A 54,427-nucleotide genomic window follows, 5' to 3' on the forward strand; every position below is an offset into this window, starting at 1 on the left:
CCAGTCCGACAGCTGCACGCCGCCGATGCTGTTGGCCACGCCGTCCGATCCGTTGATGAGCCAGCGGCCGGTGTTCTCGGGCAGCGCCGCAAAGACCTCGTCCCATTTCTGGCCGAACTTCTCGACGTAGTCGATGTTGGCGTGCTGCGGCGACTTGATCGCGGTGAGCACCATGGCCTGGTCCTCGCCCGGCGCGAGCTCGCGCTGCGCGGCGTTGTACAGAAACGGCAAGCTCGCAAGCACCGCCACTGCGAACACGCCGGTCACCCAGCGGTGGCGCAGCGACACGCCGAGCAGCCGTCCGTAGCCGCTGGCGAGCCGGTGGAAGAAGGCCTCGGCCCGGCGCGCCATGCGGCCCGCCGCGGCATCCTGCGGCAGCAGGAACGAGCTCATCACCGGCGACAGCGTGAGCGCGATCACGCCCGACACCACCACCGCGCCCGCGAGCGTGAAGGCGAACTCCTTGAAGAGCGAACCCGTGAGTCCGCCCATCAGCCCAATCGGCGCATACACGGCAGCCAGCGTGAGCGTCATCGCGATGACGGGGCCGGCCACCTCGCGCGCACCGATGAGCGCGGCCTGCACGCGCGACTTGCCCGCTTCGATGTGGCGATGCACGTTCTCGACCACCACGATCGCGTCGTCCACCACCAGGCCGATGGCCAGCACCATCGCCAGCAGCGTGAGCAGGTTGATGCTGAAGCCGAACAGCAGCATCAGCGCCGCGGCGCCGAGCATCGACAGCGGGATCGTCACCACCGGGATCAGCACCGCGCGCAGCGACCCCAGGCAAAGAAAGATCACCAGCACCACGATGGCGATCGCCTCGAGCAGCGTCTTCTGCACCTCGTCGATAGAGGCCTCGATGAAGCGCGCGAGCTCGAAGGGCAATTGCACCTCCACGCCCGGCGGCATGTTGCGCTCGATTTCGGGAAGCAGTTCGCGGATGCGCTTCACGATCACCAGCGGGTTGCCGTTGGGCGCCGCCTGCAGGCCGAGGTAGATGGCGCGGTCGCCGTCCATGGTGGCGCTGCTGTCGGCGCTGGCCGCGCCGAGCTCCACCGTGGCCACGTCGCCCAGGCGCACCAGGGCGTCGCCCTCGCGCTTGACCACCATGTCGCGGAACTCGGCCACGTTCGCCACGTCGGTGTTCACGCGGATGTTCGACACCACGTAGAGCCCCTTCACCTGGCCGGGCGCAGCCTGCACGTTGTTCTGCCGCAGCGCGTCGGCCAGCTCGCCGGCCGAGATGCCGCGCGCGGCCATGCGTTGGGGGTCGAGCCACACGCGCATCGCGAGCGTCTGGCCGCCCGACACCTCCACGCCCGACACGCCCGGGATCGACGCGAACTGCGGCTGCACCACGCGCGAGAGGTAGTCGGTCAGTGCCGGGATCGGCATGGTCTTGCTCGAAAAGCCCACGTACGCCACCGCGGTGGCCTCGCCCGACGACTTGAGGATCACCGGGTCGAAGGCCTCGGGCGGCAGCCGGTACTTGACCTGGCTCACCTGCGCCATGGCCTGCGTGAGCGCCTGGTTGGCATCGGCATTGAGCTTCATGCGCACGCTGACCACGCTGCGGCCCAAGGTGGACGACGACGAGAGGTAGTCGACGTTCTCGATGGTCGCCACCGCCTGCGCGATCGGCTGCGTGACGAAGCCCTGCATCAGCTCGGGCGAGGCGCCGGGGTATTGCGTGGTGATGGTGAGCGTGGTGCTCTCGGTCAGCGGGTACTGGCGCACCGGCAGGTCGCCGATCGCGCGGGCGCCGAGCAGCAGGATCAGCGTGCTCACCACCAGCGCCAGCACGGGCCGGCGCACGAACAGGTCGGTGAACTTCATGGCCGGCGCTCCGCGAGGGCGAGCGTGTCCTGCCCGGCGGTCGCCACCGCGGCGCCGGTGTAGAGCCGCAGCTGGCCCGAGGTGACGACCTGCTCGCCGGCCTTCAGGCCCTGCTCGACCACGACGCGGCCGTCCTGCCGGTCGCCGGTCTTCACGAACACCTGCTGCGCCGTGAAGCCGCCCTTGTCGGCCGGGCGCACGACGAACACCGAGTCGCCGTGCGTGCTGTAGGTGATGGCGGTCTCGGGCACCGTGATCGCATCGGTGCGCGCGGGCAGCGCCACCTTGGCGTTGACGTACATGCCGGGCGCGAGCGCGCCGTCCGCGTTGTCGAGCGTGGCCTGCAGCCGCACGGTGCGCGTGTCGCTGCCGATCTGCGGCTCGATGGCGCTGAGCCTGCCTTCGAAGGTGCGGCCCGGATGCGCGTCGACCGCGAGCGACACCGCCTGGTTGCGCTTCAGCGCCGGCAGCGCCGTCTCGGGCAGCGTGACGTTCGCGAGCAGCGTGCGGGCGTCGGTGAGCGACACCAGCGCATCGCCGGCCCGCACGAACTGGCCCAGGTTGACGCGCCGGATGCCGAGCACGCCGTCGAACGGCGCCTTGATGCGCTTCTGCTCGACCAGCGCCTGCACCCGGCGCAACTCGCCGTTGGCCTGGTCGAACGCGGCCTGCGCCTGCTCGAGCTGCTCCTGCGTGGCGGCCTGCTGCGGCAGCAGGCGGCGCGTGCGCTCGAGCAGCGCCCGGGCATTGGCGCGCTGGGCCGCAAGGCGTTCGAGGTCGCCCTGTTCGGGCGCGTCGTTGAGCTGCACCAGCAGCTGGCCGGCGCGCACGGGGGCGCCCGGCGTGAAGAGGATCTTCGCGACCCGGCCCTCCACCTCGGCCGGCACCTCGACCTGGCGGTGCGCCTCGAGCGTGCCGATGCCGCCGAGATGGCGCGCCATCTCCGACTGGCGCGCCTCGGCGACCGCCACCTTCACCGGCGGCATGCCGCCGCCGCCCTCGGCATGCGCCGGCCCCGGCTTCGTCGCCAGCGCCCAGACGGCCGCGCCCACCACCACTGCCGCAAGGCCGGCGCCGAGCCAGGCCCTTGATCTTGTGTTCATGATCGATTCTTATTTATCAAAGTAGATGCTTGGATTATTAGACGCGGCCGTTCGCGCTGTCGAGACCGACGGCGCAATGACCCCGCTGCGGCCGGGCCCATCCGCATCGCAGCGGTGGCCGGCATCGCAAAGACGCACGAGCGCGCCGTCTTGTGACAGGGGCGGTGGCGGCGGGCGGCGCGTCTTTATGTTTTCTTTATGCGGCCGCCCGGGCTTTGTTCCCCGTTTTTACGCAGCGCTGCCGAGACTGGGCTCCTTGTTTTTCGCTCCAGGAGCAATCGAATGGACATCGTCTGGATGGGCGCCCTGCTGGCGCTCTGGGCCGCGCTGGCGGCCATGGTGCGCGGCCTCGACCGGCTCGACGCAGCACCGAAGGCGGCATCGGCCGCCGCCGAAGGAGGCGCGCCGTGATCGCCCTCGAAGCGCTCTACGTCTTCGGCGCGCTGGTGGCCGTGGTGCTGTTCGCGTACCTCGTGTTCGCGCTGATCTGCGCCGAGGAATTCTGAGATGACCGCTTCCGCCTGGGGCCTGCTGGCCCTCTTTCTGGCCGCGCTGCTGGCACTGGCCTGGCCCGTGGGCCGGTTGCTCGCGGCGCTGTGCAGCGAGCGCATGCCGCGCTGGGCCGAACGCATCGAGGCGCCGTTCTATCGGCTCGCGGGCACCGTGCCCGGGCAGTCGACGGGCTGGCGCGCCTATGCGCTCGCGCTGCTCGCCTTCAATGCGGTCGGCGCCGTGGTGCTGTACGCGCTGCAGCGGCTGCAGGGCGTGCTGCCGCTCAACCCGGCGGGCCTGGGCGCGGTGTCGCCCGACTCGGCCTTCAACACCGCGGTGAGCTTCGTCACCAACACCAACTGGCAGGGCTACGCCGGCGAGGTCGCCATGAGCCATCTCACGCAGATGCTCGGCCTTGCGGTGCAGAACTTCTTCTCGGCCGCCACCGGCATCGCGGTGGCCTTCGCGCTGGTCCGCGGCTTCGCGCGACGCGGTGACGGAAAAGGTGCGGGGCTGGTGGGCAACTTCTGGGCCGACCTCGTGCGCATCACGCTGTGGGTGCTGCTGCCGCTGTCGTTCGTGCTCGCGCTTCTCTTCGTCGGGCAGGGCGTGGTGCAGAACTTCGGCGCGCCCGCGGTGGTGCATCCGCTCGAGGCCGCGGCCGGCCCGCAGGTGCTCGCGATGGGACCGGTGGCCTCGCAGGAGGCGATCAAGCTGCTCGGCACCAACGGCGGCGGCTTCTTCAATGCCAACTCGGCGCACCCGTTCGAGAACCCGACCGCGTTCTCGAACCTGCTGCAGATGGTCGCGATCTTCCTGATCCCCGCGGGGCTGTGCTTCGCGTTCGGCCGCGTGGTGGGCGACATCCGCCAGGGCTGGGCGGTGCTCGCGGCGATGACGGCGATGTTCGTGGTCGCGGTGGTGGCCGTGGTGCATGCCGAGCAGGCCGGCAATCCGCTCTTCGGCCCGCTGGGCATCGACCAGGCGGCGAGCGCGCTGCAGGCGGGCGGCAACATGGAAGGCAAGGAGGTGCGCTTCGGCATCGATGCCTCGGCGCTGTTCGCGGCCGTCACCACGGCCGCCTCGTGCGGCGCGGTGATCGCGATGCACGACGCGTTCACGCCGCTCGGCGGCATGGTGCCGATGGTGCTGATGCAGCTCGGCGAGGTGGTGTTCGGCGGCGTCGGCAGCGGCCTCTACGGCATGCTGGTGTTCGCCATGCTCGCGGTGTTCATCGCGGGGCTGATGATCGGCCGCACGCCCGAGTACATCGGCAAGAAGATCGAGGTGCGCGAGATGAAGCTGATCGCCATCGCCATCCTCGTGACGCCGGTGCTGGTGCTCGCGGGCACCGCGGTGGCGGTGCTGGCGGGCGCAGGCCGGGCCGGTATCGCCAACCCGGGTGCGCACGGTTTCTCCGAAGTGCTCTATGCGCTGAGCTCGGCCGCCAACAACAACGGCAGCGCGTTCGCGGGGCTCTCGGCCAACACGCCGTTCTACAACGCGCTGCTCGGCCTGGCGATGTGGTTCGGGCGCTTCGCGGTGATCGTGCCGGTGCTGGCCATCGCGGGTTCGCTCGCGGCCCGCAAGCGCCTGCCCGCGACGGCCGGCACGCTGCCCACGCACGGGCCGCTGTTCGTCTTCCTGCTGATCGGCGCCGTGCTGATGGTGGGCCTGCTCAACTACGTGCCGGCGCTGGCCCTCGGGCCAGTGGTCGAGCACCTCATGCTATGGAAGTGAGGCGCACCATGACTTCCCCTCTCTCGCTGCTCGACGCGTCGCTCCTGAAGCCCGCGCTGTGGGCCGCCTTCGCCAAGCTCGACCCGCGCGTGCAATGGCGCAACCCGGTGATGTTCATCGTCTACATCGGCAGCATCCTCACGACGCTGCTCTGGATTCATTCGCTGGGCTTTCCGGGAGACACCGGCATGAAGCCCGGCTTCGTGCTGGCCGTGACGGTGTGGCTGTGGTTCACCGTGCTGTTCGCCAACTTCGCCGAGGCACTGGCCGAGGGCCGCAGCAAGGCGCAGGCCGCCTCGCTGCGCGGTTTGCGCAAGGACACCTGGGCCAAGAAGCTGCAGGCGCCGCAGCATGGCAGCGCGTGGCTGCCGGAGCAGGCGCCGAACCTGCGCCGTGGCGACGTCGTGCTCGTCGAGGCCGGTGACGTGGTCCCGCTCGACGGCGAAGTCATCGAAGGCGTGGCCTCGGTCGACGAGAGCGCCATCACCGGCGAATCGGCGCCCGTGGTGCGTGAATCGGGCGGCGACTTCTCGGCCGTGACCGGCGGCACGCGCGTGCTGTCCGACTGGCTCGTGGTGCGCATCGCGGTGAACCCCGGCGAATCGTTCCTCGACCGCATGATCGGCATGGTCGAGGCCGCACGCCGGCAGAAGACGCCGAACGAGGTGGCGCTGACCATCCTGCTGGTGGCGCTCACGCTGGTGTTCCTCATGGTCACCGTCACGCTGCTGCCATTCTCGGTCTTCAGCGTCGAGGCCGCGGGTGCGGGCACGGTGGTGTCGCTCACCGCGCTGGTGGCGCTGCTGGTGTGCCTGATCCCGACCACCATCGGCGGGCTGCTCTCGGCCGTGGGCGTGGCCGGCATGAGCCGCATGATGCAGGCCAACGTGATCGCCACCTCGGGCCGCGCGGTCGAGGCGGCCGGCGACGTCGACGTGCTGCTGCTCGACAAGACCGGCACCATCACGCACGGCAACCGCCAGGCCAGCGCCTTCCTGCCCGCACCGGGCGTGACCAAGGCGCGGCTGGCGCGGGCCGCCATGCTGGCCTCGCTGGCCGACGAAACGCCCGAGGGGCGCAGCATCGTCGAGCTCGCGCGCCGCGAGGGGCTCGGTAGTGCGGCGGTGGAAGGTGTGCGCTTCATCCCGTTCACCGCGCAGACCCGCATGAGCGGCGTCGACCTGCCCGCCGCACCGACCAGCCTCGACGCCGATGCCGTTGTGCTGCGCAAGGGCGCGGTCGACGCGGTGCGCCGGCATGTCGAGGCGCTCGGCGGGCGCGTGCCGCCCGAGGTGCTGCGCGCCGCCGACGAGGCCGCGCGGCGCGGCAGCACGCCGCTCGCGGTGGCCGAGGGCGACCGGGTGCTCGGCGTGGTCGAGCTCAAGGACATCGTCAAGGCCGGCATCAAGGAGCGCTTCGCCGAGCTGCGCCGCATGGGCATCCGCACGGTGATGATCACGGGCGACAACCGGCTCACGGCCGCCGCCATCGCGGCCGAGGCCGGCGTGGACGACTTCCTTGCCGAGGCCACGCCCGAGGACAAGCTCGCGCTGATCCGCACCTACCAGGCCGAGGGCCGCCTCGTGGCCATGACCGGCGACGGCACCAACGATGCGCCGGCGCTCGCGCAGGCCGACGTGGCGGTCGCGATGGGCAGCGGCACGCAGGCCGCGAAGGAGGCCGGCAACATGGTCGACCTCGACTCCAACCCGACCAAGTTGCTCGAGGTGGTGGAGACCGGCAAGGCGCTCTTGATGACGCGCGGTTCGCTCACCACCTTCTCGATCGCGAACGACGTGGCGAAGTACTTCGCGATCATTCCGGCGATCTTCGTCTCGACCTATCCGCAGCTCGGCGCGCTCAACGTGATGCGGCTCGCGAGCCCGTCGTCGGCCGTGCTGTCGGCGGTGATCTTCAATGCGCTCGTGATCGTATTCCTGATCCCGCTCGCGCTGCGCGGCGTGCGCTACCGGCCCGTGGGCGCGGCCGCGCTGCTGCGGCGCAACCTCGCGGTCTACGGGCTCGGCGGGCTCATCGTTCCCTTCATCGGCATCAAGCTGATCGACTGGCTGCTCGCGGCCGTCCACTTCGTCTGAGGCGCTCTTCATCATGAACAACATCCTTCGTCCCGCGCTCGTGCTCTTCGCATTGCTGGGCGCGCTCACCGGCGTGGTGTATCCGCTCGCCGTCACCGGCGCCGCGCAGGCGCTGTTTCCCGCCCAGGCGGCGGGCAGCCTCGTGCTGCGCGACGGCCAGCCCGTGGGCTCCGCGCTCGTCGGCCAGCAATTCACCGATCCGCGGCACTTCTGGGGCCGGCCCTCGGTCACCGCGCCGCAGCCCTACAACGCGAGCGCCTCGGGCGGCGCGAACCTCGGGCCGCTCAACCCGGCGCTCATTGATGCGGTCAGCACACGCATCGCGGCTTTGCGCGCCGCCGACCCCGGCAACACCGCGCCGGTGCCGGTCGACCTGGTGACCACGTCCGCCAGCGGGCTCGACCCGCACATCAGCCCGGCGGCCGCGCATTACCAGGCCGCGCGCGTCGCCCGGCTGCGCGGCCTGCCGCCGGCGCAGGTCGATGCACTCGTCGCGCGGCACACCGAAGGGCCGCTCTGGGGCATCTTGGGCGAGCCGCGCGTCAATGTGCTGGCCCTGAACCTGGCACTCGACCTGGCGCTCGACGCCATGCGATAACCTGCACGCCCCGCCATGCCCGACGCCCGCCCCGACCCCGACGCCCTGCTTGCGCAACTGCGCAGCGACGCGGCGCGGGCGCAGCGCGGCAAGCTGCGCATCTATTTCGGCGCCTGCGCCGGCGTCGGCAAGACCTGGGCCATGCTCAGCGCCGCCCAGCGCGAGCACGCCGCAGGCCGCGACCTGCTGGTCGGCGTGGCCGAAACCCATGGCCGCAGCGAGACCGCCGCGCTGCTCGCGGGCCTGCCCGTGCTGCCGCTGCGCGAGGTGGACCACCGCGGCCGCCGGCTCGCCGAGTTCGACCTCGACGCCGCGCTCGCGCACCGGCCCGCGGTGCTGCTGGTCGACGAGCTGGCCCACACCAACGCGCCCGGCTCCCGCCATGCCAAGCGCTGGCAGGACGTGCAGGAGCTGCTGGCCGCGGGCATCGAAGTCTGGTCGGCGCTCAACGTGCAGCACCTCGAAAGCCTCAACGGCACGGTCGGCGCGATCACGGGCATCCGCGTGCACGAGACGGTGCCCGACACGGTGCTCGACGAGGCCGACGAGGTGGTGCTGGTCGATGCGACGCCCGACGAGCTCACGGCGCGGCTCGCGGCCGGCAAGGTCTACCTGCCGCGCCACGGCGAGAACGTGGCCGAGCGCGCGGCGCAGAACTTCTTTCGCAAGGGCAACCTGATCGCGCTGCGCGAGATCGCCTTGCGCCGCACCGCCGAGCACGTGGAAGACGACGTGCGCGGCTGGCGCGTGGAGCAGTCGGGCCCCGCGGGCCGCGGCACGGGTGCCGCTGCGCTGCAGGCCTGGAACACCTCGGGCGCGATCCTCGCCTGCGTCGAGCCGCACGAGGATGCGGCGCAGACGGTGCGCACGGCGGCGCGGCTCGCGGGCCAGCTCAACGTGCGCTGGCATGCGGCCTACGTCGAGACGCCGCGGCTGCAGCGGCTCGCGAGCGATGCGCGCGACCGCGTGCTCGCGGTGCTCAAGCTGGCCGAGCAACTGGGCGCGGCCACCGCGGTGCTCACGGGCGCCGACGTGGCCGAGCAGCTGGCCGCGCAGGCGCGCCGGCTCAACTGCGCCACGCTGGTGCTCGGGCGTCCCGCGCAGCCGGCGCGCTGGCGCCGCGGGTGGTGGCCGTTCGGCGGCGTGCCGCTGGCGCGTGCACTCGCGCAGCGCGCACCCGCACTCGACATCCTCGAGGCCGGCCATGCCGACAGCGCGCGGCGGCTGCCGCGCGCGCCCATCGGCGGCCTGCTCGCGGCCGACGCGGCGCAGGACGACCCACCGGTCCACTGGCGCGGCTATGCCTGGGCCGCGGCCACGAGCGTGGCGCTCACGCTGGTCTGCATGCCGCTGGCCAACGTGCTGGACATCGCCAACATCGTGATGCTGTTCCTGCCGGGCGTGGTCGGCATCGCGATGCGCTTCGGGCGGGGTCCATCGGCGCTCACGGCGCTGCTCAACGTCGCCGCGTTCGACTACTTCTTCGTGCCGCCGCGCCTGTCGCTCGCGGTGAGCGACCTGCAGTACCTGCTGACCTTCGTGATCATGCTCGGCGTCGGCCTGCTGGTGGGCCAGCTCACGGTCGGACTGCGCTTCGCCGCGGGCGTGTCGACCAGCCGCGAGCGGCGCGCGCGATCGCTGTTCGAGCTCACGCGCGAGCTCTCGGCGGCGCTCGAGAGCGCGCAGGTCGTGGCGCTCGGCGCCGCCGCCGTGCAGGGCCATTTCGGCGGCCATGCGCTGGTGCTGGCCACCGATGCCGCCGACCAGCTGGTGCCGCCCCACGCGCCGCCCGAAGGCTTCGACCTGCAGGTGGCCGACTGGGCCTTTCGCCACGGCCAGCCCGCCGGCCTCGGCACCGCCACGCTCGCGGCGCAGCCCTGGCACTACGTGCCGCTGCAGGCGCCCATGCGCGTGCGCGGCGTGCTCGCGCTGTCGCCCGCGCAGCCGCGCTGGCTGCTGATTCCCGAGCAGGCGCAGCAGCTCCAGACCCTGGCCCGGCAGATCGCGATCGCGCTCGAGCGCGTGCACTACGTCGAGGTCGCGCAGCAGGCCGTGGTCGAGATGGAATCGGAGCGCCTGCGCAATGCGCTGCTCGGCGCCATTTCGCACGACGTGCGCACGCCGCTCACCGCGCTGATCGCGCTCGCCGAATCGCTGCAGGCGCTGCCGCCCGACGAACATGCCGAGGCCGCGCGTGCCATCGTGGCGCAGGCGCACGAGCTGCATGCGCTGGTCAACAACCTGCTCGACATGGCGCGGCTCGAAAGCGGCCTCGCGGGCGGCGCGGTGAACCTGCGGCGCGACTGGCAGTCGGTCGAGGAGGTGGTCGGCTCGGGCATTCGCGCGGCGCGCACCGCGCTCGGCGGCACCGCGGTGCAGACCGCGCTCGCGCCCGGGCTGCCGCTGGTCGAGTTCGACGCGGTGCTGATCGAGCGCGTGCTGGTCAACCTGCTCGAGAACGCGGCCCGCTACGGCGCCCCGCCGATCGTCGTGGGCGCGCGCGCCGAACCCGGCTTGCTGGTGCTCTCGGTGCGCGACCACGGCCCCGGCCTGCCGGCCGCGCTCGCAGGGCGCGAGCACACGCTGTTCGACAAGTTCACGCGCGGCAACGCCGAATCGGCGACCCCCGGCGTCGGCCTCGGCCTGGCCATCTGCCGCGCGGTGGTGAATGCGCACGGCGGCGAGATCGCCGCGCGCAACGCGCCGGGCGGCGGCGGCGCAGAATTCACCGTCCGGCTGCCGCGCCGCGAACCCCCCGAGCCGGCCGAAGCCGCCCTTTGAACACCGCCGTTCCCTTCTCATGCCGTCGCCCACCGCCATCGTGATCGAGGACGAGCCGCAGATCCGCCGCTTCGTGCGCGGCGCGCTCGAGGCCGAAGGCTGGCAGGTGCACGAAGCCGGCACGCTGCGCGACGGCCTCGCCGCGGCCGGCACGCGCCAGCCCGACCTGCTCGTGCTCGACCTCGGCCTGCCCGACGGCGATGGCGTGGCGCTGATCCGCGACGTGCGCGGCTGGTCGGCGGTGCCGATCATCGTGCTGTCGGCGCGCAGCGACGAAGCCGACAAGATCGCCGCGCTCGACGCCGGCGCCGACGACTACCTGACCAAGCCCTTCGGCACCGGCGAGCTGCTCGCGCGCGTGCGCGCCAACCTGCGCCGCCCGCGCCACGCGAACGGCAGCGGCGACGACCCCGCCGAAGCGCCGCTGTTCCGTTTCGGCGAGGTCGAGCTCGACCGCGCCGCGCGCCTGGTCCGCCGCGCCGGCACCGAGGTGCACCTGACGCCCACCGAATACCGCCTGCTTTCGGTCCTCGTCGCCAACGCCGGCCGCGTGCTTACCCAGCGCCAGCTGCTGCGCGAGGTGTGGGGTCCGTCGCACACCGACCATGGCCACTACGTGCGCATCTACATGGGCCACCTGCGTCAGAAGCTCGAAGCCGATCCGGCGCAGCCGCGGCACCTGTTGACGGAAACGGCTGTGGGCTACCGGCTCGTGGTCTGAGTCCGGGGGGCTCCCTCTCCCTCCGGGAGAGGGTTGGGGTGAGGGCCGACGGCGCCAAACACTCGACAAGCGCCGTACCGCATGCCGGGCGCGCTCTCCAAACAGCCAAAGGTCAGTTCAAGCCCTTGTTAGGCACCAGCAGAAACTTCTCCCCCGTAGCCTGCTTCGCATACACCGCAATCGCATCGAGCCGCAGCGCCTCGTGCAGCGACACCTCGCGCGTGTAGTGGCTCGCGAACGTGGTCTTCAACTCGGCCACCACGCGCGCCTTGAGCCGCGCAGCACCTTCGTCGCCGATCTTCTGCAGGAACGGAAACAGCAGCCATCCGCCCATGCCCCAGGCCATGCCGAAGTTGCGCACGAACTCCGTCGGCCCGCGGTCGAGGCCGCCGTAGATGTAGACCTGCTTGTGCGTGGTCGAGCCGTAGCGGCTGTATTCCTTGGCCGTGCGGTTGAGCGCCGCTTCCATGCAGCCGAGAATCTGGCCCGCGAGCTTGCCGCCGCCCGTGGCGTCGAACGCCAGCGTCGCGCCGGTCTCGACCAGCGCCTGCGTCAGGTCTTCGATGAAGGTCGGCGAGCCCGTGCTGCACACGTACTTTGCGCCCATGCCGCGCAGCAGCGCCTCTTGCTCTGGCTTGCGCACGATGTTGACCAGCGCGATGCCGTCCTTCTGGCAGATGCGATTGAGCATCTGACCGAGGTTGGACGCCGCCGCGGTGTGCACCAGCGCCTTGTGCCCTTCGCGGCGCATCGTCTCGACCATGCCGAGCGAGGTCAGCGGGTTCACGAAGCAGGATGCGCCTTCGGCCGGTGCCGTGCCCTCGGGCAGTGCCAGGCACTGGGCCGCGGCCACCGCGCGGTACTGCGCATACATCGCGCCGCCGATGGCCGCCACCGTCTTGCCCAGCAGCGCCTGCGCCGCGGGCGATGCTCCGGCCTTGACCACCACGCCCGCGCCTTCGTTGCCGACCGGCATCGATTGGTCGAGCCGCCCGGCCATCGCGGGCATCGCGCGCTCGGGCACGGTGGCGGTGACGACCGGCCGCTCGGGCGTGCCCGAGACCTTGGCCGTGCCCATGTCGGCCGCGCCGAACAGCAGGCCGAGGTCCGACGGATTCATCGGCGAAGCCTCGATGCGGATCACCACCTCGTGCGGCTGCGGTTCGGGAATGGGTTCGTCGTGCAGCGAGAGTTCGAGTTCGCCGTTGGCGCGGATGAGCGAGCGCAGTTGCAGTGCCATGGAACAGCCCTTTGTTGGCATGGCCGAGGGCCACGGGCGGCCAGTATAGGAGCGGCTCGCGCCGGCTGCAGGCGCCTTCAGGACACCCCGGAAGCCACCGTGCGCGGCCGGTGCCGCACCACCAGGATGACCAGCGCCACCGCCAGCCCGCCCCAGTAGTCCACCGGCGCGCCCCACAGCCAGTGCTTGTGCCAGGACGCATCTACCGGGTTGAAGCGTTCCCAGCCGAAGGCCGGGTTGATCATGAACCAGAGGAAGTCTTCGCAGACCCAGAACACGATCAGGCCGACGACCGCCAGGCCCGCGTCGCGCCAGGTCCAGCGGCCGTTGAAGGCCAGCGGCGCAAAGAACACCAGCGCCATGAAGGTGAACACCCAGGCGTGGTAGCCCGTCATTGCGCGGCCGCCCCAGAACAGGTCGAGCCAGATGCTGTTCTCGATGCGCCAGGTCGGCAGCGACGTGGCCCAGCCCGCGCCGCCTTCGATCTGGATCTCGGCATTGGCGAAGAAGAAGGCCATCACGACGACCCAGGCGAGATAGCCGATCGTGCGGGCGATGCCCGTCTTTTCCTGCGCGGTGCTGTTGCTGCTTTTGCTGTGCATGGGGTTCATTGGTCGTCGTCGCTGGCCGGGTGACCCAGCACGTGGCACAGCACGGCGGCCGCCGCGTGCGGCTTGCCGAGCGCGCGGCTGCGTGCGGCCATGGCCGCGAGCCGGGACGGATCGGCCATGAGCCGCGCCACCTTGTAGTCGAGGCCGATGGCGTCGTAGGCGAGCCAGGCCGCGCCTTCTTCCATCAGGAAGCCGGCGTTGTGTTCTTCCTGTCCCGGGATCGGCGAGATCAGCAGCATCGGCTTGCCGAGCGCCAGGCATTCCGACACCGTGAGGCCGCCGGGCTTGGTCACCACGAGGTCGGCCGCGGCCATGAGCCGGTGCATCTCGCTCGTGAAGCCGATGGCGGCCACGCGCCCCGGGTGCCGCGCGGCCAGCGCCTGCAGCCGGGCATGCGCCTCGGCATTGCGGCCGGCGACGGCAATCACCTGGAAGCCCGTGTCGTCGCCGTTGTTGCCGTTGCCGCCGCCGCCGAGCCCCAGCACGCGCTCGACCATGCTCGGCAGGTCGCCCACGCCGGCCCCGCCCGATGCCATCAGCAACACCGGCCGCGCAGGATCGAGCCCGAGCGCCGCGACCGAGGCGTCGCGCGCCAATGCCTCCGTCCCCGAGAAGCCCGGCATCACCGGAATGCCCGTCACGTGGATGCGCTCGGGCGGAATGCCGCGCGCACGCAGGCGAAAAGCCACCTCGTCGGTGGCGGCCAGATAGCCCGTCATGCCCGGCACCAGCCACATGTTGTGCAGGTCGTAGTCGGTGATCTGCAGCCACACCGGGCAGTCGATGCGGCCGCGGTTGCGCTCGCGCATCAGCAGCTCGGCCGGCAGGAAGTGCGTGCAGATCACCGCGCCGGGCTTCTCGCGGTGCAGCTCGCGCGCCAGCGCGACCGTGCTCAGCCGCTCGATGCCCCGGCGCAGCCGCTGCGACAGCGCATGGTGCGGCGTGGCATCGGTGCGCTGGTGCAGGTACGACCACAGGTCGGGCGCGCGGTTCACCAGCTGGAGGTACCAGTCGGTGTACACCTTGCGAAAGCCCGCCGTGACGTGCGCCATGGCATCGATGTGGACCGCGCTGTGCGGCGGCGCCGCCTGCACGGCGGCTTCGAGGGCTTGCGCGGCACGCACATGGCCATTGCCGGCGCTCACACTGAGGATCAGGATTTTGGTCATGCGGGTTCGGGCGCATTATGGCGATGCAATGAGACACATCCGGGAGACATCGCCCATGGGCGAAAATGCCGCGACATGACCGACACCGCCGCCGCACCCGTCCGCCTCAACAAACGCATGGCCGAACTCGGCCTGTGCTCGCGCCGCGAGGCCGACGACTGGATTGCCCAGGGCTGGGTGCGCGTCAACGGCAAGCCGGCCGAGATGGGCGTGAAGGTCACGCCGTCCGACCGCATCGAGGTCGACAAGGCGGCCAAGGGCCAGCAGGCGAACCAGGTCACCATCCTGATCCACAAGCCCATCGGCTATGTGAGCGCGCAGGCCGAAGACGGGCACGAGCCGGCGGTCACGCTGTTCACGCCGCCCAACCGCTGGGCCGAGGACAACACCCGCTTCTTCTTCAGCCCGCAGCAGTTGCGTGGCCTGGCGCCCTGCGGGCGGCTCGACATCGATTCGACCGGCCTGCTCGTGATGACGCAGGACGGGCGCATCGCGCGCCAGCTGATCGGCGAAGACTCGGTGATGGAGAAGGAATACCTGGTGCGCGTGGCCTGGCACGGCCTCGGCCAGCCCGCGCCCACCGGGCAGCTGGTGCGCCTGGACGACGACGACCCGGTCACCAGCAATGTGCAGGCGGTGTTTCCGCCCGCCATGCTCGCCCGGCTGCGCCACGGCCTGAGCCTGGACGGCCAGCCGCTCAAGCCGGCGCGGGTCGAGTGGCAGAACCCCGAGCAGCTGCGCTTCGTGCTCACCGAGGGCAAGAAGCGCCAGATCCGCCGCATGTGCGAGCTGGTCGGCCTGAAGGTGGTGGGCCTCAAGCGCGTGCGCATCGGCAAGGTGATGCTCGGCAACCTGCCAGTGGGGCAGTGGCGCTACCTGGCGCCGCACGAAAAGTTCTGAGCCCCGGCCCAGCCCGGGGCCGGTCGGTCAGTCGTCCTGGCTGGCGAACAGCGCGCGGTAGATCACCGCGCCGATGACCGCGCCGGCGATCGGCGCGACCCAGAACAGCCACAGCTCCGACACCGCATACGACGGCCCGAACAGCGCCGGGCCGGTGCTGCGCGCGGGGTTGACCGAGGTGTTGGTCACGGGGATCGAGATCAGGTGGATCAGCGTCAGGCACAGGCCGATGGCCAGGCCCGCGAAGCCACCGGCCGCGCGCTTGGCCGTGGCGCCGAGGATCACGATCAGGAACACCGCGGTCAGCACCACTTCGCAGACCAGCGCGGCGGTCATGCCGTACTTGCCGGGCGAGTGCTCGCCGAAGCCGTTGGTCGCGAAGCCGCCGATCTCGGCGCCGGGCTTGCCGGTGGCGATCAGGTACAGCACGCCCGCGGCCGCGATGGCACCGAGCACCTGCGCCACGATGTAGCCCGCGAGCTGCGAGGCCTGGAAGCGCCCCGCGGCTGCGAGGCCGATCGACACCGCAGGGTTGAAGTGCGCGCCCGAGATCGGCCCGAGCGCGTAGGCACCGGTCACCACCGTGAGGCCGAACGCGAGCGAGACGCCGAGGAACCCGATGCCCAGTTCCGGAAAACCCGCCGCCAGCACCGCGCTGCCGCAGCCGCCGAGCGTGAGCCAGAAAGTACCTATGAACTCCGCCGACCACTTTTTGTAGGTGCTATGTTCCACGTTTTTCTTCTCCTCGAATGTTGATGAATGCCTGCGTCCCCTCCGGGCGCGGGCGGATTCTAGGGAGGGGAGACGACAGGTGTTAAATCTTTTTGCAGTGAACGGAATATGTTCACAATTCGACGGTTTTTCGATGAACTGACGACCAGTTGGCATGCGGCGCAGCCCTTGTGATCCGATGCACCGGCCCCAATTCGCAGAGTTGGCAGGCCGGGCGGCGCGGACGCGGCACGGCTTAGAATTTTTTGGCTTCGATACTCATCACTTCCATGGCTGATTCCTCCCATACAAAACTCCCATTCCAGGCTGAAGTCGCGCAACTGCTGCACCTCGTGACGCATGCGCTGTACTCCAACAAGGAAATCTTCCTGCGCGAGCTGATCTCGAATGCATCGGACGCCTGCGACAAGCTGCGCTTCGAGGCCATCGACCAGCCTGACCTGTACGAAGACCAGCCCCAGCTCGACGTGCGCCTTTCGTTCGACAAGGCCGCGCGCACCATCACCATCGCCGACCGCGGCATCGGCCTGTCGCGCCAGGAAGCCATCGACAACCTCGGCACCATCGCCAAGAGCGGTACCAAGGACTTCGTGAGCAAGCTCAGCGGCGACCAGAAGGCCGACGCACAGCTCATCGGCCAGTTCGGCGTGGGCTTCTATTCGGGCTTCATCGTGGCCGACAAGATCACGGTCGAGTCGCGCCGCGCGGGCCTCCCGCCCGAGCAGGGCGTGCGCTGGACGAGCGGCGGCGCGGGCGACTTCGAGGTCGACGACATCACGCGCGCCGAGCGCGGCACCAGCATCACGCTGCACCTGCGCGACGACGCCGACGAATACCTCAACGCCTGGAAGCTCAAGCAGATCGTCGGCAAGTACTCCGACCACATCTCGCTGCCCATCCTCATGGAGAAGGAGGAGTGGAAGGAAGGCGAGAACGACCAGCCCGGCGACATGGTCAAGACCGGCGAATGGGAAACGGTCAACAAGGCCAACGCGCTGTGGAGCCGCGCCAAGAAGGACATCACGCCCGAGCAGTACGAAGAGTTCTACAAGACCATCAGCCACGACTTCGAGTCGCCGCTCGCCTGGAGCCACAACCGCGTCGAGGGCAGCACCGAGTACACGCAGCTGCTCTACATCCCCTCGAAGGCCCCGTTCGACCTGTGGAACCGCGACAAGGGCGCGGGCGTCAAGCTCTACGTGAAGCGCGTCTTCATCATGGACGACGCCGAGGCGCTGATGCCGAGCTACCTGCGCTTCGTGAAGGGCGTGATCGACTCGTCCGACCTGCCGCTCAACGTGAGCCGCGAGCTGCTGCAGGAAAGCCGCGACGTGAAGGCGATCCGCGAAGGCAGCACCAAGCGCGTGCTGGGCATGCTCGAAGACCTGGCCAAGAAGCAGGAGACCAGTCCTGAAGCCGCCGAGGGCAAGATCGACGTGGGCTCGGGCGAATCGGTGCCCGCGCCCGAGCCGACGGAGGGGCTGAACGATGTCAGCGACGTGGTCGACAAGAACGCCACGCCGGCCGCCGAAGCCGCCGTCGAGTACGCCAAGGCAGCGGGCAAGTACGCCAGCTTCTATGCCGAGTTCGGCTCGGTGCTGAAGGAAGGCCTGGGCGAAGACTTCGCCAACCGCGACCGCATCGCCAAGCTGCTGCGCTTTGCCTCGACCACCACCGATGGGGTGACCGTGAGCTTTGCCGACTACAAGGCGCGCATGAAGGAAGGCCAGGACGCGATCTACTACATCACGGCCGACAACCTGGCCGCCGCCAAGAACAGCCCGCAGCTCGAGGTCTTCAAGAAGAAGGGCATCGAAGTGCTCTTGATGACCGACCGCGTCGACGAGTGGGCGCTGAACTACCTGACCGAATTCGACGGCACGCCGTTGCAGAGCGTGGCCAAGGGCGCGGTCGACCTCGGCAAGCTGCAGGACGAGACCGAGAAGAAGGCCGCCGAGGAAGCGGCCGAATCGTTCAAGCCGATGCTCGAGAAGCTCAAGGAAGCGCTCAAGGACAAGGCCGAAGATGTGCGCGTGACCACGCGCCTGGTCGACTCGCCGGCCTGCCTGGTGGTGCAGGACGGCGGCATGAGCACGCAGCTCGCGCGCATGCTCAAGCAGGCCGGCCAGCCCGCGCCCGACCTGAAGCCCGTGCTCGAAGTCAACGCCGACCATGCGCTGGTGAAGAAGCTCGAAGGCTCGGCGCACTTCGACGACCTGGCCCACATCCTGTTCGACCAGGCGCTGCTGGCCGAAGGCGGGCTCCCGGCCGACCCGGCCGCCTACGTGCGGCGCGTCAACGCGCTTCTGGTGTGACGCCCCGGCCGCGCACCGGCGGGCGTGCAGCCGCTGCCTTCGCGGCGGCGCTGATGCCATTGCTCCTGGTGGGCGGCTGTTCGCACTACAGCCTCGGCATTCCGCTGGTGCCCGGGCTCTCGCTGGGCCTTGGCGCCACCAAGGGCGGCAACTTCTCGGTCGGGCTCAACACCGGCTGGGGCCCGCTCGGCGCGGGGGTGGCGCTGCACGACAACGGCGCCGTGACCGGCTCGGCCAGTGCCGGCGTGGGGGTCGGCGTCGGGCCGGTCGGTACCGGCGTGGGCGTTGGCAAGAGCGTGGTGCTGCACAACCCGTACGCCGCACCCCGCGCGGCGGCGCCGGTGCAGCCGGTGGTGGTGCGGCGCGTATCGACCGGTGCCGCGCCGGTCTGGAATGCCGCCACCCCCGGCAACCCGGTCGCGCCCTGACGGCTGACTAAGCGTCTTCTTCAGTTTTCGGCAAGAACCGCTCGCCCGGCGTGAGCGGCGCGTGGCGGTAGCTGGCCGGCGTGCGGCCGAGCTTCACGGGCGCCCCGATGCCGCGGTAGCCGCCTTCCATCTCCACCACCATGCCGCGATGCGCCGTGTGCGGATGCGTGAGCGCGGCGTCCACCGGCAGCACGGGCGCGGCGGGCACGCCGGCGGCCATGAGCTGGTCGACCAGCACGCGCCCGTCGAAGGCGGCCATGGCCGCCTCGAGCTGCTGCTTGAGCCCGTCGCGGTGCACCGAGCGCGCGCCGGCCGTGCTGTAGAGCGGATCGTCGGCCAGTGCGGGCAGGCCGATGCAGCGGCACAGGCTCGCGAACTGCCGGTGGTTGCCCACGGCCACGAACACGGGGTCGGTGCCGGTGGCGAGCGCGTCGTAGGGATAGATGTTCGGATGCGCATTGCCGGTGCGCCGCGGGGCGGTGCCGTCCATGAACCAGTTGGCCGCATGCGGATGCAGCAGCGAGAGGCCGCTGTCGTAGAGCGCCGCCTCCACCAGCTGCCCGCGGCCGCTGCGCTGGCGCTCCTGCAGCGCGAGCAGCACGCCGATCACGGCATTGAGCCCGGTGACCATGTCGACCACCGGCAGCCCGACGCGCAATGGACCGCCCTCGGCCTCGCCGTTGATGCTCATGATGCCGGTCATGGCCTGCACGGCGGCGTCGTAGCCCGGCAGCGCGCCGAGCGGGCCGTCGGTGCCGAAGCCCGAGACGCGGCACCACACGAGGCGCGGGAAACGATGCGAGAGCGTGTCGAAGCCGATGCCCCAGCGTTCCATGGTGCCGGCCTTGAAGTTCTCGATCAGCACGTCGGCCTCGGCCACGAGCGCGAGCAGCGCCTCGCGGCCTTCGTCGGTGGAAAGGTCGAGGTGCTGCACGCGCTTGTTGCGGTTGAGGCCGTGGTAGTACGACGCCACGCCGTCCTTGAAGGGCGGGCCCCAGGTGCGCGTGTCGTCGCCCTGCGGGGGCTCGATCTTGAGCACGTCGGCGCCATGGTCGCCCAGGATCTGGCCGCAGTAGGGGCCGCCGAGGATGCGCGAGATGTCGAGGACGCGGATGCCGGTGAGGGCGCCGGGAGGCGGGGTCATTGTTTGCTCCATGTCTTGTGATTGCTGTCTTTCAGGCTGCTGTTCGGGGTGCGTGCGCAGGCCACCGGGTACTCCCTCCGCACGCCGGGCGCCCACCGTCGGCGACATCGCGCCCTGAACCGCAACGGTCAAATCAATCCAGCTGCGCCCCCGACTGCTTCACCACACCCTTCCACTTCACCGACTCGCTCGCAATGAAGCGGGCCAGCTGCTGCGGCGAGGTATCCGGTGCCGGCTCGAGCCCCTGCGCCGCGAACATCTGCTTGACCTTGGGCGAGTTCAGCACCTCGGCGAACGCCTGGTTGAGCTTGGTGACGCGGTCCGCGGGCGTGCCGGCCGGCGCGACGATGCCGAAGAACACGCTCACGTCATAGCCCTTGTAGCCCTGCTCGGCGATCGTCGGCACGTCGGGCAGTGCCTGCGAACGCGCGGCCGTGGCCACGCCGAGCGCGCGCAGCTTGCCGGTCTTCACGTACGGCAGCGCGGTGAGGATGTCGGTGAAGGTCATCTGCACCTGGCCGCCGAGCAGGTCGTTGAGCGCCGGGCCGGTGCCCTTGTACGGCACGTGCAGCAGGTCGGTGCCGGCCACCGAGTTGAACAGCACGCCCGCGAGGTGCGACGACGCACCGTTGCCCGACGAGGCATAGCTGAGCTTGGCGGGGTTGGCCTTGGCGTACGCCACGAGCTCCTGCACGTTCTTCGCGGGCACGCTCGGGTGCACCACCAGGATGTTCGGCAGGTGGCCGACCTGGATCACCGGCGCGAAGCTCTTGATCGGGTCGTAGCTGATCTTGCGGTACAGGCTCGAATTGATCGCAAGCGGCCCCGAGGTGCCGAACAGCAGCGTCTGGCCGTCGGGCTCGGCGCGCGCCACGTGGTCGGCGCCGATGTTGCCGCCGGCACCGGCGCGGTTCTCCACGATCATCGGCTGGCCCAGGCGGTCCTTCATCTCGGCCGCTAGCGTGCGTGCCATGGCATCGGTCGGGCCGCCGGGCGGGAAGGGCACCACCAGCGTGACAGGCTTGGACGGAAAGGCGTCGCCGGACTGGGCGGCGGCCGGCGCGGCGGCCAGCATCAGCGTGCAGGCCGCGGCGGAAAAGAGAAGGGGAAAGAGGGGGCGCAAGGTGGTCTCCGTTGAGTTTGATGTGTTCTGTTGCGTGCGTTGTTCAGGCGTTCCAGCCCGCCGGCACCGCATCGGGCGCGAGCGGGTCGCGCGGCAGCACGCGGTGCAGCAGCGCGAGCTGTGCCCAGCGCAGGCGGTCGGCCGAACCGGTGCGGGCGGCCTCCCAGGCCATCGCGGTGGCGCTGGTGCAGTGGTAGAGCGCCGAGGCCGCCTGGCGGGCCAGCGCCTCGCCGCCTTCTTCGCGTGCGGCGGTCTCGGCGAGTGCGGCGGCGCGCGCGAGCGCATCGCGCAGCGCCTCGGCGAAGGCGGGCGCGAGCGCCGCATCGGCGAGCAGCGACTCGCAGTGCGCGCGCAGCACCGGCAGCGAGCCCTCGCGCTTGACGGCGCGGATCACGTCGAGCGCCACGATGTTGCTCGTGCCTTCCCAGATCGAGCCCAGGTGCGCATCGCGCAGCAGCCGCGGATCGCTCCATTCCTCGATGTAGCCGCAGCCGCCGCGCACTTCCATCGCATCGCCCGTGACCTTGCGCGCATCGCGGCAGGCGCGGAACTTGATGAGCGGCGTGAGGATGCGCAGCAGCGCGTAGGCGTCGGGCTCGCCGGCGTCGGAGCGCGCGAGCGCCTGCGCGGTCTGGCACACCATGGTGCGTGCCTGTTCGGCAGGCACGCGCAGCTTGTCGAGTTGGCGCTGCATCAACGGCATCTGCGCGAGCGTGCGGCCGAAGGCGCGGCGCTCGGCGGCGATGTACTCGGCCTCGGCCACCGCACGGCGCATCAGGCCCGCGGCGCGCACGCCGTTCGACAGCCGCGAGTTGTTGACCATGTCGGCCATCTGCACGAAGCCGCGGCCTTCATCGCCCACCAGGTACGCGACCGCGCCCTCGAGCCGGATCTCGCCGCTCGCCATCGAGCGCGTGCCGAGCTTGTCCTTCAGGCGGATGATGCGGTAGTGGTTGAGGCGGCCGTCGTCGAGCCGGCGCGGCAGCAGGAACAGCGACACGCCCTTCATGCCCGGCGCGCCGTCTTCGGCGCGTGCGAGCACCATCGCGAAGTCGGCGTCGGGGTTCGAACAGAACCACTTGTCGCCCGTGAGGCGCCAGCTGCCGTCGCCCGTGCGGCGCGCCACCGTGGCGGTGGCCGCGATGTCGGAACCCGCGGCCTGCTCGGTCATGAACATCGCGCCCTGCGCGAGTTCGTCGAAGTCGAGCGAGGTGAGGCGCGGCAGATACCGCGCCACCAGCGAGGGCTCGCCGAACTTCTTCAGCGTGCGCGTGAGCGAGTCGGTCATCGAGACCGGGCAGCACAGGCCGAACTCGGCCTGCACGAACAGGTAGGTCAGCGCGTACTTGACGAGCGGCGGCATCTTGCCTTTCCAGCCCAGCGTGTCGTCGCGGTGCGAGATCGCGGCCAGGCCGAATTCGCTCAGCGCAAGGCGCTCCATCTCGACGTAGGCCGGATGCTTGACGATGGCCTGCTCGTCGAGCCCGGTGCGCGTGCGCTGCTTCAGCGTGGGCGGGTTGCGGTCGGCGGTGCCGGCCAATTCGTCGAGCGTGCCGCCCGCGAGGCCACCGAGGCGCTCGAAATGCGGGCGCATGTGCGCAAGTAGGTCGGGCGGCAGATACAGCGCGAGCAGCCCATGCAACTCGGTGTCGGTGCTGAAGAGGTTCTGGCCGTGGCGGTCGGGGATCGGGTGGGCGGCGGTGTCGTCGTTCTGGACCATGCGTCGTGTCTCCTGTTTCGCCGCATTGTTGGCGCCGCGACGATCCGTGTCTAATATCGAATTGGTCTTGTTCGATTCGATCTTCCTATTCATGGAACTCCGCCGCCTGCGCTACTTTTCCGTGCTTGCCGAAGAGCTGCACTTCGGGCGCGCCGCGCGCCGGCTGGCGATTTCGCAGCCGCCGCTGTCGGTGGCGATCCGCCAGCTCGAAGCGTCGGTGGGTGCGCGGCTGTTCGAGCGCAACAGCAAGGAGGTGCGCCTCACGCCCGCGGGCGATGCGCTGCGCGCCTCGGCGCGGCGGCTGCTGCGCCAGGCCGAGGAGGCCGCGCTCGAGGCGCGCGACGTGGCGGCGGGTTCTGCCGGGCGGCTGCGCATCGGCTTCGTCGGCGCGATGCTCTACCGTGGCCTGCCGCAGGCGCTGCGCGCGTTCCAGGCGCGGCATCCGGCGGTGCGCATCACGCTGGCAGAGCTCAACTCGGGCATGCAGATCTCGGAGCTGCTGCACGATCGGCTCGACCTCGGCTTCGTCCACACCAGCCGCATGCCGCCCGAACTGCAGCACCGGCTGCTGCTGGCCGAGCCCTTCGTCTGCTGCCTGCCTTCGGGCCATGCGCTGGCGCGCAAGCGCGTGCTGGCGCCGTCCGACCTGCGCGACCAGCCCTTCGTGCTGTTCTCGCGCGAGGTCTCGCCCGACTACCACGAGCGCATCCTGTCGATCTGCGCCGAGGCCGGCTTCCAGCCCGAGGTGCGGCACGAGGTGCGCCACTGGCTCGCGGTGGTGTCGCTGGTGTCGCAGGGCCTGGGCGTGGCGCTGGTGCCGCAGGCGATGCGGCATTCGGCGCTGCGCGGCGCGGTGTTCCGCCCGCTCGACCGGGCGGTCGCGCAGTCGGAGGCCTACGGCGTCTGGCGCAGCGGGCCGGTCAACCTGCTGGCCGAGCGGCTGCTGGAGGGCGTGGCCGAGGCCGTGCCGGATCAGGCGTAAAGGGGCTCTTCCGCCATTTGCTCGCACTGCTCCTGCAGAACGAGAATCTGGCCTTTCCAGTAGTCGCTCGAGCCGAACCACGGAAAGTTGATGGGGAAGATCGGGTCTTCCCAGCGGCGCGCGAGCCAGGCGCTGTAATGGATGAGCCGCAGCGTGCGCAGCGGTTCAATCAGCGCGAGTTCACGGCGGTCGAATTCGCGGAACTGTTCGTAGCCGTCGAGCAGGCCCGACAGCTGCGCCGTGCGCTGCGCGCGCTCGCCGGACAGCAGCATCCACAGGTCCTGCACGGCAAAGCCGGTGCGCGCATCGTCGAGGTCGACGAAATGCGGCCCGCCTCCGGGCCGGTCGGTGGGTGTCCAGAGGATGTTGCCGGGATGCACGTCGCCGTGCAGCCGCAGCTTGCGCGGTTGGAACCCGTCCGCCCCGGCGCTGTTGCCCGCAGCGAGCGGCGTGGCCGCGATCATCGCGAGCGCCTCGTTGCAGGCCTTTTCCCAGTCGCGCTGCACGTCGAGCGGGATCTTGTCGTTGCCGAGCAGCCAGTCGCGCGAGGCGGTGCCGAAGGTCTGCAGGTCGAGCGCAGGCCGCGCCGCGAAGGGCGTGGCGCTCCCCACGGTATGGATGCGCGCGAGGAAGCGCCCGACCCATTCGAGCACCTCGAAGTCGTCGAGCTCGGGCGAGCGCCCGCCGCGGTAGGGGCTCACGCTGAAGGCAAAGCCGCCGTGGCGGTGCAGCGTGGTGCCGTCGACGGCCAATGGCGCCACCGCGGGCACCTCGGCCGCGGCCAGTTCGAGCGAGAAGGCGTGCTCCTCGAGGATCTCGGCCTCGCTCCAGCGCTCGGGACGGTAGAACTTGACCACCACGGCCGGATGCGCGGCCGGCTGTTCCAGGAACACCTGGTAGACCCGGTTCTCGTAGGAGTTGAGCGTGGTGAGCCGCCCGTCGCCGTGCAGGCCGAGCGTTGCCAGCGCGTCGAGCACCACGTCGGGCGTGAGGTTCTCGTAAGGATGGGTGTTGGCGGGCGCGTCGGAAGAAGAAGGGGTCATGCGGCGATTGTCGCTACCCCGCGTTGCCGGCAGGCTCAGTGTCTGCCCGCGGGCTCCTGCAACGACAGGATGTGTCCGCTGCGCGGGTCGCCCTTTCCGGCCAGCACCTGTGCGTAGGCCGCTTGCACGGCCTCGGCGCCGACGTGGTGCGACACGCGCAGCCACGGATTCCTCGCATCGCCCACTGTGGCGATGAAGGCCTGCCAGGCGGCCACGAGGCGGCGGCCGAACTCGTCGGCGCCCCATTCGCCGGTGCGCTTCTTGATCTGCGCCGGTGCGAAGAACAGCGTGGCGCGCGGCCCCGAGAGGTTCTTGCCCGCGCCCTTTGCCGCGAGCTGCTCCAGGTGCGTGCCGCCGATCGAGCAGCTGTACTTCAGGTTCGCAAAGCGTTCGTGGACTGCGCTGCGCAGCGGCCCGTCGCCCGCGAAGTCGACGTAGACCAGTTCGGTGTCGGCCGCGAGCGTGTCGAGCGCGTCGTAGGTGAGCACGCGGTGGTAGCAGCCCAGGCTCTCGCAGAAGGCCACGTTGCCTGGCGAAGTGAGGCCGATCACCTCGATGCCCTCGCGCTGGTGCAGCTGGAACGCGGTGCCGTAGGCGGTCTTGCTCGATGCGCTCGACAGCAGCATGGTTTTTGCGCCGAAGAAGGCGTTGTCGGCCATGAAGTCGTCGATCAGCCACGAGGTGATGTAGAGCGGTCGCAGCAGCGCCTGGATGTCTTCAGTCTCGGCCGTGTAGAGCGGGTCGGCGTTGCAGCGGAAGTACTGGTTGTAGACGGCAGGCAGCGCGGTGCGGTGCGCTGCGCCATCGGTGAAGCGCTCGGCCGAGAGACGCTCGGGCCTCAGCACCGCGCCCGTCGCCATCGGCCAGTAACCATAGAGCCGCTCGCCCACGGCCACGCCCGGATGCAGCGACTGCACCACGCGCGCGAAGCCCCACACGGGGATGCAGCCCCAGGCGTCTTCGCCGGTCGGGAAGAACTGCCAGTAGCTCATCGCATCGCCGAACGCGGCGTAGGTGATGTTGTTCGAGGTGAGCGCGAACGCATCGATGCGCACGCGCACTTCGCCCTCGGCGAGCGGCTGGTCGACGGCGGTGTGCAGGCGCGTGGACGAGAGTTCGTCCTTCTGGATCAGCAGGCTGCTGGTGGTGCTCATGGTGTCTGTCTCCACACGAAGTTGGGATGGGCGGAACCGACGGCCACATTAGCCAAGCTTGATGAAACGCGCCATCGCGCCGCGGCCTGGCGCGTCGCGCGCGGGACATCGGAGGAGGCCGGCGAGTCCGCAAAAAGGAAAAGCGCCCCGGCGCGATGCCGGGACGCTTTTTTTCGCGCGCAGTGCGCCGGGGATCAGGCGATCGTCAGCTCGACGTCGATGTTGCCGCGCGTGGCGTTCGAGTACGGGCAGACCTGGTGCGCCGTGTCGACCAGCTTCTGCTTGGCTTCCGCATCGAGGCCCGGCAGCGTGATCGCGAGCTTCACCGCGATGCCGTAGGCCGCGCCGCCGTTCGTCGGGCCGAGCGAGACGCTCGAGTCGATCGCCACGTCGTCGGGCACCTTCACGCCGATCTTCGGGCCCACGGCCTTCATCGCGCCGATGAAGCAGGCGGCATAACCCACCGCGAACAGCTGCTCGGGGTTGGTGCCAGGCTTGCCCGAGCCGGGCGCGCTGAGCTTGACGTCGATGGCGCCGTCGCTGGACTTGCCCGCGCCTTCGCGGCCGCCGACGGTGTGGGCTTCGGCGGTGTAGAGAACCTTGTCGAGCTTGGTGGTCATGGTGATTCCTTGGGTGGGTGGTTGAAGGGAAGGGGACGAAAAAACCTGGGGGGACGGCCTGCGATGTCTCAGGCGGCCTTGCGGATGCGCTCGCGCAAACCCTGAATCTGCTGCGTGAGCGCGATGAGTTCGGGCACCGAGCACTGCGCGGCCGCCATGAGGCAGCCCGGCACGTTCGCAGCACGCGCCTTGAGCTTGCGACCCGCCGCCGTCAACGTGATGCGCACGCGGCGCTCGTCGGCCGCGTCGCGCAGCCGTGCGACGTAGCCGTTCGCCTCGAGGCGCTTGAGCAGCGGCGTGAGCGTGCCCGAATCGAGCGAGAGCCGCTCGCCGAGCTCGGACACCATGGGCCCGTCGTGCTCCCAGAGCGCGAGCATGACGAGGTACTGCGGGTAGGTGAGCTGCAGCTTCTCGAGCACCGGCTTGTAGAGCCGCGTCATGGCCAACGAGGCGGAATAGACGGCGAAGCAGAGCTGGTTGTCCAGCTTGAGCATGTCGTCGGTCGTGGCTTGCGGAGAGGGCATGGACTGAATTGTAGCGTGCAATTCAATTGTGTGCAATGTAATTGTTTGGGCCTCGTTTCGACAGCGAGCCACACGGGTTCGCTTATCGCGCGAAGCGCCTGCGCGTGAGCGCCAGCGCCACCCAGAACGACACCACCGCATAGACCACCAGCACGGCAGCATGCAGCATCCAGCCCTCGGGCCACCGGTCCATGAACAGCGGCCGCACGAGCGCCACCGCATTGGTCAGCGGCAGCCATGCCGCCACGGCCCGCACCGCTGAGGGCAGCTGCTCGAGCGGAAAGAACACGCCACTCAGGAACATCATCGGCGTCATGAACAGCGTGAAGTAGTAGGTGAAGAAGTCGTACCCCTTCGCCAGCGCATTGAAGATCAGCGCGATCGACGAGAAGGTGATGCCCGCACCGGCGAGCACCATCCAGGCCACCACGAGCTTGGGACTGTGGCTGATGCCGAGGCCGAGCATCACGAGCAGGATCGCGGTCACGGTGAAGATCGACTTGAACGCAGCCCAGAGCATCTCGGCCAGCACGATGTCGTCGAGCCCCACTGGCGCATTCATGATGCCGTCCCAGGTCTTCTGCACGTGCATGCGTGAGAAGGCCGAATACAGCGCTTCGAAGCTCGCGGCGTTCATGGCGCTCATGCAGATCGAGCCGCTCGCGAGAAAGAGGATGTACGGCACAGGGGTGCCGTCGACCGTCACCTGCCCCACGAGCGCGCCCATGCCGTAGCCGAAGGCCACGAGCCAGATCAGCGGTTCGGCGATGTTGCCGATCAGGCTCGGGATCGCGAGCTTGCGCCACACGAGCAGGTTGCGCAGGAACACCGGCCACCAGCGCAGCGAGAGTTCGGGTGGGCGCCAGGCCGAGGGGCTGGCGGGTGCCGCAGCGGTGGTCGTCGTGGTTGTTGTCGTCGTCGTCATGCCGGGCATTTCTTTCTTTCTCAGCCGTCTTCACGGATCTGGCGGCCCGTGAGCTTGAGGAACAGGTCTTCGAGGTTGGCCGGGCGGTGGAAGGTGCGCAGGCCGCCGTGCTGCGTGAGCGCGTCCAGCAGGCGGCGTGCATCCTGGGTGTAGAAGAACACGGTCTCGCCGCTCACCTCGATGCGCGCCGCGAGCGCCTTGAGCTCGGGCGCCTCGGCCAGCGGCAGCGCACCGTTGCCGTACACCTCGACCACGTCGGGCTCGAGGTGCGCCTCGATCAGGTCGCGCGGACGGCCTTCGGCGATCTTGCGGCCGTGGTCGAGCACCAGCAGCCGCGAGCACAGGCGCTCGGCCTCGTCCATGAAATGGGTGGTCAGCAGGATCGACTTGCCCTGCTGCAGCAGCACCTGCAGGCGCTCCCACATCAGGTGGCGCGCCTGCGGGTCGAGCCCGGTGGTGGGCTCGTCGAGCATCAGCAGCTTCGGGTCGTTGACCAATGCGCGCGCCAGCGAGAGGCGCCGCCGCATGCCGCCCGACAGCTCGCCGGGCTTGGCATCGGCCTTGTGCGCCAGCGCCGCGAACTCCAGCAGCTGCGGCACCCGCGCGCGGACCTCGGCCTTGCTGTAGCCGAAGTAGCGGCCGTAGACCACGAGGTTCTCGGCGCAGCTGAAGTCGGGGTCGAGCGTGTCGAACTGCGTCACCACGCCGAGCTGCGCCTTGATGGCGAGCGCGTCGCGCGGCATCTGCAGCCCCAGCGCCTCGATGCTGCCGCCGTCGGGCTCGGTGAGGCCCAGGCACATGCGGATGGTGGTGGTCTTGCCGGCACCGTTCGGGCCGATCACGCCGAGGCATTCGCCGGGTGCGATCTCGAACGAGAGATCGTCCACGACCGTGGTGCCGCCATAGCGTTTTTGCAGCTGGCTGGCCTTGAACAGGAAGGGCGGGAAGGTGGGGGGTGATGACGTCGGCACCCGAACATTCTGACGCAGCCATGCGGCAGGGCGGGGACGCCAGGGGCCCAAGACCCCTAAAGTCGAAAGCCTTCGAACTCCGCCTTCATCCAGTCGATGAACGCCCGCGTGCGGGCCGGCAGCAGGCGCGCATTCGGGTAGATCACGCTCACCGGCCGCGGCTGCGGCTCGTAGTCTTCGAGCACCAGCTGCAGCCGGCCCTGGGCGACGTGCGGCAGCACCTGGTAGGAGAAGAAAGTGCCGAAGCCCATGCCCGCGGCGCAGGCCTCGACGGCGGGCGCGAGATGGTTGAACTCGAGCCTGTGCTCGAGCGTGACACCGATGCGCCGGCCGCCGTCGTGAAAGGTCCATTGCGGCGGTGCGTCGATGCGCCCGCGCACGCAGGGCGCACCCGCAAGGTCGCGCGGATGCCGCGGCACGCCGTGGCGTGCGAGGAAGGCAGGGCTTGCCGCCACCACGCGTCGGATGGTGCCGAGCGGCTGCGCCACCAGCGACGAATCGTCGAGCGGGCTGATGCGGATCGCCACGTCGACGCCTTCCTCGAGCATGTTCACGGTGCGGTCGTGCAGCAGCACGCTGCAGCGCACTTTCTCGTGGCGCTGCATGAAGCGCGTGATGGCCGGCGCCACGTACATGTGGCCGAACAGCACGGGCGCCGCGATCGTGAGGTGCCCTGCCAGTTCGCGCGCCTCGGTGGTGAGCGCCCGGTCGGCGGCGTCGGCGGCCAGCAGCACCTCGCGCGCGCTCGCGAGGTAGCGGCGCCCTTCGTCGGTGAGCGACAGGCGGCGCGTGGTGCGGTGGAACAGGCGCACGCCGAGGTGCGCCTCGAGCGCGGCCAGCGCGCGCACCACCGCGGGCAGCGAGCTGCCGAGCGACTCGGCGGCGCGCGTGAGGCTGCCCTGGTCGGCGATCTGCACGAAGGCCTGCATGGCTTTGAGGCGGTCCATCGTGCGATTAGACCGGAAAACGCAGCAGTGAAATCCGGCAATGGGGATTCATTCATTCGGCGGAGTAACGAAGAATGCGGGCAACCCACAGCACTCCCAAGGATCTAGACATGAACACTCCCCACGCCAGCCACCCTGCCCAGCCAATCAAGCTATTCGGCACCCCGATCTCGGGCCATGTGCATCGGGTGCAGCTCTTCCTGTCGATGCTCGGCCTGCCGTTCGAGTTCGTCGCGGTCGACCTGCGCCAGAAAGCCCACCGCACGCCCGAGTTCCTGGCGCGCAATCCCTTCGGCCAGGTGCCGGTGATCGAGGACGGCGAGCTCACGCTCGCGGATTCGAATGCGATCCTGGTGTACCTCAACGAGCGCTATGCCAGCGATCCGGCGCGCTGGATGCCGCGCGATCCGCTCGGCGCGGCGCGTGTGCAGCGCTGGTTCTCGGTGGCCGCCGGCCCACTGGCCTACGGCCCGGCCGCGGCGCGCGTGATGGCGCTGTTCAACCTGCCCGCCGATCCGGCCGAGACCGTGTCGCGCTCGCACCTGCTGCTGGCCGTGATGGAAATGCACCTCGAGCGCGAGCCCTTCCTGGCCGGCGCCTCGGCCACGCTCGCGGACCTGGCGAACTACGCCTATGTGGCGCATGCGCCCGAAGGCAGCGTGTCGCTCGACCCGTACCCGCGCCTGCGCGAATGGCTGGCGCGCATCGAGGCGCTGCAGGGCTTCGTGCCGATGGTGCGCACGCCCGTCGGACTGGCCGCGGCCGCATGATCGCCGCGCCGTTCCATGCGGGCGAGCGCGCGCTGCAGGCGCGTGCCGGCGCGCGCGAGCTCATGGCGGCGGCCGGACCGCGCGTGATCCGCGACTTCATGCCCGAGCAGCACCGCGCGTTCTTCGCGCAACTGCCGTTCCTGCTGGTCGGCAGCCTCGACGCCGAAGGTCAGCCCTGGGCCAGCGCGCTCGCGGCGCCGCCCGGCTTTGCGCATTCGCCCAATCCCGCGCACCTTCGCATCGATGCGCTGCCGGCGCCCGGCGATCCGCTGGCCGGCCAGCTGGCACCCGGTGCGTCGCTCGGCCTGCTCGGAATCGAGCCGCACACGCGGCGGCGCAACCGCATGAACGGCGTCGTCGAGGCGGCGGACAGCACCGGCCTCACGGTGGCGGTGCAGCAGAGCTTTGGCAACTGCCCCAAGTACATCCAGGCGCGCGAGCCGCTGTTCGTGCAGGACGGTGGCACCGCCGCTGCACCCGCCGAGCGGCGCGACAGCCTCGATGCGGCGGCACGGCGGCTGATCGCCCGCGCCGACACGCTGTTCATCGCTTCGGCGTTGCCGCCGCAGGCCTGGGACGACGACGCGGCGTCGCCCGCGGCGCAGGGCGTGGACGTGTCGCACCGCGGCGGGCGTCCGGGCTTCGTGCGCGTCGATGCCGGCGGCACGCTCACGGTGCCCGACTTCGTCGGCAACCGCTTCTTCAACACGCTCGGCAATCTGGCGGTGCATTCGCGCGCGGGACTGCTGTTCATCGATTTCGAGACCGGCGAACTGCTGCACCTGGCGGCCAGCGCCGAGATCGTCTGGGACGGACCCGAGGTCGCGGCCTTCGAGGGCGCCGAGCGGCTGCTGCGCCTGCGCGTCGACACGCTGCTGCGCCGCCCCGGTGCGCTGCCCCTTCGCTGGGGCGCAGCGGAACTGTCGCCGCACCTGGCGCACACCGGCCAGTGGGCTGCGGCCTGACTCAATCGAAGACCGGAATCCGCGCATTCGCCGAAGGACGGTAGTGCCAGCCGCGCGCGTGCAGCGCATCGAGGTCGACCCCGCGCGCGAGCAGCGCCTCCAGCCCCGCGGCCGCGAGCGTGCAGGCGAGTGCCTGGCCCGGGCAGGCGTGCGCGCCGTGCCCGAAGCCCAGCAGGCGCCGCGCGGGGCGCACCGGCATGAAGTGGTCGGGATCGGGGTTGAGCGCCGGATCGCGGTTCGCTGCGCCCAGCACGAGCAGCACAGCATCATCCGCGGCCAGCGGCACGCCCGCGATGCGCACCGGCGCCACGACGAAACGCCGCGTGTTCTGCACCGGCGCGTCGTGCCGGGCGGTTTCCTCGACGACGCCTTTTAGACCATTGTGGGTGCGCGCGGCCTCCCCCGCGCCCGGCTCGCGCGCAAGGGCCGCGAGGCTGTTGCCCAGCAGCCCGGCCGTGGCGTCGCAGGTCTGCGACAGCAGCCCGACGAGATTGGCCAGCAGCGCGCGGGGCATGTTCGCGCCCGCTGCGGCTTCGGCGCGCACAGCTGCCAGCAGCGTCGCCTCGCGCGGTGGTGTGCCGGCGCACAGCGCCTCGAAACGCGACATCAGCGCGGCGGCCGCGTCGCTGGCCCGCGCCAGTTGCGGCGCGCTGGACAAGGGCGACAGGCAGGCGACGAAATCACGCATCCACGCCTCGACCTGCGGCAGCGCGGCCGGCGCGAAGCCCAGCAGATGCGCCACCGCCTGCACCGGCATCGCGAACAGCAGGTCCGCGAGCGGGCGCTCGGGCACACGGCGCGCCACATCGAGCGCCGCCGCATGCGCGGCCCGGAGGTCCAGCCCCGCCAGCGCGCGCTGCAGCGCCGGCTTGTGTGCAGTGTGCGCGGCGCCGTCGTTCATGCGCACCAGCTGCGCGAACACTTCGCCCGCCGAGCTGCCGGCGATCGCGCGCGGCACGGGCTCGCCTTGGGGGCGCACGCGCAGCGCGTCGTGCGCGAGCAGCAGCGACTCGACGACCTCGGCCCGGCTCGCGACCCAGAGCCGCAACGTCGCATGCCATGCGAGCGGCGGCCCGGCGCGAAGTTGTGCGTAGTACGGGTACGGATCGGCATGCGTGACCGCCGCGACGGGATCGATTGGGATGCCGAGTGAAGAAGCAGGGTGGGGCGTCATCACCGCAGTGTGCGTGCGGGGCCGCCGCGACACTTCGGCCGTGAACGAAGCGTGCATGCAGCGGCGCCTTAGGATGCGGGCATGCGCAAGACTCCCGTCACCGCCTCATCCGCCACCTCGTCCGCTGCCGCGGACCCGTCCGAGAGCGCGGACCTGCAGCTCGCCCGCCTCGCCGGCGCCATCGCCGAGCCCGCGCGCGCCCGCATGCTGGGCTGCCTGATGGACGGCCATGCGCGCACTGCGACCGAACTCGCGGCCGTGGCCGAGGTGGCGGCCTCCACCGCGAGCGCGCACCTGGCGCGGCTGCGCGACGAGCGGCTGGTCGAACTGCTGGTGCAGGGCAGGCACCGCTACTTCCGCCTGGCGGGCGAGTCCGTGGCCGCGGCGCTCGAAAGCCTCATGGTGCTGGCCGGCGCGCCGTATGCCGGGCCATCTGCCGTGTTCACGCCGAGCACGCCGAACCGCCTGCGCGCCGCGCGCACCTGCTACGACCACATGGCCGGCTCCGCGGGCGTGGCGCTGCACGACCGGCTGCATGCGCAGGGCTGGCTCAGCGGGTTGGCGAGCGGGTCGTACGAACTCACGACCGAAGGCGCAGTCGCGCTCGAGAGCCTGGGCCTGGAAGTCGATGCCGTGCGGCGCTCGCGGCGCCGCTTTGCCTGCGCCTGCCTCGACTGGAGCGAGCGCCGCCCGCACCTGGGCGGCGCGCTCGGCGCGGCCTGGCTTCAGCTGTCGCTGCGCCGCGGCTGGGTGCGCCAGGCGCTCGACGGTCGCGCGCTCACGCTGACCGCGAAGGCGCAGCGCGAGATGCCCGAGCTGTTCGGCTGATGCCTTCGGCTTACTGGAACGCGACCTCGGCGAAGCTGCGCAGCTTGCGGCTGTGCAGCCGGGTCGAGCCCTGCTGGCGAAGGATGCCGATGGCCCGCATGCCGATGCGCAGGTGCTGCTCCACGCGCTCGCGATAGAAGTGGTTGGCCATGCCCGGCAGCTTGATCTCGCCGTGCAGCGGCTTGTCGCTCACGCACAGCAGGGTGCCGTAGGGCACGCGAAAGCGAAAACCGTTGGCCGCGATGGTGGCGCTTTCCATGTCGAGCGCCACCGCCCGGCTCTGGCTGAAGCGGCGCTGCGGCTGGTTCCCGGGCAGCAGTTCCCAGTTGCGGTTGTCGGTGCTCGCGACGGTGCCGGTGCGCATGATCTTCTTCAGGTCGGGGCCTTCGTAGCGCGTGACGTCGGCCACCGCCTTCTCGAGCGCCAGCTGGATCTCGGAGAGCGCCGGGATCGGCACCCACAGCGGCAGTTCCTCGTCGAGCACATGGTCCTCGCGCACGTAGGCATGCGCGAGCACGTAGTCGCCGAGCTGCTGCGCATTGCGCAGGCCCGCGCAGTGGCCGAGCATCATCCAGGCGTGCGGACGCAGCACCGCGATGTGGTCGGTGATCGTCTTGGCATTGGCCGGGCCGACGCCGATGTTCACCATGCTGATGCCGCTGCGGTCCTCGCGCACCAGGTGGTAGGCCGGCATCTGCGGCAGCCGCGCCGGCGCGGTGCCCTGGCTGCCGTCGAGCAGCGCGGCGTAGTTGGCGCTGGCGCCCGCGGCCAGGCCGCGGCGCCGCGTGACCACGTTGCCGGGCTCGATGAAGGCGACGTACTCGCTCTTCTCGTCGGCCATGGCCTCGTGGCCGAGGCGCACGAATTCGTCGATGTAGAACTGGTAGTTGGTGAACAGCACGAAGTTCTGGAACCACTCGGGCGCGGTGCCCGTGTAGTGGCGCAGCCGGTGCAGCGAATAGTCGACCCGCGCCGCGGTGAACAGCGACAGCGGCTGCGCCTCGCCGGGCTGCGCCTCGTAGGTGCCGTTGGCGATGCCGTCGTCCATCACGCCGAGGTCGGGCAGGTCGAACACGTCGCGCATCAGCGCGCGGCGCTCGTCGCTCATCGTGCCTTCGATGTGGTCGTTCTCGGCGAACGAGAAATGGATCGGGATCGGCTGGGTGCTGGTGCCGACCTCGAGCTCGACCTGGTGGTTCTCGAGCAGCAGCCGGAACTGGTCGAGGTAGTAGCGCGAGAACAGGTCGGGGCGCGTCAGCGTGGTCTCGTAGCGGCCCGGACCGGCGACGAAGCCGTAGCTCAGGCCCGCGTTGGCCGGCGGGGTGTGCCGCGTCACGGTGTGCGTGTGCACCCGCACATACGGGTAGCAGGCCCGCACCCGGCCCGGCAGCGCCTCGCCGGCCACGAAGCGCAGCATCGACTCGCGCAGGTGCGCGAGTCCGCCCTGGTAGATGGCCTTGACCTGTTCGAGGGCGGCGGCGGCGTCGGTGAAGCGGGCGGGGGCGACAAAAGTGGGCATGTAGGGCATGGCGGCATTGTGCAATGCGCGCGCGACGGGCGCTCGCTGCGGTTACCCTCCGCGGGTTGCTCCCGGCATGGAAAGGCAGGCAGATGAAGGTTGCGGTCATGGGCGCCGGCGCGGTCGGCTGCTATTACGGCGCGATGCTCGCGCGCGCGGGCCACGCGGTGGTGCTGATCGGCCGCGCGTCGCACGTGGAGGCGGTACGTGCCCACGGCCTGCGGCTTGAAACGAAAGCCTTCGACGAGCAGGTGCGGCTCGATGCGAGCACCGCACCGGCGGCGGTGCAGGGCGCCGACGTGGTGCTGTTCTGCGTCAAGTCGGCCGACACCGAGGCCGCCGCCGCCGAGCTGCGGCCGCACCTCTCGCCCGGCGCGCTGGTGCTGACGCTGCAGAACGGCGTCGACAACGATGCCCGCGTGCGCGCCGCGCTCGCCTGCGAGGTGGCCGCTGCCGTGGTCTACGTGGCGACCGAGATGGCTGGGCCCGGCCATGTGCGCCACCATGGCCGCGGCGAGCTGGTGATCGCGCCGTCGTCCAGGAGCGTCGAAGTTGCTGCGAAATTGATCGCCGCGGGCGTGCCCACGCAGGTCTCGGGCGACGTGCTCGGCGCGCTGTGGGCCAAGCTGGTGCTCAACTGCGCCTACAACGCGCTGTCGGCGGTGTCGCAGCTGCCCTATGGCGAGCTCGTGAACGGCGAGGGCGTGGCCGACGTGATCCGCGACGTGGTCGCCGAATGCCTGGCGGTGGCCCGTGCCGACGGCGTGGTGGTGCCGGGCGACACCGATGCGGCGCTGCGCGGCATTGCGCAGTCGATGCCGTCGCAGTCGTCGTCCACCGCGCAGGACCTGGCGCGCGGCAAGCCGACCGAGATCGACCACTTGAACGGCTTCATCGTGCGCCGCGGCGAGGCGCTCGGTATTCCCACGCCCGCCAACCGCGTGCTGCTCGTGATGGTGAAGCTGCTCGAAGGCAAGCAGCGGCCGCACACGGGTCGCTAACCCGGCATCGGCTCGCGCATCGTCACGAACTCCTCCGCCGCGGTCGGGTGGATGCCGATCGTGCTGTCGAACATCGCCTTGGTGGCACCCGCGCGCATGGCCACTGCGAAGCCCTGCACGATCTCGCCCGCGTCGGCACCCACCATGTGCAGGCCGACCACGCGGTCGCTCGCCTTGTCGACCACCAGCTTCATGAAGGTGCGCTCGCTGCGGCCCGAGAGCGTGTGGCGCAGCGACTTGAACTCGCTCGAGAAAACGGTGACCTCGCCGAACTTCACGCGCGCGCCAGCCTCGGTGTAGCCGCAGATGCCGATGTTCGGATGGGTGAACACGGCGGTCGGGATGTAGTCGTAGTCGAGTTTGCGCCGCCCCTGACCGAACAGCGCATCGACCACCACCATGGCCTCGGCGAGTGCCACCGGCGTGAGCGGCACGCGCGTGGAGACGTCGCCGACCGCGTAGATCGACGGAACCGAGCTGCGGTAGTGCGCATCGACCTCGATCGCGCCGTGTTCGCCGAGCGCCACGCCAGCGGCTTCTAGCCCGAGCGCCTGGGTGTTCGGCACGCGGCCGGTGGCGAAGAGCACGGTGTCGGCCTCGATCTCCTGGCCGCGCGCCAGCGTGACGACGACGCCGCCATCCGGTGCCCGCGCGATCGAGGCGGCCTCGCTGTTCAGGCGCACGTCCACGCCGGCCTTGCCCATCTCTTGCGCGACGAACTGGCGCACGTCGTCGTCGAAACCGGTGAGCAGGTGCGCGCGCCGGTGCAACTGCGTGACCTGGGCGCCGAGGCCGTTGAAGATCGAGGCGAATTCGCACGCGATGTAGCCGCCGCCGACCACCAGCAGCCGCTTCGGAAAAGGCTCGAGGTCGAACATGTCGTCGGAGGTGGCGGCCAGCGCGCGGCCCGGGATGTCGGGCACGAAGGGCGTGCCGCCGGTGGCCACCAGCAGGTGGCGTGCGGTGTGGCGCCGGCCGTCGACCTCGACCGTGTGGGGGTCGACGAGTTGCGCCCAGCCGGTGATGAGGCGCACGCCCGCGTTCTTCAGCAGCGCGGCATACACGCCGTTGAGCCGGGTGATCTCGCCGGCACGCTGCGCCTTCAGGTGTCCCCAGTCGAAGCGCGGCGCCGCCGGCAGCGTCCAGCCATAGCCTTCGGCTTCCTCGAACGACTCGGCGTAGCCGGCCGCGTAGCTGTAGAGCTTCTTCGGGATGCAGCCCACGTTGACGCAGGTGCCGCCGAGCGCGGCGGCCTCGGCCAGTGCGACGCGCGCACCCAGCTGCGCGGCCATGCGCGCGGCGCGGACACCGCCGCTGCCGCCGCCGATGACGAAAAGATCGAAGTCGAATGTGGCCATGGAAAGACGCTCCTTGCTGCCGACTGTAGCCGGCGGCTGGGGGCGTCGGTCGCGCGGGGCTGCGAACTCAGCGGTCGGGCGAGGTCATGAGACGGCGGCGCTCGTCGCTGCTTCGGCCCGGTGCCACCGGTTGCGGCTGCGGTGGCTGTACCCCGGGTGCGATGAAGCCGCGCTGCTGCTGCATCGCGCGAACCTGGGCTTCCTGCGCCTGGCGCATCGCGTTCTGCTGGGCTTGTTGCTGTGCCTGGAGCTGCTGCTGCGCCTGCACCGCGCGCTGCTGCGCCTGCTGCTGCTGGCGTTGCATCTGCTGTTGCGCCAGCGCCTGCTGTTGCGCGGCGCGCTGTTGCTGCTGCAGCACCTGCTGCTGTTGCTGTTGCTGTTGCTGCCGCTGAGCCTGCACCTGTTGTTGTTGCTGCTGCTGCAGTTGCTGGCGCTGCTGCCAGTCCTGCTGCTGGCGCCCCTGTTCGCGCTGCCACTCCATCTGCTTGCGCTGCTGCGGGAGCGGCTGCTGCTGCTGCACCTGCAACTGCTGGGACTGCTGCATCTGCCGGGCCTGCCGCGCCTGCTCGAAGCGCCGCTCCTGCTGCTCGCGCTGCATGAGCTGCGAGGGCGGCGCCACCGCGGCCGGCCGGCCGAAGCCGGCGCCGAAGTTGGTCAGCGGCACGCCGGGCATCGGCACCACCGGTCCGCGCATGAAGCGGTCGTCGGGCTGCCGCACCAGGTCGCGCCGGCCGAAGGCGCCGCGGCCGAAGCGCTCGGCCGGCAGCACGCTGACAGCGCCCGGCATCTGCTGGTTGGCATAGAGGCCGCTGCGCAGCTCGGCCTGCCGATCGCGCGAGGCCGCCATGCGGTTCACGCGGTCGATGTAGCCGGGGCTTGCACGGTAGCCGGGACGCCACGCTTCGCCGGGTGCGAGCGGGAACCAGCCCACGTCGCTGCGACCGTCGACAAAGCCGACCAGCGCAGGCGAATACACGGGCCGCGCCGTCGAGCGGCCCGGCACCCAGGCCCAGCGCGGGCCCACGCGGGTCCAGCGGCCGTAGTGGAACGGCGCGAAACCCCAGGGCGCCGCATCGACCCAGGTCAGGCCCCAGGGTGCGATGTTGACCCACTGTCCGTCGCGATAGGGCGCCCAGTCGGCATCGACACTGCGCGGGAACCAGACGGCGCCGTGGCCGGGGTCGTTCTGCCAGTCGCCGTAGGCGTCGAGCTGCTGGTAGCCGACCACCTCGCGCGATACATAGCGCGCCGAGACCGACTGGTCTTCCAAGCGGTTGCGCTCGGCCACCCATGCGTCGAAGCTGGCGTTCGGGGGCGGTGCGCCGCCGCTGGTCTGGAGGTTGCGGCCCGAGACGGTGAGTTGCTGGCGTGCGTCGAGCCGTTGCGATTCGCCGTTCTCGCCGTAGAGCGTGGCGCGGCCCGAGGCGACCGCGATCCAGGTGCTGTCGGCGTCGGGGTTGGCCGAGATGCGGTACTCGCCCGGCGCGTCGATCACCACCGCGAGGTTGCCGGTGTCGATCTCGAAGCGCTGGCCGGCGATGTCGTCGCGCACGCGCAGCTGCAGCTCGCCCTGGTTCGCGGTCAGGCGCACGGTGTCGTCGTCGAGCTCGGAGAATTCCACGTGCGACTGGCCGTCCATGCGCAGCGTCGTCGAGCCGATGTGGACCTCGGCGCGCGCGGCACGGTCGGTCCAGATTCGGTCGCCGGTGGTCAGGGGGCGGTTCGGCTGCGCGTCGTACCAGCGCTCGTCGCCGGCCGGCGCGAAGCTCACGCTGCCTTGCTGCTGGGTGAGGCGCGCCACGCGGCCTGGCGGGTCTTGCTGCGCGGTGGCGGCCGCGCCGAGGCACAGCAGCGCAAGGCCGAGCAGCCATCGGTGCAGCGGGCGTTGAGAAAGAAGGGGAAGAGGGGAGCAGCCGGAGCGGTTCATTGGGATGTCTCTGGTGGGCCGGACGGGCACCGGCGGATTCTGTTGCAACGCGCGAGAATCCGCCGGCGCCGTCAGCGCAAGCCGACTGCTTGGTGAAGCGCAGGTACATTCGGCAACCGCATGTAATGCGGACCACCGAATGGCCTGCTTACTTGTACAGCAGCTGCGGCAGCCAGAGCCCGATCTGCGGCCAGATGTAGAGCAGCACGATCGCAAGGATCTGGATGCCCATGAACGGCAGCATGCCCAGGAAGATCTGGTTCAGCGTGACGTGCGGCGGGCTCACGCCCTTGAGGTAGAAGGCCGCCATCGCCACCGGCGGCGACAGGAACGCGGTCTGCAGGTTCATCGCCACCAAGAGGCCGAAGAACAGCGGATCGACGCCGAAGTTGTCGAGCAGCGGGATGAAGATCGGCATGAAGATCACGATGATCTCGGTCCATTCGAGCGGCCAGCCCAGCAGGAAGATGATGACCTGGCTCAGCACCAGGAACTGCACCTTCGTGAGGTTCATGCCGAGCACCCATTCCTCGACCAGCGCCTGTCCGCCAAGCAGCGCGAACGCGGCCGAGAAGATGGCCGAGCCGACGAACAGCCAGCACACCATGGCCGAGGTCTTGGCCGTGAGGAACACCGATTCCTTGAGCACCGCAAGGTTGAGCCGCCGGTAGGCCGCGGCCAGCAGCATGCCGCCGAGCGCGCCCATCGCGGCCGCCTCGGTGGGCGTGGCAAGGCCGAGCACGATCGAGCCGAGCACCGAGAGGATCAGCAGCACCAGCGGGAAGAACGAGCCCAGCAGCATCTTGAAGATCTCGAGCCGCGCGAAGCTCAGGAACAGGTAGAACAGCGTGGTGAGCGCGCCGAAGATGGCGAACATGGCCCACCACCAGGTGGGCGCGGGGCGCACCGAGGCACCCTCGGCCGGCTGTGCTTCGGCCGCGGCCGCAGCGGCGGGTGCCGGCGGCGGCGCAGCGGCACCGGGCGGCTCCGCGAGCGGCGCCGAAGCTGCGGGTGCCTCGGCCGAAGGCGGCTCCTGCAGTCCGCCTTCGGTCGGCGGCTCTTGGAGGCCGCCGTCCGTGGGCGGTTCCTGCAGCCCGCCCGCGGTCGCCTCTTCCGGCGCATTGCTGCCGCGCGTGGCGCCGATCTCCTGGATCTCGTAGCGCTCCTCGGCTTCGACCGTGGTCACGGCCTTGTAGCTGAAACCGGCGAACAGCAGGAACAGCACCCCGGGCAGCACGACGATGCAGAGCTGCCGCAGGATGTGCGAGAACGGTACCTCGGCATTGCGCCGGCCCTTCAGCAGCCCGACCACCGCATGGGCGGCGGGGCTGTCGGCCAGGCGCTGCGACAGCGGTGGCAGAGGCACCGCGCGTTCCGCCATCGACAGCGGCGGCGCCCACTGCGGCTTGAGCCATGCGATGAGAATCACGTACAGCACGTAGAGCGTCGCGAGCATCAGCCCCGGAAAGAATGCGCCGGCATAGAGCTGTACCACCGAGACGCCGGCCGTCGCGCCGTAGACGATCAGCAGCACCGACGGCGGGATCAGGATGCCGAGGCAGCCGCCCGCCGTGATGGCGCCCGCGGCCAGCGGCACGCTGTAGCCGGCGCGCAGCATCGATGGCAGCGCGAGCAGGCCCATCAGCGTGACGACCGCGCCGACGATGCCGGTCGCCGTGGCGAAGATGGTGCAGGTGACCAGCGTCGCTACCGCGAGCGCACCCGGCAGCCGCGCGAGCGCGAGGTGCAGGCTCTTGAAGAGCGACTCGATGAGGTTCGCTCGCTCGACCAGGTAGCCCATGAAGACGAACAGCGGCACCGCGATCAGCACGTCGTTGGCCATGGTCTTGTAGGCCGACTGCACCATCAGGTCGAGCGTGCGGTGCCAGTCGCGGTCGTAGGCCAGCCAGGTGAAGAGCATGCCCATGCCCATCAGCGTGAAGGCGGTGGGAAAGCCCAGCATGATCGCCACCACCACGAGCGAGAGCATCAGAAGGCCCAGGTGGCCGTCGGTGATGGTGTCGACGCTCAGCAGCATCGCGGCCGCGCCGATGACAATCAGCGCCATGAACGTGAGGCCGAACCAGAGTTCGCGGCGGATCGTCATCGCGCACCCTCCCTGGCCGCCACCACGCGGTCGAGCGCGGCGATGTCCTCGTCCTTCACGTGCACCATCTGTTTGAGCTTGTCGACGTCGACCTCTTCAACGTCGGCCTCACGCGAGGGCCAGGCGCCGGTCTGCAGGCACAGCACGCAGCGGATGATCTCGACCAGCCCCTGCAGCAGCAGCGTGAAGCCCGCGAGCGGAATGACGAACTTGAATGGATAGAGCGGCAGCGGATCGGCCGAGAAGGTCTGCTCGCGGATGGCGAGCGACTCGCCCGCGTAGATCCAGCCGGCCCAGGTCAGTGCCACGATGCCGGGCAGGAAGAAAACGATGTAGAGCACCAGGTCGAACAGCGCCTGCGTGCGGGGGCGAAAGAATCCGTAGAGCACGTCGCCGCGCACATGGCCGTTCTTCGACAGCGTGTAGGCGCCCGCGGTCATGAACATGGTGCCGTACAGCATGATCTGCATGTCGAGCACCCAGGCATGCGGATGGTTCAGCACGTAGCGTGAGAACACCTCCCAGCTGATCAGGAGCGTGAGCAACAGCGCACACCAGGCGAAGGTCTTGCCGACCCAGGTCGAGAAGCGATCGACGGCCAACAGGAAAGATTGCATCGAGAAGAACTCCTGGCTGCGGCCGGCGCAGCATGGATGTGCATGAAACAGGGAGGGCACCGTGCGGTGCCCTCGGGGTCAACGACGGATCGCGTTCAGGATTTTTTCGCCTTGGCGCCGAAGTAGTGGTTGTAGGCCATCTTGAAATCGACCGTGTAGTCGTTCTGCCACTGGCCGGCGCGTTCCGCGAAGGCTTTCTGCGAGTCGAGCACCTTCTTGAACATCGGGTTCTCCTCGGCCTTCTTGGCGATGGTCTTGTCCCACGAGGCGAGCTGCGCGCGCAGGATGGCATCGGGCGTCTTGTAGAACTTGACGCCGGCCTTCTTGAGTTCGATGTAGTCCTGCGAATTGCGCTGGATGGCCTTCCAGCTCATGTCGGCGCTCGCCGCCTGCACCGCGTAGTCGATCATCGACTTGAGCTCGGCCGGCAGCGCCGCGAGCTTGCCCTTGTTGAACAGGATCTCGAACTGCTCGCCCGACTGGTGGAAGCTTTGCAGCATGCAGTTCTTCGCCACGTCGGGAAAGCCCAGCACGCGGTCGCTCGAGGCGTTGTTGAACTCGGCCGCATCGATCAGGCCGCGGTCGAGCGCCGGCACGATCTCGCCGCCCGGCAGCGGGTTGACGGCGGTGCCCATGTCGGTGAACACGTCCACCGCCAGGCCGACGGTGCGGAACTTCAGGCCCTTCATGTCCTCGGCGCGCGCCACTGGCTTCTTGAACCAGCCGAGCGGCTGTGTTGGCATGGGGCCGTACAGGTACGACACCACGTCGAGGTTCAGGCTCTTGTAGATCTCATCGATCAGCGCCTTGCCGCCGCCGTAGTTGTGCCAGGCCAGGATCATGTTGGCGTCCATGCCATAGGTCGGTCCCGATCCCCAGAGCGCGAGCGCCGAGTTCTTGCCGTACCAGTAGGCAACCACGCCATGGCCGCCGTCGAGCGTGCCCTTGGCCACCGCGTCGAGCAATTGGAACGCGGGCACCACCGAGCCGGCAGGCAGGACCTCGATCTTCAGCCGGTTGCCGGCCATGTCGTTGACCTTCTTGGCGAAGTCCTGCGCATATTCGTGGAAGATGTCCTTCGCGGGCCAGGTGCTCTGGAAACGCAGCGAAGTGGTCTGCGCCATGCTGACCATCGGCGCCGACATCGCGCCCGCGGCCACGGCCGCGCCCTTGAGAAGATTGCGGCGGCGAGGCGATTTGCTGTCTGTCATGTGGTTGTCTCCATGTAGATTCGTTCTGGAAAATCCAGACCCCCATCTTTTGTGTGACATGTAAGCGAGACAAACAGGGTTTTCACGAACGGGTGAGCAATTGAGGGGACCACGCTGCGGGTAACCCCTGCCGAACGAAAGGATGCAGAAATGAGTGAACCGAATGGGGAAAGGCGCGCGGCGAAGCCCGCCGAGGGCTATGCGGGCGACGTCACGCCCGCGCAGGCGGCGCAATGGATGGCGAGCGGCGAGGCCGTGATGGTCGACGTGCGCAGCGACGCCGAGCGCGAATGGGTCGGCTTCGTCCCCGGCGCGATGCCGGTGGCCTGGAAGCAATGGCCGGGCATGGCGATGAACCCCGGCTTCGACGAGGGCGTGCGCGCCGCGGCCGAAGGCGGCAAGCGGCTCGTGCTGCTGTGCCGCAGCGGCGTGCGCTCGGTCGCCGCTGCGAAGCGCGCCACCGAACTGGGGCTGGAGGCCTACAACATCCTCGAGGGATTCGAGGGCAATCCCGACGAGAACGGACATCGCGGGCATTTGGGCGGCTGGCGCATGCGCGGGCTGCCGTGGCGGCAGAACTAGCCGCCAACCCACAAAAAAAGGCCCGCCGGTGCCGGCGGGCCTTTTTGCCATGTCGCTGCGACCTGAAGGCGGATCACTGAAGCGGCGGAATGCGCAGCTTCTGGCCCGGATAGATCTTGTCGGGATGGCTCAGCATCGGCTTGTTGGCCTCGAAGATCTGGTTGTACTTGTTGGCATCGCCGTAGTACTTCTTCGAGATGGCCGAGAGCGTGTCGCCCTTGACCACGTCGTGGTACTGGGCCGGCGGGGCGGGCGGCGCGGCGAGGTTGTTCTCGACGCTCGTGACGTTGGCCACGTTGCCCGCGGCGAGCGCGGCCTTCTCGCTGGCTTCCTGCGAAGGCGCCTTGCCTGCAAGGGTGACCACGCCGCTGCTCGCGGTGTAGGTCACTGCGAGTTCGCTGAGGCCGAGGTTCTGCGTCTCGATGTAGGTCTTGATGGCGGCAGCGGCGGCCTGGTTGGCGTCGGGGCCCTCGGGTGCGGCGGCATGTGCCGACGATCCTCCGAACAGCTTTTCCCCGGCTTCCTTGATGAAACTCAGCAAACCCATGATTTTCTCCTTGCGGCCTGGTTGGATGGAATCGCGAATGTACCGGTGAAACGTGGCAGCCGCGAGTAGGCCCGTGCCGCGTATGGGACTGTCAGGCCAGCCGGACTAACAACAAAGTCGCAATAATGCCGCGCATGGCCTCCCCTTTCCTCGCGATCGACATCGGCAACACCCGCCTGAAATGGGCGCTCTACGATGCCGCGCTTCCGGGCGCTGCACTGCTCGCACATGGCGCCGAGTTCCTCGACCACATCGAGCGGCTGGCCGACGGCCCCTGGGCCGAACTGCCCGCGCCGGGCGCGATGCTCGGCTGCGTGGTGGCCGGCGATGCGGTGCGCCGCCGCGCCGAGGAGCAGGTAACCGAACGTTTTTTCGACTGCGTGCCGCGCTGGGTGGTCGCGAGCGCGGCCGAGGCCGGCATCGTCAACGGCTACGACCATCCGACCCGGCTCGGCGCCGATCGCTGGGTGGCGATGATCGGCGCGCGCCACCGCACGCTGGCCGCGGGGCCGGCCCGGCCGATGGTGGTGGTGCTGATCGGCACCGCGGTCACGGTCGAGGCGGTGGACGCGAGCGGCAGGTTCCTGGGCGGGTTGATCCTGCCGGGTCACGGCATCATGCTGCGCGCGCTCGAGTCGGGCACCGCCGGCCTGCACGTGCCGACCGGCGAAGTGCGCGAGTTCCCCACCAACACCAGCGACGCGCTGACCAGTGGCGGCACCTATGCGATCGCCGGCGCCGTCGAGCGCATGGTGCAGCATGTGCGCTCGCACTGCGGCACCGAGCCCGCCTGCTACATGACGGGTGGCGCGGGCTGGAAGATGGCGCCCGCGATGAACGGGCATTTCGAACTCGTCGACAGCCTCATCATGGACGGGCTGCTGGTCATCGCGCGCGAGCGCGACAGCAGCGCCTGACCGCGGCGCCGGACCTCAGCGCCCGCTGAAGCGCGCGGGACGGCGCTCGACGAAGGAACGCACCCCTTCGGCCGCGTCCTCGCTGTTGGAGAGCCGCTTCTGCGTCTCGATGAATTCCGCCACGGCCGCGAGCGGTCCCTGCTCGACCGCCTTGATCGCATTGAGCCGCGTCGCGACCACCGCGAGCGGTGCCTGCGCAGCAATGCGCTCGGCGATCGCCAGCGCCGCATCGAGTTCCTGTCCCGCGGGCACCACCTTCTGCACGAAATTGAGGCGATAGGCCTCGGCGCTGTCGAACTCATCGGCCGTGAGCAGGTGCAGCATCGCATTGCCCAGGCCCGCGCGTTCGGCCATGCGCAACGTGGCGCCGCCGGTGGCCATGATGCCGCGCTGCACTTCCATCTGCGAGAAGCGGCAGTTGTCGGCCGCCACCACGATGTCGGCGCCGAGCATCAGTTCGATGCCGACCGTGAAGCAGATGCCCTTGACCGCAACCACCATCGGCTTGGTGCGGCGGCGATAGCCCGCCAGCCCGAAGTCGTGCGGCTCGACCAGGCCCTGTGGAATCGCCTTCTCGCCGCGCTTCATGTATTCGGCGACCGCCGGCAGGTCGAGGCCGGCCGTGAAATGGTCGCCGAACGCATGCAGCACGCCCACGCGCAGTTCGGGGTCGTCGTCGAGCCGGGTGTAGGCCTCGGCCAGCTGCCGGAACATCGGCGGCGTCCAGCCATTGCGCTTGGCGGGCCGGTTGATGCCGATCAGCAGCACGTGGCCGATCACCTGGGTGTCGATGCAGCCTTCGGCGGGCGGGGTGGTGGGGGCGATGGTCATGGTGCGTGTCTCCTTGTCTGCCTTGTTCGTGCCTGCGCGCTCAGTACGTGTAGACGCCGCGCCCCGTCTTGCGGCCCAATTGCCCCGCCGCGACCATTTCCTTCAGCAGCGGGCAGGGGCGGTACTTCGAATCGCCGAACTGTTCGAGATAGACCTCCATCACGGCCAGGCAGACGTCGAGGCCGATCATGTCGGCCAGCGCGAGCGGCCCGATGGGCTGGTTGCAGCCGAGCTTCATGCCGGCGTCGATGTCTTCGGCGGTCGCGATGCCTTCGGACAGCACGAAGAAGGCCTCGTTGATCATCGGCACCAGGATGCGGTTGACCACGAAGCCCGGCGCGTTCTTCACCGTGATCGGCGACTTGCCGAGGCGCTCGGCGAGCGCCTTGACCGCGTCGTGCGTGGCGTCGCTCGTGAGGTAGCCGCGGATCAGCTCCACCAGCGCCATCATCGGCACCGGGTTGAAGAAGTGCATGCCGATGAAGCGGTCGGCGCGCGAGGTGGCGGCCGCGAGCTGTGTGATCGAGATCGACGAGGTGTTCGACGCGATGATCACTTCGGGCGCCAGCATCTCGTCGATCTGCTTCAGGATCTTGAGCTTGAGCGCGTGGTTCTCGGTGGCGGCCTCGATCACGAGCTGCGCGCCCTTCAGGTCTTCGTAGTTCGTCGAGCCCTTCACCAGCGCGAGCGCGGCCGCCTTCTGCCCGGCCGTGAGCTTTTCCTTCTTGATCAGCCGGTCGAGGCTGCCCGAGATCGTGGCCAGGCCCTTGTCGACCGCCGCCTGGGCGATGTCGACCATCACCACGTTGACGCCCGACACGGCGCAGGCCTGCGCGATGCCGTTGCCCATCGTTCCGGCGCCGATGATGCCGACAGTCTGGATAGCCATGAGAGAACTCCTTCAGGAAAGACGAAAAACAGAGAAAAAAGAGGGGGTGCGCGGTTGCGGCCGCGTCAGGTCTTCGATTGTGGATCAGCGCCCCGGCGGTGCCGTTGCCGCGTGTGACACGGCCGGCGCGGGTGGCTTACAGTGCGGCGGTCGTCTTTTTTTCTTCGCTTTTTTGTCCCTCTTCGAACCGACCATGACCACCCTCGGCACCCCTCTTTCCCCTTCCGCCACCCGCGTGATGCTGCTCGGCTCGGGCGAGCTCGGCAAGGAGGTGCTGATCGCCCTGCAGCGCCTCGGCGTCGAGACCATCGCCGTCGACCGCTACGAGAACGCGCCGGGCCACCAGGTGGCGCACCATGCGCGCACCATCACGATGAGCGACCCCGATCAGCTCAAGGCGCTGATCGAGGCCGAAAAACCACATCTCGTGGTGCCCGAGATCGAAGCCATCGCCACGCCGATGCTGCAGCAGCTCGAGGACGCGGGCGTGGTGCGCGTGATTCCCACGGCGCGCGCCGCGCGCCTCACGATGGACCGCGAAGGCATCCGCCGCCTTGCCGCCGAGACGCTGGGGGTGCCGACCAGCCCCTACAGGTTCTGCGACTCCCTGCCCGAACTGCAGGCCGCGATCGACGAGGGCATCGGTTATCCCTGCATCGTCAAGCCCGTGATGAGCAGCTCGGGCAAGGGCCAGAGCAAGATCGACGGCCCGGCCGACGTGCAGAAGGCCTGGGACTACGCCATGGCCGGCGGCCGCGTCAGCCATGGCCGCGTGATCGTCGAGGGCTTCATCGACTTCGACTACGAGATCACGCTGCTCACCGTGCGCGCCAAGGACGCGGCCGGCGCGGTGCAGACGCAGTTCTGCGAACCGATCGGCCATGTGCAGGTCAGCGGCGACTACGTCGAGAGCTGGCAGCCGCATCCGATGGCGCCAGCCGCGCTGCGGAAGGCACAGCAGATCGCCCAGGCCGTCACGGCCGACCTGGGCGGCCAGGGCCTGTTCGGTGTCGAGCTGTTCGTGAAGGGCGACGAAGTCTGGTTCAGCGAGGTGAGCCCGCGTCCGCACGACACCGGCATGGTCACCATGGCCACCCAGTGGCAGAACGAATTCGAGCTGCATGCGCGCGCGATCCTCGGACTTCCGGTGGACACCACGCTCAAGAGCCCGGGCGCGAGCGCGGTGATCTATGGCGGCGTCGATGCCGCGGGCATCGCGTTCGACGGCGTGGCCGAGGCGCTGCAGGTGCCCGGCAGCGATGTGCGGCTGTTCGGCAAGCCCGAGAGCTTCGCGAAGCGCCGCATGGGCGTGGCGCTGGCGCACGCGGCCGACGTGCAGACGGCACGCGCCAACGCCAAGGAAGCCGCCTCGCGCGTGAAGCCGCGCAAGGCCTGAACAACAACCGCTGCCCGATCGGAGCTTGCCATGCTGCATCCCCAGGCCCGCGCGCTGCTCGATTTGATCGCGGCGCGCGGCGTTCCGCCGACGCACACGCTCTCGCCCGCCGAGGCGCGGGCCGTCTATCTCGAGCGCCGTGCCGCCACGCAGCCGGCACCGCCGCCGGTCGCCGAGGTCCGCGCGCTCGCGGCCCAGGGGCCGCATGGCGCGATCCCGATGCGGCTCTACCGCCCGCTCGGTGCCGCTGCCGACGCGGCGCTGCCGGCGCTGGTGTACCTGCATGGCGGCGGCTGGGTCATCGGCGACCTGGACACGCACGACGTGCTGTGCCGCTCGCTGGCGAACGGCGCAGGCTGCGCGGTGCTGTCGGTCGACTATCGCCTCGGGCCCGAGCACCGCTTTCCGGCCGCCGTGGACGACGCCATCGCGGCCACGCGCTGGGTGCACGGCCAGGCGGCCTCGCTCGGTCTCGATGCCGCCCGCCTTGCGATCGGCGGCGACAGCGCGGGCGGCAACCTCGCGGCGGTGGTGGCGATCGCCGCGCGCGATGCCGGCGACCTGCCGCTTGCATTCCAGCTGCTGGTCTACCCGGCCACCGACATGCGCCGCGGCCATCCGTCGCACCAGGCGAACGGGCAGGGCTACCTGCTCACGACCGATTCGATGCGCTACTACCACGACCACTACATCGACGACGCCCGGCACGACACCGACTGGCGCGCGTCGCCGCTGCTGCACCCCGACCTGTCGCGCCTGCCGCCGGCGCTGGTGCTCACCGCCGGCTTCGATCCGCTGCGCGACGAAGGCATGGCCTATGCCGAGGCGCTCACCGCGGCCGGCAACCGCGCGGCGTACGTCTGCTTCGAGCGCCAGATCCATGGCTTCATCACCATGGGCAAGGTGCTCGACGAGGCGAACACCGCCGTCGCGCTGTGCTGCGCGGAACTGCGACGCGCATTCGAATCCGGCAACCCGAGCTCCTGAGGTGGCGCCATGCCCAACTACTGGCTGATGAAATCCGAGCCCGACGAGGTGTCGATCGACGATGCGCTCGCCGCGCCCGATGCCACCGTCGCGTGGACCGGCGTGCGCAATTACCAGGCACGCAACTTCATGCGCGATGGCATGCAGGTCGGCGACGGGGTGCTGTTCTATCACTCGAGCTGCCCCGAGCCCGGCATCGCAGGCCTTGCGCGCGTGGCCTCGGGCGTGAAGCCCGATCCCACGCAGTTCGATCCGAAGTCGCCGTACTACGACGCGGCCTCGAAGCCCGACGCACCGCGCTGGCTGCTGGTCGACGTGCAGGCCGTGCGCAAGACGCGGCTGCTGTCGCTGCCCGAGTTGCGCGCGAAGCCCGAACTCGCCGACATGGTGGTGCTGCGCAAGGGCAACCGGCTGTCGATCACGCCGGTGGAGCCGGCGCACTGGCGCATCGTCGAAAAGATGCTGGCCTGAATCAGGCCGCGCGCTGGAGGATGGGAAACAGCTTGCCGAGCCCGTCCGCCATCACCTCGACCGCGAGCGCCGCGAGGATCAGGCCCATGAGCCGGGTCATGATGTTGATGCCGGTCTTGCCGAGCACGCGCGCGATCGGCTGCGCGAGCGAGAAGGCCAGCGCCGTCGCGAGCGCCACCACCACGCCGTAGCCCACGAGCAGCGCGAGCTCCCACAGGCGCTGCGCCTTGTCGGCGTAGATCACCACCGTCGAGATCGTGGCGGGCCCGGTGAGCAGCGGAATCGTGAGCGGCACGACCGCGATCGATGCGCCCATCGAGGCCTTGACCTCGGTGGCCCGCAACTCCTCCACGTTGGTCTTGCTCTCGGCCGGCTTCGCATGGAGCATCGACAGCGAGCTCATGAGCAGCAGCAGGCCGCCGCCGACCTGGAAGCTCGCAATCGAGATGCCGAAGAACGACAGCAGCTGCAGCCCGAGCAGTGCGCTCACCGCGATCACCACGAAGGCGCTGAAGGCCGACATGCGCACCGTGTGGCGGCGCTGCGCATCGGAGTAGCCCTGCGTGTAGTGGATGAAGAAGGGCACGATGGCCAGCGGGTTGACGATGGCCACCAGCGTGACCAGCGGCTTGATCAAGTCCATCGATGTGCTCATGCCTACCTTCCCCCGGTCACGTCGAGCAGCGCCATGGTCGTGTAGCTGGCTTCGGGCGACAGCAGCCAGACGATGGCGTTGGCAATTTCCTCGGCGCTGCCGGTGCGCTGCATCGGCACGGTCGGCGCGAGTTCGGCGGCGCGTTCGGGCATGCCGCCCGAGGCGTGGATGTCGGTGTCGATCAGGCCGGGGCGGACCGCGTTGACGCGGATGCCCTCGGCCGCCACTTCCTTCGCGAGGCCGATCGTGAAGGTGTCGATCGCGCCCTTGCTCGCCGCATAGTCGACGTACTGGCCGGGCGAGCCGAGCCGCGCCGCGCCGCTCGAGACGTTGACGATGGCGCCGCCCGCGCCGCCGTGGCGCGGGCTCATGCGCCGCACCGCCTCGCGTGCGCAGACGAAGCTGCCGATCACGTTGATGCGGAACATGCGTTCGAGGCGCGCCACGCTCATTTCGTCGACGCGGGCGCGCATGTCGACCACGCCGGCATTGTTGACCAGCGCCGTGAGGCGGCCGAGTCGGGCGTCGATCTTCTCGAACATCGCGAGCACCTGGGCCTCGTCGCCCACGTCGGCCTGCACGGCGATGGCGGTGCCGCCGCCCGCGCGGACCGTGCGCACCACTTCGTCGGCGGCGAGCGAGTTGTGCGCGTAGTTGACCGCCACCGCATAACCGCGCCGTGCCGCGAGCAGCGCGGTGGCGGCGCCGATGCCGCGGCCGCCACCGGTGACCAAGAGTACCTGCTCCAAATCCGACCTCCTGCACAGAAACTGCGCGTCAGTTAAAACGGTTGGCTTGGATTACATCACCGAGGGCGAGCGCATGAGCCGTACAGTCGACTATTACTTTGCGCCGCAGAGTCCCTGGACCTACCTGGGCCACGCGCGCTTTGCCGCCATCGCTTCGGCCGCCGGCGCCACCGTGCGGGTGCGGCCGGTGGACCTGGGCAGCGTCTTTCCGATCTCGGGCGGGCTGCCGCTCGGCAAGCGCGCCCCGCAGCGACAGGCCTACCGCCTGGTCGAACTGGCGCGGTTCTCGCGGCACCTCGGGCTGCCGCTCAACCCCAAGCCCAAGTTCTTCCCGGTGGCGAGCGACGACGCGGCACGGGTCATCATCGCGGTCGACCTGCATGACGGCACCGAGGCCGCCATGCGCATGTGCGCAGCGGTGTTCGCGGCGGTGTGGGTGCAGGAGCGCAACATCGGCGACCCGAAGGTGCTCGAGGCGCTGATCGCGGAATGCGGGCTGCCGCCCAAGCGCTCGGAACAGTCGCAGAGCCAGACCGTGCAGGAGCGTTACGAGGCCTACACGCAGGAAGCCATCGACATTCAGGTGTTCGGCGCACCGAGCTATGTGATCGACGGCGAGATCTTCTGGGGCCAGGACCGGCTCGATTTCGTCGAGCGCGCGCTGCGCCCGTGACCGCGGCGCCAGCGGCCGCCGTCTTCTTCATCCACTTGCCATCAGGAGCATGACAACCATGGGCCAATTCATCGATCTCACCGCCAAGGACGGCTTCGCCTTTCCGGCCTACGTGGCCGAACCCGCGGGCACGCCGCGCGGCGCGATCGTCGTGCTGCAGGAGATCTTCGGCGTCAATTCGCACATCCGGTCGGTGGCCGACGGCTACGCGGCCGAGGGCTACCTCGCGGTGGCGCCATCGACCTTCCACCGCGTGCAGCCCGGTGTCGACATCGGCTACGGGCCCGACGACATGAAAGCCGGCTCGGCGCTCAAGGCCGCGGTCGAGGCGCTGCCGGCACCCGGTGTGCTGCAGGACGTGGAGGCCGCCGTGGCCTATGCGGCCAAGGCCGGCAAGGTGGGCATCGTCGGCTACTGCTGGGGCGGCCTGCTGACCTGGCGCGCCGCGAGCCTGATCCCGGGCCTGGCCGCGGTCGTGCCTTACTACGGCGGCGGCATGACCTCGCCCGACGAAAGCGCGCGCCAGCCGAAGGTGCCGGTGCTCGCGCACTTCGGCAAGCGCGACCACTGGATCCCGATCGACAGCGTCGAGGCGTTCGGCAAGGCACACCCCGACGTGGAGGTGCACGTCTACGAGGCGGACCACGGCTTCAACTGCGACCAGCGCGGTGCATACGACGCCGAATCGGCCAAGCTCGCGCGTTCGCGCACGCTGGCGTTCTTCGGCCAGCACGTGGGCTGATCAGGGCTTGTTCTTGCGGGCTACAGCGCCCTTGCCGACGCGCGTCTGCAGGAAGTCGAGCAGCGCACGCAGCGCGGCGCTGTTGTGGCGCCGCTGCAGGTAGGCGGCCGAGAGCCACATGTCCTTGCGCGCATGGTCCTGCAGCACGGGCACCAGCTCGCCTTCGTCGATGTGCGACTGGACCAGGAGCGACGGCAGGTAGATCACGCCGAAGCCGCGCATCGCAACCTGGATCAGCGGCGCGCCCTCGGTGCAGTCCATGCGGCTCCTCACAGCCACGTCGAGCGGTGCGCCACCGTCGTCGAAGCGCCAGACCGGCTGCGTGCCGAGCAGCGAATGCGTGAGCGCGTCGTGATTGGCGAGTTCGCCCGGATGCGCCGGCTTGCCGTGCTTCTTCCAGTAGGCCGGAGAGGCGCAGACCACCATCTCCATCTGCAACAGCTTGCGCACGATGAGGTTGGCGTCTTCCACCGGGCCGCTGCGGATGTCGACGTCGATGCCTTCCTCCGCGAGGTCGACCGTGCGGTTGGTCAATTGCAGGCTGATGCTCACGTCGGGGTAGTAGCGCATGAAGTCGGCCAGAAGGCTCGGGAACTCGCCGTTGCCCATGCCGTGCGGCGCCGAAATCCGCAGCCGGCCGCCGGGCTGCCGCGCGCGCTCCTGCAGTTCGGCCTGGGTCAGCTCGACCATCTCGAGCACCGGCGTGCTGCGCTCGAGCAGCAACTGCCCGGCGTCGGTCAGGCTCACCGACCGCGTGGACCGGTTGAGCAGGCGCACGCCGAAGCGGGTCTCGAGCTCGGCCACGTACTTGCTCACCGTGGCCTTGGACATCGACAGCTTCTTGGCCGCCTGCGAGAAGCTGCCCTGCGAAGCGACCTCCCTGAAGGTTTTGATCAGATCGAGACTGTCCATGTCGAAGCGCCCTTGTTCTTTTCCGCGCGGCCCGCGGGGTGACGCGATTTTCCAGGGTTTTGGCGGCGGGATGCGCCAGCGGCCGGTCCTTGCGCCGGGTCACGCCGCGGTTCGTCATTGTTTCAATAGAGGAAACACGGTGTCTCTGTTCCGCATGTTTTGCTAACGAATTTCAGCAGGACACTCGCCGCACAGGTGAGCGAACCAGCGAGCCTGGTGGACGAACCATCCAACGAACACAAGGAACTGAAAAATGAAGACCTCGCACCTCCTCGCCGCCGCTGCCATCGCCGTTCTGGCCGCCACCGGCGCCCAAGCCGAAACCTACGAAGGCGTGAACACCGCCATCTCCACCAAGAGCCGCGACGAAGTCAACGCCGAAGCCGTGCGTGCCGCCTCGGCACCGAACCAGAACGTGACCCGCGGGTCGCGCGGCCCGGAAACGGTCGCCGTGTCGAAGGACCGCGCGCTCGTCGAAGCCGAAGCGATCCGTGCGGCCCACGCGCCTGACCAGAACGTGACGGGCGGCTCGCGCGTCAACAGCAAGGTCGTTTCGACCATGCCCCACCCGATGGACGCCCGCGTCCAGGCCCAGCAAGGCTCGGGCGCCGTCGCCAAGTAAGGCCGGCGAAGCCGCGCCTCGCGCGCGGCTGAAGGACAAAAGGGCTGCGCCGAGGC

52 protein-coding genes (1 of these 52 only partly in view) are annotated in these 54,427 nt (G+C 69.7%); 23 read left to right on the forward strand and 29 right to left on the reverse strand.

The genetic code is table 11. From position 1 onward, the window contains the following. A protein-coding gene (locus tag AC3A6R_RS14060) for a MexW/MexI family multidrug efflux RND transporter permease subunit (protein ID WP_487864636.1) crosses the window boundary here: on the reverse strand, window positions 1-1,842 show its 5' portion. 1,239 nt of this gene lie to the left of the window's left edge; 1,842 of the gene's 3,081 nt are visible here — the first part of the coding sequence; the start codon lies at window positions 1,840-1,842; its stop codon lies off the left edge, out of view. Then, on the reverse strand, window positions 1,839-2,945 hold the full coding sequence (locus AC3A6R_RS14065; protein WP_487864637.1) for an efflux RND transporter periplasmic adaptor subunit: 1,107 nt from the start codon (window positions 2,943-2,945) through the stop codon (window positions 1,839-1,841). Before AC3A6R_RS14065 ends, AC3A6R_RS14060 begins: the two co-directional genes overlap by 4 nt. 282 nt (window positions 2,946-3,227) lie before the next feature. On the opposite strand from AC3A6R_RS14065, the gene AC3A6R_RS14070 reads away from it, so the two are divergent. The 7 genes from AC3A6R_RS14070 to kdpE are packed head-to-tail and all read left to right on the forward strand — an operon-like array spanning window position 3,228 to window position 11,373. After that, complete coding sequence (locus AC3A6R_RS14070) at window positions 3,228-3,356, forward strand: hypothetical protein (RefSeq protein ID WP_487864638.1); 129 nt, start codon at window positions 3,228-3,230, stop codon at window positions 3,354-3,356. Beyond that, entirely contained in the window at window positions 3,353-3,451 is a 99-nt protein-coding gene (gene kdpF, locus AC3A6R_RS14075; RefSeq protein WP_487864639.1) for a K(+)-transporting ATPase subunit F, read from the forward strand. The genes AC3A6R_RS14070 and kdpF overlap by 4 nt, the downstream gene beginning before the upstream one ends. Window position 3,452: 1 nt before the next feature. Then, window positions 3,453-5,177, forward strand: coding sequence for a potassium-transporting ATPase subunit KdpA (gene kdpA, locus AC3A6R_RS14080; protein ID WP_487864640.1), 1,725 nt, complete (start codon window positions 3,453-3,455; stop codon window positions 5,175-5,177). An 8-nt stretch (window positions 5,178-5,185) separates the two neighbouring features. Further along, a complete protein-coding gene (gene kdpB, locus AC3A6R_RS14085) occupies window positions 5,186-7,273 on the forward strand; it encodes a potassium-transporting ATPase subunit KdpB (RefSeq protein ID WP_487864641.1) in 2,088 nt (695 codons plus the stop codon). 13 nt (window positions 7,274-7,286) lie between these two features. Continuing rightward, window positions 7,287-7,871, forward strand: a complete 585-nt coding sequence (gene kdpC, locus AC3A6R_RS14090) for a potassium-transporting ATPase subunit KdpC (RefSeq protein ID WP_487864642.1) — start codon at window positions 7,287-7,289, stop codon at window positions 7,869-7,871. Window positions 7,872-7,886: 15 nt separating this feature from the next. Continuing rightward, on the forward strand, window positions 7,887-10,652 hold the full coding sequence (locus AC3A6R_RS14095) for a DUF4118 domain-containing protein (protein WP_487864643.1): 2,766 nt from the start codon (window positions 7,887-7,889) through the stop codon (window positions 10,650-10,652). Between the two features lie 19 nt (window positions 10,653-10,671). After that, window positions 10,672-11,373: a two-component system response regulator KdpE gene (gene kdpE / locus AC3A6R_RS14100; RefSeq protein ID WP_487864644.1), complete on the forward strand. Its 702-nt coding sequence runs from the start codon at window positions 10,672-10,674 to the stop codon at window positions 11,371-11,373. 112 nt (window positions 11,374-11,485) lie between these two features. On the opposite strand, the gene AC3A6R_RS14105 is transcribed toward kdpE, so the two are convergent. The 3 genes from AC3A6R_RS14105 to AC3A6R_RS14115 all read right to left on the reverse strand — a co-directional run bounded on the left by AC3A6R_RS14105 (window position 11,486) and on the right by AC3A6R_RS14115 (window position 14,393). After that, a complete protein-coding gene (locus AC3A6R_RS14105) occupies window positions 11,486-12,613 on the reverse strand; it encodes a zinc-binding dehydrogenase (RefSeq protein ID WP_487864645.1) in 1,128 nt (375 codons plus the stop codon). Between the two features lie 77 nt (window positions 12,614-12,690). Beyond that, window positions 12,691-13,215 carry a hypothetical protein gene (locus AC3A6R_RS14110; protein ID WP_487864646.1) on the reverse strand — a complete coding sequence of 175 codons (525 nt, stop codon included), beginning with the start codon at window positions 13,213-13,215 and terminating at the stop codon, window positions 12,691-12,693. Between the two features lie 5 nt (window positions 13,216-13,220). Further along, entirely contained in the window at window positions 13,221-14,393 is a 1,173-nt protein-coding gene (locus AC3A6R_RS14115) for an MGDG synthase family glycosyltransferase (RefSeq protein WP_487864647.1), read from the reverse strand. A gap of 75 nt (window positions 14,394-14,468) precedes the next feature. Here AC3A6R_RS14115 and AC3A6R_RS14120 point away from each other — a divergent pair, with 75 nt between their 5' ends. Further along, the gene (locus tag AC3A6R_RS14120) at window positions 14,469-15,293 is read left to right on the forward strand and encodes a pseudouridine synthase (protein WP_487864648.1); all 825 of its coding nucleotides are present in this window, start codon (window positions 14,469-14,471) and stop codon (window positions 15,291-15,293) included. 27 nt (window positions 15,294-15,320) lie between these two features. Here AC3A6R_RS14120 and aqpZ read toward each other — a convergent pair whose 3' ends face one another. Then, entirely contained in the window at window positions 15,321-16,025 is a 705-nt protein-coding gene (gene aqpZ / locus AC3A6R_RS14125) for an aquaporin Z (RefSeq protein ID WP_487861036.1), read from the reverse strand. 269 nt (window positions 16,026-16,294) lie between these two features. Here aqpZ and htpG point away from each other — a divergent pair, with 269 nt between their 5' ends. Together htpG and AC3A6R_RS14135 are read left to right on the forward strand one after the other, a co-directional pair. Then, the gene (htpG, locus tag AC3A6R_RS14130; RefSeq protein ID WP_487864649.1) at window positions 16,295-18,340 is read left to right on the forward strand and encodes a molecular chaperone HtpG; all 2,046 of its coding nucleotides are present in this window, start codon (window positions 16,295-16,297) and stop codon (window positions 18,338-18,340) included. Window positions 18,341-18,393: 53 nt separating this feature from the next. Next, window positions 18,394-18,768 (forward strand): hypothetical protein, encoded by a 375-nt coding sequence (locus AC3A6R_RS14135; RefSeq protein WP_487864650.1) that lies wholly within the window; start codon window positions 18,394-18,396, stop codon window positions 18,766-18,768. 7 nt (window positions 18,769-18,775) lie between these two features. Here the strand turns inward: AC3A6R_RS14135 and AC3A6R_RS14140 are convergent, their stop codons facing one another. From AC3A6R_RS14140 to AC3A6R_RS14150, 3 genes are all read right to left on the reverse strand, one after another. Next, window positions 18,776-19,912, reverse strand: coding sequence for a CaiB/BaiF CoA transferase family protein (locus tag AC3A6R_RS14140; RefSeq protein ID WP_487864651.1), 1,137 nt, complete (start codon window positions 19,910-19,912; stop codon window positions 18,776-18,778). Window positions 19,913-20,045: 133 nt separating this feature from the next. After that, the gene (locus AC3A6R_RS14145) at window positions 20,046-20,987 is read right to left on the reverse strand and encodes a Bug family tripartite tricarboxylate transporter substrate binding protein (protein ID WP_487861095.1); all 942 of its coding nucleotides are present in this window, start codon (window positions 20,985-20,987) and stop codon (window positions 20,046-20,048) included. A 91-nt stretch (window positions 20,988-21,078) separates the two neighbouring features. Further along, window positions 21,079-22,755 (reverse strand): acyl-CoA dehydrogenase family protein, encoded by a 1,677-nt coding sequence (locus tag AC3A6R_RS14150; RefSeq protein WP_487864652.1) that lies wholly within the window; start codon window positions 22,753-22,755, stop codon window positions 21,079-21,081. Window positions 22,756-22,846: 91 nt separating this feature from the next. On the opposite strand from AC3A6R_RS14150, the gene AC3A6R_RS14155 reads away from it, so the two are divergent. Then, on the forward strand, window positions 22,847-23,737 hold the full coding sequence (locus AC3A6R_RS14155) for a LysR family transcriptional regulator (RefSeq protein ID WP_487864653.1): 891 nt from the start codon (window positions 22,847-22,849) through the stop codon (window positions 23,735-23,737). Here the strand turns inward: AC3A6R_RS14155 and AC3A6R_RS14160 are convergent. The 7 genes from AC3A6R_RS14160 to AC3A6R_RS14190 form a co-directional block, all read right to left on the reverse strand. Then, complete coding sequence (locus tag AC3A6R_RS14160; protein ID WP_487864654.1) at window positions 23,728-24,780, reverse strand: serine/threonine protein kinase; 1,053 nt, start codon at window positions 24,778-24,780, stop codon at window positions 23,728-23,730. The two genes, AC3A6R_RS14155 and AC3A6R_RS14160, sit on opposite strands and share 10 nt — an antisense overlap. 35 nt (window positions 24,781-24,815) lie before the next feature. Beyond that, window positions 24,816-25,934, reverse strand: coding sequence for a DUF2855 family protein (locus AC3A6R_RS14165; RefSeq protein ID WP_487861043.1), 1,119 nt, complete (start codon window positions 25,932-25,934; stop codon window positions 24,816-24,818). Between the two features lie 194 nt (window positions 25,935-26,128). Next, window positions 26,129-26,554 (reverse strand): organic hydroperoxide resistance protein, encoded by a 426-nt coding sequence (locus AC3A6R_RS14170; RefSeq protein ID WP_487861044.1) that lies wholly within the window; start codon window positions 26,552-26,554, stop codon window positions 26,129-26,131. 68 nt (window positions 26,555-26,622) lie between these two features. Next, on the reverse strand, window positions 26,623-27,078 hold the full coding sequence (locus AC3A6R_RS14175) for a MarR family winged helix-turn-helix transcriptional regulator (RefSeq protein ID WP_487861045.1): 456 nt from the start codon (window positions 27,076-27,078) through the stop codon (window positions 26,623-26,625). 82 nt (window positions 27,079-27,160) lie between these two features. Continuing rightward, window positions 27,161-28,003, reverse strand: a complete 843-nt coding sequence (locus tag AC3A6R_RS14180; protein WP_487864655.1) for an ABC transporter permease — start codon at window positions 28,001-28,003, stop codon at window positions 27,161-27,163. A gap of 20 nt (window positions 28,004-28,023) precedes the next feature. Continuing rightward, on the reverse strand, window positions 28,024-28,974 hold the full coding sequence (locus AC3A6R_RS14185) for an ATP-binding cassette domain-containing protein (RefSeq protein WP_487861047.1): 951 nt from the start codon (window positions 28,972-28,974) through the stop codon (window positions 28,024-28,026). A 56-nt stretch (window positions 28,975-29,030) separates the two neighbouring features. Continuing rightward, on the reverse strand, window positions 29,031-29,921 hold the full coding sequence (locus AC3A6R_RS14190; RefSeq protein ID WP_487864656.1) for a LysR family transcriptional regulator: 891 nt from the start codon (window positions 29,919-29,921) through the stop codon (window positions 29,031-29,033). Window positions 29,922-30,031: 110 nt separating this feature from the next. On the opposite strand from AC3A6R_RS14190, the gene AC3A6R_RS14195 reads away from it, so the two are divergent. Then, complete coding sequence (locus AC3A6R_RS14195; protein WP_487864657.1) at window positions 30,032-30,691, forward strand: glutathione S-transferase family protein; 660 nt, start codon at window positions 30,032-30,034, stop codon at window positions 30,689-30,691. Beyond that, window positions 30,688-31,656 (forward strand): flavin-nucleotide-binding protein, encoded by a 969-nt coding sequence (locus tag AC3A6R_RS14200; protein WP_487864658.1) that lies wholly within the window; start codon window positions 30,688-30,690, stop codon window positions 31,654-31,656. Before AC3A6R_RS14195 ends, AC3A6R_RS14200 begins: the two co-directional genes overlap by 4 nt. 1 nt (window position 31,657) lies before the next feature. On the opposite strand, the gene AC3A6R_RS14205 is transcribed toward AC3A6R_RS14200, so the two are convergent. Next, window positions 31,658-32,830 carry a cytochrome P450 gene (locus AC3A6R_RS14205; RefSeq protein WP_487864687.1) on the reverse strand — a complete coding sequence of 391 codons (1,173 nt, stop codon included), beginning with the start codon at window positions 32,828-32,830 and terminating at the stop codon, window positions 31,658-31,660. Between the two features lie 81 nt (window positions 32,831-32,911). On the opposite strand from AC3A6R_RS14205, the gene AC3A6R_RS14210 reads away from it, so the two are divergent. After that, window positions 32,912-33,658: an ArsR/SmtB family transcription factor gene (locus AC3A6R_RS14210; protein ID WP_487864659.1), complete on the forward strand. Its 747-nt coding sequence runs from the start codon at window positions 32,912-32,914 to the stop codon at window positions 33,656-33,658. Between the two features lie 10 nt (window positions 33,659-33,668). Here AC3A6R_RS14210 and AC3A6R_RS14215 read toward each other — a convergent pair whose 3' ends face one another. Continuing rightward, window positions 33,669-35,186, reverse strand: coding sequence for an AMP nucleosidase (locus tag AC3A6R_RS14215; protein ID WP_487864660.1), 1,518 nt, complete (start codon window positions 35,184-35,186; stop codon window positions 33,669-33,671). Window positions 35,187-35,269: 83 nt separating this feature from the next. On the opposite strand from AC3A6R_RS14215, the gene AC3A6R_RS14220 reads away from it, so the two are divergent. Beyond that, entirely contained in the window at window positions 35,270-36,178 is a 909-nt protein-coding gene (locus tag AC3A6R_RS14220) for a ketopantoate reductase family protein (RefSeq protein ID WP_487864661.1), read from the forward strand. On the opposite strand, the gene gorA is transcribed toward AC3A6R_RS14220, so the two are convergent. The 5 genes from gorA to AC3A6R_RS14245 all read right to left on the reverse strand — a co-directional run bounded on the left by gorA (window position 36,175) and on the right by AC3A6R_RS14245 (window position 43,398). Next, window positions 36,175-37,536 carry a glutathione-disulfide reductase gene (gene gorA / locus AC3A6R_RS14225; RefSeq protein ID WP_487861058.1) on the reverse strand — a complete coding sequence of 454 codons (1,362 nt, stop codon included), beginning with the start codon at window positions 37,534-37,536 and terminating at the stop codon, window positions 36,175-36,177. The two genes, AC3A6R_RS14220 and gorA, sit on opposite strands and share 4 nt — an antisense overlap. A 67-nt stretch (window positions 37,537-37,603) precedes the next feature. Then, window positions 37,604-39,463, reverse strand: a complete 1,860-nt coding sequence (locus AC3A6R_RS14230; protein WP_487864662.1) for a DUF6600 domain-containing protein — start codon at window positions 39,461-39,463, stop codon at window positions 37,604-37,606. A 148-nt stretch (window positions 39,464-39,611) separates the two neighbouring features. Continuing rightward, the gene (locus AC3A6R_RS14235) at window positions 39,612-41,570 is read right to left on the reverse strand and encodes a TRAP transporter large permease (RefSeq protein ID WP_487864663.1); all 1,959 of its coding nucleotides are present in this window, start codon (window positions 41,568-41,570) and stop codon (window positions 39,612-39,614) included. Then, window positions 41,567-42,187, reverse strand: a complete 621-nt coding sequence (locus tag AC3A6R_RS14240) for a TRAP transporter small permease subunit (protein ID WP_487861061.1) — start codon at window positions 42,185-42,187, stop codon at window positions 41,567-41,569. Before AC3A6R_RS14240 ends, AC3A6R_RS14235 begins: the two co-directional genes overlap by 4 nt. 95 nt (window positions 42,188-42,282) lie before the next feature. Continuing rightward, on the reverse strand, window positions 42,283-43,398 hold the full coding sequence (locus tag AC3A6R_RS14245; protein ID WP_487861062.1) for a TRAP transporter substrate-binding protein: 1,116 nt from the start codon (window positions 43,396-43,398) through the stop codon (window positions 42,283-42,285). A gap of 150 nt (window positions 43,399-43,548) precedes the next feature. Here AC3A6R_RS14245 and AC3A6R_RS14250 point away from each other — a divergent pair, with 150 nt between their 5' ends. Beyond that, window positions 43,549-43,980 carry a rhodanese-like domain-containing protein gene (locus tag AC3A6R_RS14250; RefSeq protein ID WP_487864664.1) on the forward strand — a complete coding sequence of 144 codons (432 nt, stop codon included), beginning with the start codon at window positions 43,549-43,551 and terminating at the stop codon, window positions 43,978-43,980. Window positions 43,981-44,053: 73 nt separating this feature from the next. Here the strand turns inward: AC3A6R_RS14250 and lysM are convergent, their stop codons facing one another. Further along, the gene (lysM, locus tag AC3A6R_RS14255) at window positions 44,054-44,527 is read right to left on the reverse strand and encodes a peptidoglycan-binding protein LysM (RefSeq protein ID WP_487864665.1); all 474 of its coding nucleotides are present in this window, start codon (window positions 44,525-44,527) and stop codon (window positions 44,054-44,056) included. 134 nt (window positions 44,528-44,661) lie between these two features. On the opposite strand from lysM, the gene AC3A6R_RS14260 reads away from it, so the two are divergent. Next, complete coding sequence (locus AC3A6R_RS14260) at window positions 44,662-45,444, forward strand: type III pantothenate kinase (RefSeq protein WP_487864666.1); 783 nt, start codon at window positions 44,662-44,664, stop codon at window positions 45,442-45,444. A 15-nt stretch (window positions 45,445-45,459) separates the two neighbouring features. Here AC3A6R_RS14260 and AC3A6R_RS14265 read toward each other — a convergent pair whose 3' ends face one another. Further along, on the reverse strand, window positions 45,460-46,275 hold the full coding sequence (locus AC3A6R_RS14265) for a crotonase/enoyl-CoA hydratase family protein (RefSeq protein WP_487864667.1): 816 nt from the start codon (window positions 46,273-46,275) through the stop codon (window positions 45,460-45,462). A gap of 40 nt (window positions 46,276-46,315) precedes the next feature. Then, on the reverse strand, window positions 46,316-47,164 hold the full coding sequence (locus AC3A6R_RS14270) for a 3-hydroxybutyryl-CoA dehydrogenase (RefSeq protein WP_487864668.1): 849 nt from the start codon (window positions 47,162-47,164) through the stop codon (window positions 46,316-46,318). A 193-nt stretch (window positions 47,165-47,357) separates the two neighbouring features. Here AC3A6R_RS14270 and purT point away from each other — a divergent pair, with 193 nt between their 5' ends. The 3 genes from purT to AC3A6R_RS14285 are packed head-to-tail and all read left to right on the forward strand — an operon-like array spanning window position 47,358 to window position 50,018. Further along, window positions 47,358-48,560, forward strand: a complete 1,203-nt coding sequence (gene purT / locus AC3A6R_RS14275) for a formate-dependent phosphoribosylglycinamide formyltransferase (RefSeq protein ID WP_487864669.1) — start codon at window positions 47,358-47,360, stop codon at window positions 48,558-48,560. Window positions 48,561-48,590: 30 nt separating this feature from the next. Continuing rightward, window positions 48,591-49,547: an alpha/beta hydrolase gene (locus AC3A6R_RS14280; RefSeq protein WP_487861070.1), complete on the forward strand. Its 957-nt coding sequence runs from the start codon at window positions 48,591-48,593 to the stop codon at window positions 49,545-49,547. 9 nt (window positions 49,548-49,556) lie between these two features. Further along, window positions 49,557-50,018, forward strand: a complete 462-nt coding sequence (locus AC3A6R_RS14285; protein WP_487864670.1) for an EVE domain-containing protein — start codon at window positions 49,557-49,559, stop codon at window positions 50,016-50,018. 1 nt (window position 50,019) lies between these two features. Here the strand turns inward: AC3A6R_RS14285 and AC3A6R_RS14290 are convergent, their stop codons facing one another. Then, a complete protein-coding gene (locus AC3A6R_RS14290) occupies window positions 50,020-50,673 on the reverse strand; it encodes a MarC family protein (RefSeq protein ID WP_487864671.1) in 654 nt (217 codons plus the stop codon). A 2-nt stretch (window positions 50,674-50,675) separates the two neighbouring features. Next, the gene (locus AC3A6R_RS14295; RefSeq protein WP_487864672.1) at window positions 50,676-51,422 is read right to left on the reverse strand and encodes an SDR family oxidoreductase; all 747 of its coding nucleotides are present in this window, start codon (window positions 51,420-51,422) and stop codon (window positions 50,676-50,678) included. Window positions 51,423-51,495: 73 nt separating this feature from the next. Here AC3A6R_RS14295 and AC3A6R_RS14300 point away from each other — a divergent pair, with 73 nt between their 5' ends. Together AC3A6R_RS14300 and AC3A6R_RS14305 are read left to right on the forward strand one after the other, a co-directional pair. Next, a complete protein-coding gene (locus tag AC3A6R_RS14300; RefSeq protein WP_487864673.1) occupies window positions 51,496-52,095 on the forward strand; it encodes a DsbA family protein in 600 nt (199 codons plus the stop codon). Between the two features lie 58 nt (window positions 52,096-52,153). Further along, window positions 52,154-52,837, forward strand: coding sequence for a dienelactone hydrolase family protein (locus AC3A6R_RS14305; protein ID WP_487864674.1), 684 nt, complete (start codon window positions 52,154-52,156; stop codon window positions 52,835-52,837). Here the strand turns inward: AC3A6R_RS14305 and AC3A6R_RS14310 are convergent, their stop codons facing one another. Next, the gene (locus AC3A6R_RS14310; RefSeq protein WP_487864675.1) at window positions 52,838-53,749 is read right to left on the reverse strand and encodes a LysR family transcriptional regulator; all 912 of its coding nucleotides are present in this window, start codon (window positions 53,747-53,749) and stop codon (window positions 52,838-52,840) included. Between the two features lie 253 nt (window positions 53,750-54,002). Between AC3A6R_RS14310 and AC3A6R_RS14315 the strand changes: the two genes are divergently transcribed. Continuing rightward, window positions 54,003-54,371, forward strand: coding sequence for a DUF4148 domain-containing protein (locus tag AC3A6R_RS14315; RefSeq protein ID WP_487861077.1), 369 nt, complete (start codon window positions 54,003-54,005; stop codon window positions 54,369-54,371). Window positions 54,372-54,427: the final 56 nt, after the last annotated feature.

This window comes from Variovorax sp. Soil_C_19 (genome assembly GCF_057657255.1).

Excerpts from the sequence above, each read along its gene's own strand:
- AC3A6R_RS14200 (WP_487864658.1), top strand. The coding sequence starts at position 30,688 with ATGATCGCCGCGCCGTTCCATGCGGGCGAGCGCGCGCTGCAGGCGCGT.
- AC3A6R_RS14315 (WP_487861077.1), top strand. The coding sequence starts at position 54,003 with ATGAAGACCTCGCACCTCCTCGCCGCCGCTGCCATCGCCGTTCTGGCC.
- AC3A6R_RS14300 (WP_487864673.1), top strand. The coding sequence starts at position 51,496 with ATGAGCCGTACAGTCGACTATTACTTTGCGCCGCAGAGTCCCTGGACC.
- AC3A6R_RS14215 (WP_487864660.1), bottom strand. The coding sequence starts at position 35,186 with ATGCCCTACATGCCCACTTTTGTCGCCCCCGCCCGCTTCACCGACGCC.
- AC3A6R_RS14265 (WP_487864667.1), bottom strand. The coding sequence starts at position 46,275 with ATGACCATCGCCCCCACCACCCCGCCCGCCGAAGGCTGCATCGACACC.
- AC3A6R_RS14220 (WP_487864661.1), top strand. The coding sequence starts at position 35,270 with ATGAAGGTTGCGGTCATGGGCGCCGGCGCGGTCGGCTGCTATTACGGC.
- AC3A6R_RS14155 (WP_487864653.1), top strand. The coding sequence starts at position 22,847 with ATGGAACTCCGCCGCCTGCGCTACTTTTCCGTGCTTGCCGAAGAGCTG.
- AC3A6R_RS14135 (WP_487864650.1), top strand. The coding sequence starts at position 18,394 with ATGCCATTGCTCCTGGTGGGCGGCTGTTCGCACTACAGCCTCGGCATT.
- AC3A6R_RS14210 (WP_487864659.1), top strand. The coding sequence starts at position 32,912 with ATGCGCAAGACTCCCGTCACCGCCTCATCCGCCACCTCGTCCGCTGCC.
- AC3A6R_RS14165 (WP_487861043.1), bottom strand. The coding sequence starts at position 25,934 with ATGAGCACCACCAGCAGCCTGCTGATCCAGAAGGACGAACTCTCGTCC.
- AC3A6R_RS14110 (WP_487864646.1), bottom strand. The coding sequence starts at position 13,215 with ATGCACAGCAAAAGCAGCAACAGCACCGCGCAGGAAAAGACGGGCATC.
- AC3A6R_RS14120 (WP_487864648.1), top strand. The coding sequence starts at position 14,469 with ATGACCGACACCGCCGCCGCACCCGTCCGCCTCAACAAACGCATGGCC.
- AC3A6R_RS14260 (WP_487864666.1), top strand. The coding sequence starts at position 44,662 with ATGGCCTCCCCTTTCCTCGCGATCGACATCGGCAACACCCGCCTGAAA.
- AC3A6R_RS14070 (WP_487864638.1), top strand. The coding sequence starts at position 3,228 with ATGGACATCGTCTGGATGGGCGCCCTGCTGGCGCTCTGGGCCGCGCTG.
- AC3A6R_RS14140 (WP_487864651.1), bottom strand. The coding sequence starts at position 19,912 with ATGACCCCGCCTCCCGGCGCCCTCACCGGCATCCGCGTCCTCGACATC.
- htpG (WP_487864649.1), top strand. The coding sequence starts at position 16,295 with ATGGCTGATTCCTCCCATACAAAACTCCCATTCCAGGCTGAAGTCGCG.
- AC3A6R_RS14230 (WP_487864662.1), bottom strand. The coding sequence starts at position 39,463 with ATGAACCGCTCCGGCTGCTCCCCTCTTCCCCTTCTTTCTCAACGCCCG.
- kdpA (WP_487864640.1), top strand. The coding sequence starts at position 3,453 with ATGACCGCTTCCGCCTGGGGCCTGCTGGCCCTCTTTCTGGCCGCGCTG.
- AC3A6R_RS14235 (WP_487864663.1), bottom strand. The coding sequence starts at position 41,570 with ATGACGATCCGCCGCGAACTCTGGTTCGGCCTCACGTTCATGGCGCTG.
- AC3A6R_RS14190 (WP_487864656.1), bottom strand. The coding sequence starts at position 29,921 with ATGGACCGCCTCAAAGCCATGCAGGCCTTCGTGCAGATCGCCGACCAG.
- AC3A6R_RS14285 (WP_487864670.1), top strand. The coding sequence starts at position 49,557 with ATGCCCAACTACTGGCTGATGAAATCCGAGCCCGACGAGGTGTCGATC.
- AC3A6R_RS14145 (WP_487861095.1), bottom strand. The coding sequence starts at position 20,987 with ATGCTGGCCGCCGCGCCGGCCGCCGCCCAGTCCGGCGACGCCTTTCCG.
- AC3A6R_RS14280 (WP_487861070.1), top strand. The coding sequence starts at position 48,591 with ATGCTGCATCCCCAGGCCCGCGCGCTGCTCGATTTGATCGCGGCGCGC.
- AC3A6R_RS14150 (WP_487864652.1), bottom strand. The coding sequence starts at position 22,755 with ATGGTCCAGAACGACGACACCGCCGCCCACCCGATCCCCGACCGCCAC.
- AC3A6R_RS14095 (WP_487864643.1), top strand. The coding sequence starts at position 7,887 with ATGCCCGACGCCCGCCCCGACCCCGACGCCCTGCTTGCGCAACTGCGC.
- purT (WP_487864669.1), top strand. The coding sequence starts at position 47,358 with ATGACCACCCTCGGCACCCCTCTTTCCCCTTCCGCCACCCGCGTGATG.
- AC3A6R_RS14205 (WP_487864687.1), bottom strand. The coding sequence starts at position 32,830 with ATGACGCCCCACCCTGCTTCTTCACTCGGCATCCCAATCGATCCCGTC.
- kdpB (WP_487864641.1), top strand. The coding sequence starts at position 5,186 with ATGACTTCCCCTCTCTCGCTGCTCGACGCGTCGCTCCTGAAGCCCGCG.
- kdpC (WP_487864642.1), top strand. The coding sequence starts at position 7,287 with ATGAACAACATCCTTCGTCCCGCGCTCGTGCTCTTCGCATTGCTGGGC.
- kdpE (WP_487864644.1), top strand. The coding sequence starts at position 10,672 with ATGCCGTCGCCCACCGCCATCGTGATCGAGGACGAGCCGCAGATCCGC.
- gorA (WP_487861058.1), bottom strand. The coding sequence starts at position 37,536 with ATGGCCACATTCGACTTCGATCTTTTCGTCATCGGCGGCGGCAGCGGC.
- AC3A6R_RS14175 (WP_487861045.1), bottom strand. The coding sequence starts at position 27,078 with ATGCCCTCTCCGCAAGCCACGACCGACGACATGCTCAAGCTGGACAAC.
- AC3A6R_RS14180 (WP_487864655.1), bottom strand. The coding sequence starts at position 28,003 with ATGACGACGACGACAACAACCACGACGACCACCGCTGCGGCACCCGCC.
- AC3A6R_RS14240 (WP_487861061.1), bottom strand. The coding sequence starts at position 42,187 with ATGCAATCTTTCCTGTTGGCCGTCGATCGCTTCTCGACCTGGGTCGGC.
- AC3A6R_RS14270 (WP_487864668.1), bottom strand. The coding sequence starts at position 47,164 with ATGGCTATCCAGACTGTCGGCATCATCGGCGCCGGAACGATGGGCAAC.
- AC3A6R_RS14310 (WP_487864675.1), bottom strand. The coding sequence starts at position 53,749 with ATGGACAGTCTCGATCTGATCAAAACCTTCAGGGAGGTCGCTTCGCAG.
- AC3A6R_RS14170 (WP_487861044.1), bottom strand. The coding sequence starts at position 26,554 with ATGACCACCAAGCTCGACAAGGTTCTCTACACCGCCGAAGCCCACACC.
- lysM (WP_487864665.1), bottom strand. The coding sequence starts at position 44,527 with ATGGGTTTGCTGAGTTTCATCAAGGAAGCCGGGGAAAAGCTGTTCGGA.
- AC3A6R_RS14250 (WP_487864664.1), top strand. The coding sequence starts at position 43,549 with ATGAGTGAACCGAATGGGGAAAGGCGCGCGGCGAAGCCCGCCGAGGGC.
- AC3A6R_RS14305 (WP_487864674.1), top strand. The coding sequence starts at position 52,154 with ATGGGCCAATTCATCGATCTCACCGCCAAGGACGGCTTCGCCTTTCCG.
- AC3A6R_RS14105 (WP_487864645.1), bottom strand. The coding sequence starts at position 12,613 with ATGGCACTGCAACTGCGCTCGCTCATCCGCGCCAACGGCGAACTCGAA.
- AC3A6R_RS14065 (WP_487864637.1), bottom strand. The coding sequence starts at position 2,945 with ATGAACACAAGATCAAGGGCCTGGCTCGGCGCCGGCCTTGCGGCAGTG.
- AC3A6R_RS14115 (WP_487864647.1), bottom strand. The coding sequence starts at position 14,393 with ATGACCAAAATCCTGATCCTCAGTGTGAGCGCCGGCAATGGCCATGTG.
- AC3A6R_RS14245 (WP_487861062.1), bottom strand. The coding sequence starts at position 43,398 with ATGACAGACAGCAAATCGCCTCGCCGCCGCAATCTTCTCAAGGGCGCG.
- AC3A6R_RS14195 (WP_487864657.1), top strand. The coding sequence starts at position 30,032 with ATGAACACTCCCCACGCCAGCCACCCTGCCCAGCCAATCAAGCTATTC.
- AC3A6R_RS14290 (WP_487864671.1), bottom strand. The coding sequence starts at position 50,673 with ATGAGCACATCGATGGACTTGATCAAGCCGCTGGTCACGCTGGTGGCC.
- AC3A6R_RS14160 (WP_487864654.1), bottom strand. The coding sequence starts at position 24,780 with ATGACCCCTTCTTCTTCCGACGCGCCCGCCAACACCCATCCTTACGAG.